This is a genomic window from Trinickia sp. (assembly GCF_051953405.1).
In the GTDB taxonomy this organism is placed as follows: domain Bacteria; phylum Pseudomonadota; class Gammaproteobacteria; order Burkholderiales; family Burkholderiaceae; genus Trinickia.
The window spans coordinates 173015-228665 of the sequence record NZ_JBQCIV010000086.1; the positions used below are offsets into that span (position 1 = coordinate 173015).

Below are 55651 nucleotides of genomic sequence, written 5' to 3' on the forward strand. Positions count from 1 at the left end.
GGTCGTTCATGAGCCCGTGCGGCGGGCATAGATGAAACGAGGGGCGCCAACGGTCTTCGACAAACTCGAGTGCAGCGCAATCAGGCACCGGCAATCTCCCCGCGCGGCGCCTTGCTTTTCAGGCCGCGCAGCAGCGTCAGCGCGAATGCCACGGCAAACGCGATCGTGCCGCCTACCAGGTAATGGAGCACGCCATCCGGGCGAACGATCGCGAGGCCCGGTAGAGCGGTCAAGCCGATACCCGTCATATAAACGTGCGTCGCGACCACCCAGCCGCCGCCCACTGCGCCGCCGACCGCCGCAAAGACGAACGGCCAAAACTCACGCAGATTCACGCCGAAGATCGCGGCTTCGGTAATGCCCATCAGGCAGGACAACGCGGCAGGGACGGCGACCTGCCGCATCTTTTCGTCGCGCGTGGTAAAAAACACGGCGAACGCGGCGCCGCCTTGCGCGATGTTCGCCATCGACCAGATCGGCAGTAGGAAATTCACGCCGATGGCCGGGTTCGCCAGCAGGTTCGCCTCGATTGCATGAAAACTGTGATGAATGCCGGTCAGGACGATGGTCGAATACAGTCCTCCGAACAGGAGCCCGGCCAGTGCGCCGCCGTGCACGTAGATGGATTGCAGACTGAATGAAAGACCATCGCCGAGCGCGCGGCCGATCGGGCCTACCACGGTCAGGGCAATCGTGCCCGAAATGAGGAGCGTCAGGAACGGCGTGAAGATCAGATCGACCGCGTTAGGAATGACGCGCTTCACGCCACGCTCGATCCACGACATCATCCAGACCGCGAGCAAAATCGGGAGCACGGTGCCCTGATACCCGACCTGCGCAATGGGGAATCCGAACAGATTCCAATATCGATGAATGCCGCTGCCGAGCGTCCATGCGTTCTGCAGATCGGGATGGATCATGATCCCCGCCAGCGCGGCCGCGAGCAGCGGCGAAACGCCGAAGTCGCGCGCACATGAAAACGCAATCAAGATCGGTAGGAACACGAAGGCGGTGCTCGCGAATACGTTCAGGATCTGGACCGCCGCGCTGTCGCCGGTTACCCATCCCATGCTCTTGAGCAGGCCGAGCAAGCCCATCAACAAACCCGATGCGACGATCACCGGAATGATCGGGACAAAGACGTTCGAGAGTGTCCGCGCGAGCCGTTGCGCCACGTTCTGCCGAACCGCGGCATCGCGTTTCACTTCCTCGACCGTTCCCGCGGCCGACGTGCCGAGTAACGCCTGCAGCGCGTCGTGCACCTTGTCGACGATGCCGGGACCGACGATGACCTGCACCTGCCCCGCACCGTTAAACGACCCTTTCACCAGATCTAGCTTGCCGATCGTCGGGTGATCGATCTTGCCGTTGTCGTGTACGACAAGCCGCAAGCGCGTCGCGCAATGCGACAGCCTCACGATGTTCGCCGAGCCGCCTAGGAGCGGCAGCAGGGCCTGTGCCGTTTCGCTTTCCGTCACCATCCTCTCCATACGTTGAATGTGGTATCGATACCATATGGCACTGATGCCACCTCGTTGACTTCGCAATCACCCGTCGCTTCGATCGAGCGATCCGTTTATTTCGTGCTCAAGTGCTGCGCCGAAGCGCGAGCCGATACGGCATCACTATCCGGGCGGCATCGCTGTGCTGGGCATCGAGCATGTCCATCATGAGTTGGGCGGCTTGCGCCCCCGTGCCGGCGTAATCGTAGTGAACGGTGGACAGCGCGGGACGGACCATCCGCGCCATGTCGCTGTCGCCCACGCCCGCAACGGCCATATCCTGCGGGACGCGAATGCCGTGATCGTGCAGGCAAGCCATGGCGCCGACCGCGAGACGGTCGGTGACGGCCAAAATCGCCGTGCAGCGACGGCTACCTGTCAGACGAAGCAAACGCTCGGCGGCCTCTTCTCCCGCCTCCGCTTTGAAGCTCGTCCGGACGATCAATTCGGGATCGACGGACAACCCATGCGCTTGCAGCGCTTCCAGATAGCCCGCGGTTCGCTCTCCGCCCACCTGAATGTCTTCCTCGCCGACGGTCACGAGACCGATACGCCGGTGTCCGTTTTCGATCAGGTGCTCGGTCATCATGCGCGCCGCCGATCGTTCGTTTTGGATCACGCTGGCGATGCCAAGATGACTCGCGTCCTGACCGATCAGCACCATCGGCAACCCCGCTTCGCGCATCGCATCGACCAGCGGGTCGTTGACGGTCGTGGCCAGATGCAGCACACCGGCCACACGTTGCCGGCGAAACAGATCGTAGGCCTCCTGCTCCTGCGCGACCGAATTGTCGGTGTTCGCGAGCAGCATCTGGCAACGCGAGGGCGCGAGCGTCGCGGAAATCCCGGCCACCACCTCGCCCGTCGTGTACGAATTGATCTTCGGAATGATCACGCCGATCAGTCCCGACCGCCGCGACTTCAACTGTTTCGCCGGCTCCGAGGGCGTATAGCGTGTCTGCGCAATCACCGCATCGATGCGCGCGCGCACCTCGGCCTTCACGTAGCCGGAGTTATTCAGCACGCGAGATACCGTCGATGTCCCGACCTTCGCCAGCGCGGCGATGTCGCGGATCGTCAGGCGTTTATCGGGTATCGTTACCATACGTTGCTTCGCAGCCGCCGTTAAAGTGGCGAGACCATAACGCACGATGGCCACCCGCGCAATCGCAAGAATATGACAGCGCCAGTCGATGCCGCTGCCGTCGATCCTTTCCGTCGATTGTCACAATAAGTTCATGAAAGCTCCGTAGATTCGCCGGCCGGCCCGAATCGTCGTTTGCATCCCCTACCTTTCCCTGATTGATAGTACTTTTATTCTCCCGTACGCTACGCCGGTATCGGATCTTCGGCCACCTCGGGTGCGGGAGGAGGCGGAAGGAGTTCGGATAAAGCACGCGCGGAGTCGTTGTATGCCAGACGCCATTGCCCGTCTCAACCTTGCGCCGGTCGAATCGATCTTTCGCAACGAATACCGGTGGTTGCCGAACCGCCCGAGGTTGATGCTCGGCTGTGCGTTTACCGCCAAAGACATCGCCTCGGAAACGTTCGTCCAACGGACGGTGCACGACTCTCTCACCCAGGCGCTCCGCGCTTGCTGTTCGGCGTCGCTGCAATGATCGACGATATGACCCGGGCAACCGCTCTCGGCACCGGCGGCAACGAAACCGAGCAAGCGATCAGCGCCGCGATTCGTTGGATGGTCCTGCTGCGCTCGGGCGATGCAACGGAACGCGATCACCAGCACTTCGAGGCCTGGCGCAAGGCGCACCCTTCTCATGCGAAGGCATTGGCTCACGTCGAGGCGTCGCTCGGCGCGCTCCTACCGCCTAGCTCCGCCGGCATCGCGCGCCGCGCCGTCGGCGATGCGCTGCTGGCTGCCCCCGCGCGCCGCCGGCTCGTGCGCGGCGTGCTCTCGTTCGGCGCGATCGCGCTCGGCACCGGCGCGATCGTCGATCGGCTCAGCCCGATCGGACAGTGGACAGCAGATCTGCACACCAACACCGGCGAGCGAAAGGAAACGATGCTCGCCGATGGGTCCACCGTCACGCTCGGGGCGCGCAGCGCGGCCGATCTCGCCTATCGCGCTGACGCGCGCGGCTTGGTTCTGCGCAGCGGAGCGGCGTTCGTCAGGGTCACCGATCGCGACGTCCGGCCGTTCGTGGTTCGCAACGGCAATCGGCGCGTACACACCCATGCGGGTTCGTTCTCGGTCCGCACGGAAGGCAAATGGCTGCACGTCGCCGCCCTCGATACACCGCTGCGAATCTCCGTGGCAGGCGGCGAGGCCATGACGCTTGCGCCGGGTCGCACCGCGAGGGCCGGCACGCAGCGCATCGAGCCGCTGCGCGAAAACGCCGCCTTCGAAGCGTCGTGGGCATCGGGCCAACTGCAAGTCGACGAGGTGCCGCTCGGCGTCGTCGTCGAACGCCTGCGTCCCTACTTCCCTGGCGTGATCCGGGTCGCGAACGATGCCGCGTCGCTGCCCGTCACCGGCGTGTTGCCGCTCGACCAGCCGCTGCGCGCGCTCGACGCGCTAGCCCATACGTTGCCGCTTCAAATCAGCCGCTACGCGGGGTATCTCGTTCTCGTCGCCCGTACCTGAGCGCCGTGTTCTGCCGGCCGGCCCCACTAGCCCCACAAAAAAATTTCGTTCGGAACCCGTCACTTTGGCTCGCTCGTGGCACATACCGTTTGAAAGCACACATGCGACGCCGCGAATGCGCCCTACCTACGAGATCGAAACAGATGACGAGTACGGTCCACCCCTTAGCGATGCAGTGTCCTCCGGCCGAGCCCCGCTCGAATGCCCGGACGGTCGGGGTCGTCCTCGTCGTGGTCTTGGCGCATCTCGCGCTGTTCGCGGTTTATAGCCGCGCCGCGCGATCGGGTTTGTCCGGGCTGCGCGAAGCGCATGCCGTCGCGCCGACCGGGCCCCTTGAAGTCGTTGTGCTCGCCGTACCCTCGGCGAACAATCGTCCGGCGCCTGCCGGCCCCTCCTCCCATGCATCGATTGAACCGCACGTATCGCCGCCCCAACGTCGTGCGCTTCCGCGCAAACCGGCGCCGACCGAGACCGTTGCGCCGGCGCCGCACCCATCTGCGCCGCGAAAAGGCGTGGTAACCGAGCCGGCAGCAGCGTCCGGTGCCGCCAGCACGCCGGGAGCGGGAGCGTCTGCCGCGAGCGCGACGAAAGCGCCTGCCGCCGCGGAAGCGGCACGGTTCAGCGCCAAACCGGAGACGAAGCGATCCGACGAGGTGGTCTGCCGCATTCCGACGCCCTCGTATCCGGCGCGCTCGCGCAGGCTCGAGGAGGAAGGCACGGCCACCGTACGGATGACGCTCGATACCACCGGCCACCCGACGGCCGTGAGCCTAGAGCGCGGCACCGGCTTCGCCGATCTCGATGCGGCTGCGCTCGATGCCGTGAACGGTGCTGTCTGCGAGCCCTATATCAAGCAAGGCGAGGCGGTGCCGGTGAGCGTAGTCCAGTCGATCGATTTCAAGCTCGCCGAGCAGTAACGGCGGGCAACCGATTGCTAGCTATTTGCAATCAAGGGGTCATCGTGAACGACGTCATCCTTACCCAAGACGGCAGCCTAGCTCGAATGCCGGGCTCGCCCGATGGGCGACGTGTCAGAAAATCCTGACCCGACAATCAGCCCGTCCTGACGCCCGTAATCCTTAAATAATCGCTATGTTGGCCGTTCACCTGGGGGGCGACGCGAGCACAACCGCGCGCGTTACCACCCGAATCGTAACGGCGCTCGGATTTGCATCGCTCGTATCGGAGGCGGTCGAGTCGACTGTGCTTGAGTCGAGAACTATGCAATGGCGAGAGTAAGGCGCGGTTCGCGCGCGAGTTGGACAGGGCTTGCGGTGGCCTTGGGGTGTTCGATCGCCGCACCGCCCACGTCGGCGGCGGATGCGCCGGCTATCGCGTTTCACGTGGCGGGCGGCCAGCTCGATACCGTGCTGCTGCAAATCGCGAAGCTCGGTCATGTCGTCCTTTCGTTCGACGCGTCGCTGACGCGCGGCCTCGCGGCTGCCCCCGTGGACGGCACGATGACGCCGAAAGAAGCGCTCGCCCATGCGCTTGCCGGCAGCCACCTCGAGTTGATCGAAGTGGCGAACGGGACGCTCACGCTGCGCCGGGCCGAATCGGCCAGCGAGCCGAGCGCCGCCGCCCCGTCGGACCATGTGCTGCCGAAGATCGACGTGATGGGCCGCGCCGATGGCGACCAGGCGGCGAAACACAGCTTCGTCGTCGAGCGTTCGTCCACGGCCACGCGCACCGACATGGCGCTCTCCGACGTGCCGCAATCCGTGGGTGAGGTCAGTCGAGAAGTGATGACCACGCAGCAAGCCGCCACGGTGGCCGATGCGCTCGCCAATGTGAGCGGCGCCACCCCGTTTTTCGGGTTCAACAGCGCGGACTACGACGTCAAGGTGCGCGGCTTCCAAACGACCTCGCTGTTGGTCGACGGCATGCTCTACGAAGCGATGGCCTATCCGCCGTTGGAGGGGGTCGAGCGTGTCGAAGTCATCAAAGGGCCCGTCACGTTGATCGCGGGAGGCGTGCCGGCAGGCGGCATCGTCAATCTCGTCACCAAGAAGCCCGATTTCAAGATCGAGCGCACGCTGACGACACAGATCGACTCGAATGGCCAGCGCCGCGCCAGCATCGACCTGGGCGGCACGTTCGGCGACGGTTCGAATCTGGCCTACCGCTTTGTGGCAGCCGGCGAGTTGGACAACCGCAACTACGGTGGCTATGACGGGAAGCGCGAATTCTATCTGGCACCGTCGCTTCGCTACCGCGATGGGGCAACCGATATTACGCTCGGCGTCGAGCATTACCGCAATCGTTTGCCGATCCTGCCGTACACGGTTGGCGGGCCCGACGGCCTGCCGCTGCCGGATACACCCTTGATACCGGTCAGTGCGTCGAGCGATTACATCTCCAACGAATCGACCGAAGTGCATCTCTTCGCCGAGCATTCGTTCGGCGACGGATGGAGCGTACGCGCGCGCGCGCGCATGCTGCGCTATGAGACCGACACGTTTTGGAATCTTCCGCTGTCGGTATTCGACGCCAACGGCGACGTGGGGCTCGATGCGGTCAATGCACGCATCGTCGAACACCAGGCCACCGTGGCGAGCGAGCTGGTCCGCACATTCAAGCTCGGCGGGGTGTCCGGTACGCTGCTCGCAGGCTTGGATTTCTGGCGGTTCGGATTCGCCAACGATCAGGCGCCCGACAATTTTTCGACGCAGAATCTCTATACGCCGCAGCCATTAGCCACAGTGCCCGGCGGGCCCCTCATGCCGTTCTCCTCTTACGACTCGCGGCAATGGAGCACTTACGTGCAGGCACAACTCGCATTCGGTTCGCGGCTACGCGTATTGGCGTCGCTGCGACACACGAATGTCCTGTACTCCGATCAGCTCGATCAATTCGATCAACACAACAGCGCTTGGACGCCGACGCTCGGTGTCAGCTACCGCTTGACCTCGTCCGCGACGCTCTACGCCAATTGGCTGCATGGGTTCGATCAATCGCTGGGTAACCCGACAGCGAGCGGCACAGGGTTACCGCCGATGCGCAGCGAGCAGATCGAGACAGGCGTGAAATTCGATCTGCTCGACGATAAGCTCTATGCCACAGCAGCGGTTTATCGAGTACACAACGATTTTTCGATCGGCGTCGACCCGACGAATCCCCTCTATGCCGCTCAGGCACCCGGGCAGCACAGCCGAGGATTCGAGTTCGATATTCAAGGGCAAGCGCTGCCGGGCTGGAACGTGATCGGCACCCTCGCCGTGGCGAGTTCGAATGCGGGCGGCGTCGATACGGCCTCCCCGGCGATCCCGTCGCGCAGCGCAAGCCTGTGGACCACCTACGCTTTCAGCCACGATCCGGCACGCGGGTTCAGCGTGGGCGGCGGCCTCTTTTGCCATTCGCGCGAGCCGACGGATATGCCCGGCTATTCGCTGCCCGGCGACGCGCGCGTCGATGCAACCGTCTTTTATCGGGCCAAGCATTGGTCCGCGCAACTGGGCGTGAAGAATGTATTCGACCGGCGCCTATACGGCGCGTCGATGCATGCGATCGCCATCCCCGTGCTGCCGGGCCGCGCCGTCATTTTGACGACGACGTTCGATCTGAGTTGAGTTCGGCATCCGTGCCGGTGCTAGCGCAACGACTAGCACCGGTGCCATGGCTAATGCAACGTCGCCATCTCGGGACGTTCGTCGCCGAACAGCACATGCTTGCTCTGGACAGCGCCGCCGATGGCATCGAGAAGTTGGATCGCCGCTTGCGCGCTGAAGCGGATTCGGCGCTCGGCAAAATACCCGCTTTCGTCCTGCTGCATCAAATCGACGACGACAATATCGATGTCCCCGGACGCATGCTGGACCATCGACACCGGCACGGACACGTTGAATGCTTCGTCCGGCGAATCCCATGCATCGGACGGTTCGTTGTTCTCGTAAATCACCCGGATGTTCTCCCATTTGCAGTTTGGTTCGCCCACGCGACGATTGTGGGCAAACCGTGCCGCCTTGCCCGGCCATGAAACGAAATGTCGGGCACGTCGGCGAAGCGTGCCATGGGAACGCGATGGGGAACACCTCCGGGGACCGCATCGGCAGGCCTTCGAGAAGACAGGCCCGTCGCTATGCGAAATCAGCCTCGCCGTCTCCCGCTCTGCGTTCGTGTCGTTCTAAACGATCGTGTCGTAACAGTCATTGGGCAATCGGCTCTAGGCACCGAGGCAGCAACGACATGTCTTGTTTGGGCAGCGGCTTGCTATACAAAAACCCTTGTGCGATCTCGCAACCATTTCGCTCGAGGAACTGGGCTTGCTCGAGCGTCTCCACGCCTTCCGCGACCACCTGCTGGCCAAAGCACCGCGCAATCGAGAGCACCGCCTTGACGAGTTCGGCGTGGCGCCGGTCCGTCGTGACCTTCTGCACGAAGGATCGATCGATCTTGAGGACATCGATCGGAAAGCGAGCCAAGTAGCTCAACGACGAATACCCCGTGCCGAAATCGTCGATTGCGATCGAGATCCCCATCTTCTTGAACCAGCCCAGCGTGTTCAGGACGGCCTCGTTCTCCTCGAGCAAAATGCTCTCGGTGATTTCGAACTCCAACCACTCGGGACGGCAGCCCGTTTCCGCCAGCATGCAGGCGACGGTCGAGCCGAAACCCGCGGCTTGAAACTGCCGCGCGGAAAGATTGACCGCGATCTTGTGCGGCAACGACGCCTTCTTGTTCCATTCGACGGCGGCACGGCACGCCTCGCGCAACACCCATTTACCGAGATCCACGATCAGGCCGGATTCTTCCGCCACCGAAATGAACGTTTCCGGCGTGACGAGCCCCACGCCGGGGCGATTCCATCGCAGCAGCGCCTCGGAGCCGATGACCGTTCGATCGCGCAGTAACACCTTCGGGTGATAGCGCAATTCGAACTCCTGGAATTCGATGGCGCGATGCAGTTGCGACTCGAGCCCAAGGCGGGCCGCTGCGTCGATCGTGAGTCCCTTCGCGTAAAAACGATAATTGCGGCGCCCCGTACGCTTCGCGAGGTACATCGCCGAATCCGCGTATTTGATCAAATCGTCCGCGCTCGTGCTGTCCGTCGGATAGAGCGCGATCCCAATGCTGCAAGAGACGAAGACATCGGTCCCATCGAGCACGAAACATTGGTTGAACCGTTCGATCATGCGCTGTGCAATCCGCTCGACGTCGGTCCGGCTCTCGGCGCCCGGGATCAGAATCGCGAATTCGTCGCCGCCGAAGCGCGCCACCACGTCTTGCTCGCGCACGCATGCACGCAAGCGTTTCGCCGCTTCACGCAGCATCTCGTCGCCGACGGCGTGTCCCATCGTATCGTTGACGTCTTTGAAGCGGTCCATGTCCACCATCATGACCGCGGCCATCGGGACGGGCTCGCTAGCCGTCGCGGTGACGATCTCGCGCAAGCGCTCGCTGAAGTGGGCCCGATTGCTCGTCGACGTGAGCGGGTCGTGGTACGCCATCCACTCGATGTGCTTGCGCGAGGCATTGAGTTCGGTAATGTCGCGCGCCACGGCCAGCACGCTTTCCACGCTGCCGTTCTCGCCGAATTCCGGCGCCATCTTCACGAGGTAGCAGGCGCCCGGCGTACCGTCGTCATGCCAGCGGGACGCGGCTTCGAACTCGAGATTCTTTCCGGTGACGAAGACTTCCTCGAGCGCGGCCTCGAATTCCTCCGCTGCTACACCGCCCGAGAGAATCGCGTTCGACGACAGCGGTAAATCGCGAGGACGCTTTCCGATCAATCCGGCAGCCCCGTCCTCCCCACCGGCGAGGGCGACGAAAACCGGGTTCACATAGATACGCCGCAAATCGCGACCGTATCGAATGATGATGTCGGGCGAGTGCTCGACGAGCGTTCTGAATTCTCTCTCCCGCTCCGCCAGGATGGTTTCGACGTGCTTGCGCTCCGTCACGTCGCAGCCTATCGCCAACACGCTGACGATTTCTCCCGAATCGTCGCGCTCCGGGATCAGGCTGACTTCATGCCATCGCGGTTCGCCGTCGGGGCCGACGACGACCTGATGAACCCCGGGTAACGGCTCGCCCGTCGCGACGACATGTGCGATCGCGGCCCCCACCTCGGCATGCACGGTTAGCGTGCCGATCACTTCGGCCGCCGGCTTCATCAACGTGCGTTCGTGCACCGCGTTGATATAGAGGTAACGGCCTGTCGGGTCCCAGCGGGCAACATTGGCAGGCAGATTGTCGGCCAGCGAATGGGCTTGGCGTTCGCTCATGAGGAGCGCTTCGCTCATATGCGCGTATAGCGCTCGGTCCGCTTGCGCCTCCGAAACGAACGCTTCCGTGGCAGCGCGAAGCCGCGCGGCAAGGTCGGCAAGATCGGGGCGAGCCGGCGCCGGCCCGCCGGATCCATCCTCAGCCGCTATCGGGTAAGCGAACGCGTCGATTTCCGCTGCAATCTTCAAGAATCGATCGGCGAGACGCACGATGTCGAACATTACCCACACTCCGCTTTGTATTTTCTGGCAACGCTACTGCTGGGTATCGCTGTTTCGATCGAATGTTTGTCGATCGATCTCCTCTAGGTACGGCACCGTGCGTGGGTGCGCGGCCTCTGCTCATAACGTGTATACGGCTGCCGGCCTCGCCCGCTTTACGGCGCGCACTGTAAGGTTTTCCTGAATCCGATGTGGGGTCTTCCTTGACGCAAGCGGCGCATCGACGCGAAAGGTTTGCACGTGCCTCGGCCGATCGGCTCCGGGCTCGTGAGCATACCGCGCGGCGTTGCATTATCAACTTTTACTGACAAACGATTCAGGCGTCCCTGATAGCCATCTCGCTGCAAAAAATAGTCCCCGATCCGTAAACAAGATAAACACGCACCAACGCATGCATCCAATCGATTCGGCGCATTGACCGATGCCCAAGCACTACGTGCTGCCCAACCGAAGGCACGCCATCAAGCACGCAAAACGTGCGCTCTGCAATTTCTTACTCGTTGGAGACGACATGCTTAAAGGAATGACCGTAGGTAGACGACTTGGCGCCGCATTCGCGTGCGTGGTAGTGACTTCGCTCGTCGCCACGCTCGTTGTGTTTATGTGCTTTCGGGACGTGGTGGACGCCGCCAATTGGAACATCCATAGCGGCGATGTCCTACGCACCAGCGATGCCGTGTTGACGAACATGCTCAACATGGAAACCGGCGTGCGCGGATTCGTGGCTTCCGGCGACGAACAGTTCCTCGATCCCTACAATCAAGGTCAGGCGAGCATCGACAAAGCGCTCGGCGCCCTCAAATCGCTGACCGCGGACAACGCCAGCCAACAGGAAAGAATTGCCGCGCTGTATTCGCTGTACGGCAATGTTCACGCCGTGCACGAGCAATTGATATCGATGCGCCGAAGCGTCACCTCGCAAGCGACGCCGCTCGATGCGTTGACGAAGTATTTCGGCGAGGCACACGACAAGCAATTTATGGACGCCTTTCGGGCCAAGCTGGCCGAGTTCGACAAAGCCGAAACCGACTTGCTCGAAGTGCGTAAAGCAAAAGTAATCAGCCTTCAACAGCTCACCGTGATCGTCGTCGTATCGGGCGGCTTGGCGATTGCATTGGTTTCGGTCTTGCTCGGCGTGTTCATCACCCGCAGTATCGTCGGCGCCCTCGGGGGCGAGCCGAGCGCGGCAAGCGAGGTGACGCGCCGAATCTCGATCGGCGATCTTTCGCGCGCGGTGGCCGTCCACGCACACGACAAGACAAGCGTCATGGCCGGCCTCGAAGCGATGCGATCGCAGTTGGGCACCATCGTCGGACAGATTCGCTCGGCGGCCGGCTCGATCGCCAGCGCGGCGCAGGAAATCGCGAGCGGCAACACCGATCTGTCCTCCCGCACGGAAGAACAAGCGGCGTCTTTGGAGCAAACCGCGTCGAGCATGGCGCAATTGACGGAAACCGTGAAGCAAAATGCCGACAATGCGCGTCAAGCCAATGCGCTCGCCGCCCGTGCCACGGACACGGCGGAAGCAGGCAATGTCGCCGTGCACGAGATGGTGCAAACCATCGTGGAAGTTAGCGATCGCTCCACCAAGATCTCGGAAATCACCGGAACGATCGAAGGGATTGCGTTCCAGACGAACATCCTTGCGCTGAATGCGGCCGTCGAAGCGGCCCGTGCCGGCGAGCAAGGCCGCGGGTTCGCAGTCGTCGCCAGCGAAGTGCGCAGTCTCGCTCAACGTTCGGCTGCCGCGGCAAAGGAAATCAAGGAATTGATCGCCTCATCGGTGACGATGATTCAAGGCAGCGCGCAGCAGGCGACGGAAGTGAGCACTACCATGGGCGAGGTCAAGCAGGCGATCAAACAAGTGTCCGACATCGTCGGCGAAATCGCCGCCGCATCGGAAGAACAAAGCCGCGGCATCGAGCAAGTTCATCGCGCCGTTTCGCAAATGGACGAAGTGACTCAGCAAAACGCCGCGTTAGTCGAACAGGCGGCCGCCGCCGCGCAATCGCTCGAAGCGCAAACGGAAAGCCTCAATAGCTCGGTATCGGTCTTCAGAGTGGCCGACGCGCCCGCCCATCCCCGCTGAAAGACGGCCGACATCGCCTGCTCCGGCGCGATTAGGCGAAACGCTGTCTAGCTCTTTCGCCCCGAGAGAAAGTATCATCCGATTAACTCGCGCCGCGTGCAGGCATCCGCATCGCCGCTTTCCGAGCCGGTCCCGTTTTCCGACGGGACTTTTCGAGAATTTCGATTGACCGAGTTTTGCGCCGCTTTAGTGCAATTGCGGTAACGCCGTATCGGTTTTTGATGTAATTCGTCGGCAGGCCCACGAAACACAGGGTTAGCCCCCGTCATGCCCAATTTGGCCGCATCCGATGAACGCGAAGACAGTCGTCGCCTGGCAGAAAATTCGAACCGGCATCGAGCGGTTGGATGGTAGCGCCTACTTTATTGCGATACGCAGGGGGCTCGCGCTCCCGCTTCCGCTGATCATGCTGGGCGCCTTTGCCTTACTGGTCCGCTTCCCGCCCACGGCGAGAGGGCAAGCCCTATTGACCGCCGTTTTCGGGCCGCATTTGGACGCGCTGTGCGACGCCGTGCTTGCCGGCACGTTCGGAATCGGCTCCCTGGTCGCGATGTACGGTTTTTCGGACACGTTGACCACACTGCATAATCAGCGGCTCGGCCATCGGATGGTCAACCCGACCGTTGCCGCGATCGTCGTCGTCTCGTGCTTCTTCACCGCGTTCGCCCCGACGGACGGTACGTCGTTCATGGCGTCGCTGTCGCTCGGGGAAGGGCTCTTCTGGGCGCTGGCGGTCGCCTCGGTCGGAGGCAGCCTATTCTTGAAGCTGTGCAGCATACGGCGGCTACGGCTTCCGATCGGCAGCTTCGGCAACGATCCACTCGTCGCCGACGCGTTCACCGTCATTCCGGCCGCGGCGCTGACGATCGTCTCGTTCGCGGTTGCCAAAGCGATACCGACTTGGATCGTGGTGCCAGGCACGATCGACGCGATCGGCTCCGCGCTGCCGTCGCCCGTCCCCGCACTCGCCAACAGCCTGACGTTTTGCATCGGATACGAAGCGCTATCGCAATTACTTTGGCTGTTTGGCATTCACGGACCGAACGCCCTCTTTTTTCTTCAGCAGCATGTCCTGGATCCGGCGTCGCATGCGAACGTCGCCGCCCTCGCGGCCGGCACGCACCCGCCGTTCATTTTTACGTTCGAATTTTTCTCGGCATTCGCGCGCATGGGCGGATCCGGCGGCACATTGAGCTTGATCCTCGCCTTGCTGCTCGTCAGCCGCACGCCGCGCCAGCGCAAATTCGCGCTCATGATGCTGCTGCCGGCCCTCTTCAATGTGAACGAGCCGATTCTATTCGGGCTGCCGCTCGTGCTCAATCCCGCTTACGCCATACCGTTCGTCCTCGCGCCGTTGCTGCAAGCATTGATCGCCTATGCGGCCATCGTCGCGCACCTGATGCCGCGCCTGGCGCACAGCGTCCCATGGACGACACCCGCGCTTTATAGCGGCTATGCGGTCACGGGCTCGCTATCGGGCATGCTCGTCCAGGCGACGTGCCTGGCGGCCGGTACGTTGGTCTATGCACCGTTCGTTCGGATCGCCGACATGCTGGCCGCACAAAAGACGCGTCACACGATTGCCTCGCTGCTGGAAATCACCGAATCGCCCGAATCGATTTTGAAAGCCAAGCGTCTCGTCGAACTCCCGGGCAACGCGGGAAGAATGGCCGTCGGCCTGGCCAACGATTTGGAAAACGCGATCAAGCGGGGAGACCAGCTATTCCTCGAGTTTCAGCCCCAGGTGGATACGAAAACCGGGCGAATCTTCGGCGCCGAGGCGCTATTGCGCTGGCAGCATCCCGCTTTGGGACGAATCGCGCCGCCGATCGTCGTCACGCTCGCCGACGATACGGGCCAAACGGACGTGCTCGGTCTGCACGTCCTTTCGCTAGCGTGCCGGCAGCGAAGCGCGTGGCGGGGCATCGTACCGGACGACTTCGTGATCGCGGTCAATCTGTCGCCACGACAATTGCTGAACGAAACGTTTCATCGAAGGGTGGTCGACATTCTGAACCAAGAGGGTCTTTCGCCTTCGTTGCTCGAACTGGAAATTACCGAATACACGGTATTCCTGCCCGAGGGCAATGCGCTCGACAATTTGAAGCATCTTCGCGATGCGGGCGTGAAAGTGGCCTTGGACGATTTTGGCATGGGCCATACGTCGCTGCACTACTTGCGCGAACTCCCGCTCGATACCGTCAAAATCGACAAGTCCCTTGCGGACGTCGTGGCCGATACCGTCAACGAGCACATCGTGAGGAGCATTGCCGATCTGAGCCGCACGCTCGATCTGTCGCTCGTGGTGGAGGGCGTCGAAACGGAAGCGCAACTGAAGTGCTTGTCGACGTTGGGCTGCCATCGCTTCCAGGGCTACTTCTTCAGCCGCCCGCTGGCACCGGATGTTTGCGCCGAATTCGTTTCGGGGAACGCGCAATACGAGTGGGCGGCGGCTCGCGCGTAAGTCGCGCCGTTGAGCACCGTTGAGCGCGGTTGCACGACGCCTCGACGTCACGCGCTACCTTCTTGCGGGCGGACCGGTACGCGCTCCGGCCGCCCGCGTTTTCCACCTCATGCCGCCACGCCGCCTTTACAACACGAATGCGCTGACGACGCGGCTCAGATGCGCGGCCTGGTTCTTCAACGCGTCCGCAGCCGCCGCGCTTTCTTCCACCAATTGAGCGTTCTCTTGCGTGGCGTGATCCATCTGGGCAATCGCGCGGCTCACCTGTTCGATCCCGTCGCTTTGCTGTTGGCTCGAGACGCTGATCTCCGCCACGAGTTCGGCCACATGTTGAATACTGCTGACGACGGATCGAATGATCTGCCCGGCTTCCTCGACGCGCTGCCCGCCTACGCCCACCTGGTCCACCGAATCGCCGATCAGCGCTTTGATCTCGTGCGCCGCCACGGCGCTGCGCTGCGCCAGCGCGCGCACTTCGCTGGCCACCACGGCGAAACCGCGGCCGTGCTCGCCGGCGCGCGCGGCCTCGACCGCCGCGTTCAACGCCAAGATGTTCGTCTGGAAAGCGATCCCGTCGATCACGCCGATGATGTCCACGATCTTCTGCGAGGAGACGTGGATCGCGTTCATCGTATCGACCACCTGCGTGACGGCATCGCCGCCCGACGCCGCGATCGCCGACGCCTTCGATGCGAGACCGTTCGCCTCGCGCGCGGTTTCGGCATTGTGCTTGATACTGCTCGTGAACTGCTCCATCGCCGCGGCGCTTTGTTCGAGCGAGGACGCCTGCTGTTCCGTGCGAGTCGCCAAATTCATATTGCCGGTGGCGACCTGCAGCGACGCACTGGCAATCGTGTTCGTCCCGCTGCGCACATTGGCCACGATGTCGTGCAAACGCCGGATCATCTCGCCCAGCGCGGCCAATAGGCGCCCCGCCTCGTCCTTCGAATCCACCTCCGGCTGTTCCGTCAACTCGCCTCGTGCGACGGCTTCGGCAAGGTGCACGGCCCGGCTGATCGGAACGGTGATCGTGCGCGTAATGTACACACCGGCGGCGACGGCCAAGGCCGCGGCAATCAAGCCGATGAGGACCATTTGAATCGTCGTGCGCCGCGCATCCTCGCCGGCCTGCCTAACGTCGCCATCCATCGCGCGGGCCAGGTAATCGACCATGCGATCGACCTGCGCGTAATAGAGGTCCTGCTTGTTCGACATGTCGCCCTGGTAAAGATCGCGGGCGTCCTGCTGTTTCCCATCCTTGAGCAGTGCGAAGAATTGCTTGACCGTAGCGCCGTAGGCACCTCGTGCCTCGATTTGCTGTTGGTAGATCGCCTTCGCGCCATCGTCGGAAAGCGCCTTCTCGAGCTGCGCATACGTTTGCGTGTTTCTCGTGCGAAGGTCTGCGTAAGCGTTCATCAAATGCTCCGTCTGCTCGGCGGATGCACCGAGTGCGAGATCCGACACGATGCCGTTGGCCTTGTAACCGACATCCTTGATTTGGCTGCTCAGCGCGATCACGGCATAGCGATTCTCGACGAGCGCATGCATTCTCTCGTTGCTGGCGTTAAGCCGCTGAATCCCGATAAAGATCGTGGACATCATCAAGACGACAACCAAGCCGAATGCCAGCGCCAATCGAACGCCGATACGCAGGTCAGAAATTCTCATTCCAAAACTCTCGATAGAAATCGTTTTCAAAAACCGACGGAAATCGCCAGTCGCGGCACACATACAATCGGCTTTCGCCGGGTCAAGTTAAATTGCGCCACGTCATGGCAAATAGCCATGCCGTGGCGTGCAATCACCTATCCGTCGAGACGAAACGTTGCAGCCGCGTATATGGGTAACGACAATCCTCAGACGACCCTATAGCGTCAAACGCGTAGTCATTTAATGAAATGGGGGTCAGGCATTCCTTACTCCCCCCCTGATCGCTGTGCTGTCCTAATACGACGCGACGTCTTCGATGAAAACGATAAGACCGACTAAACGTAATCGACGTCCAATGCGTTAGCGGTCAAGCACTGCTGCGTTTTCTTATGACGCCGAATCGACGCATGGGCACCGGACGGCGTCGCATCGCGGCAGATACAAACCAACCGGCAATGGGGCGGCAAGATCGACTCGAGCGCTTCGCGTACGAAGTGCCAAGCGCCGTGATTTTTCTCCTCTTCCTGCGCCCAAACGAGGGTTGTGCAATTCGGGTAGCGTGCCAGCACCTCGGCAAGCGCCTGCGTGGGGAACGGATACAGCTGCTCTATGCGAACCAGCGCCGTTGCACTCCCGCCTTGGTCTTCGCGCGCGGCGTGCAGTTCGTAAAAGAGCTTGCCTGCGCATAGCACGACACGCGTCGCTTGCTCGCACGCGCGCTGGTCGGCACGATCGGGGTCGTCGACGATCGGTGCGAACGCGCCCGAAACGAACGCATGCAACGGCGCGTGCGAGCCTGGATCGCTGTACAACTGCGTCTTCGGCGCCATGACGATCAATGGACGCGGCTCGCGTGCGAAGGCCTGCTCGCGCAGCAAATGAAACCATTGAGACGAAGTGGAGGGCATGACCACCCGCAGATTGTCTGCGGCACTCAGTTGCAAAAAGCGCGAAAGGTAGCCGCTCGAATGCTCGGGCCCGTGCCCCTCGTGCCCATGCGGGAGCAGCATTGTCAGCGCGGAGCGGTATCCCCATTTGTATTCGCCCGCAGCGATGTATTGGTCGATGATGACCTGCGCGCCGTTCGCGAAATCGCCGAACTGCGCCTCCCAAATCGTGAGCCGCGCGCGAGACTGCACGCTGTAGCCATACTCGAAGCCCAGCACCGCCTCTTCCGTGAGCGGGGAATCCACGATATCGAACGGGCCTTGTTCCGCGGAAAGATGACGCAACGGCACATAAGCTGTGGGGCCGCCGTCGCCCGGCACTTGCGTATGCCAAACCGCGTGGCGATGCATGAACGTGCCGCGGCCGACGTCCATCCCCGATAGGCGAACGCCCCGGCCCTCATCGAGCACGGCCGCATAAGCCAGATTCTCGGCCAGGCACCAGTCGATGGCATCCGTATCGGATCGAAGCGCTTTGCGCCAGCGCTCGAGCATCTCTACGAGGCTTTCGTGCAGCAGCATGTGCGGCGGCACGGTAGTCAGGACATCGCCCAACGCACGCAGCCGTTCCATGGGAACCGGCCGGCACTCGGCGCGCCCACGCTCGGCAGGCGCGGCGTTTGCCGGGCCCGCTTGCTCGCCGATCGTCGTGCCCAGCCCGGCGGGCCGTTCGGCCACCCGTGCGAGCGCAAGCAGCGTGTCGAGCGGAACCGGCTCGCCGATCTTCGCGTGATAACGGTGCGCAACGCTTGTATGGGCCGCGATGGCGACCTGCAGCGCCGGGTGCGTGAGGGCCGGCTTGTCGTGCTCCGAGTGCCCCAGCCGCCGATATCCGACGAGGTCGATCACGATATCGGCACCGTAGGTCATCCGATAGTCGAGCGCAATCGAGGCGGCGCGCCATGCCGCCTCGGGATCGTCGGCATTGACGCGCAAGACAGGCGCATCGACCATGCGCGCCACGTCGGTGCAATACGTGTGTTCGTGCGGCGCCATCCGATTGAGCGTCGTAAAGCCGATTTGATTATTGAGGACGACGTGCACGGTACCGCCCAGCGCATAGCCCGGCTTGCGCGTCAAATTGAGCGTCTCCGCCACGATCCCTTGGCCGATGAACGCCGCGTCGCCGTGCACGACGAGCGCCATGCCGTGCGATTCGGGGTGGTCGTCGCGATAGGCGCGCGCCATGCCGACGACGACGGGATAGACGCTTTGCAAATGCGACGGGTTATGGGCGAGCGTCACGCGCACCTCGCGCCCCGCGATCTTCTTACACGACGTCGTGCCGAGGTGATAAGCAAGATCGCGCTGAATGGCGGCCACGTGCGAGCGTTCGTCCAGATGCGCCAATATTAAGTTGGGGTCGACGCCCATGACATTGACGAGCACGTTGAGGCGCCCGCGATGCGGCATGCCGAGGAAAATCCGATCGATGCCGTGGCCTGCGCTCTCCTCCATCAACGCATCGAGCAACGGAACGAGGCTTTCGCATCCCTCCAGCGAAAACCGCTTCGCATGCGGAAGCGATTGCGCCACGCGCTGCTCCCACGCCTGCGCATCGATGAGGCGGGCGAGCAACGCGCGACGGCGGTCGTCGTCCGGCGCCGGGGCGTAGAGGTCGGCCTCGATGCGAGCGTGGAGCCAGCGACGCCGCCGTTCGTCGCGCACGCCGCTGCAATCGAGCGACAACGCGCCGCAATAGATCCGGCTCAATCGGCCTTTTAAATCGGCGGCGGTCGACGCCGAGGGCAAATCGTCGGGCAGCGATTGCAGCGCCTGCGTCGGGGCAAGGCCGTGAAATTCGAGCGTCAGCTCGGGCGCTTGCGCGGGCGATGGAGTCGCCAGCGGATCGGCACTCGCGTGGCGATAGCCCTGCGAGCGATAAGCATCGACGAGCGAGCGGATGCGCGCCTGCAGCGGCAGATCTTGCGCGGCCGCGCAATGTATCGAAGCGCTCTCGAGTGAAAAAGCAGATTCGGCCCCTACTGCCAAGAGATTGCGAGTCATATCGGAATGGATTTTCGCCAGAAATAATTATTGAATGTAATCGGCGGGCGCAAAACGTCGCGGTCCCAACCGTGGCGAAGTAAACGGCTATGACTGGCTATTTCTTAATGTAAAGATTTCCTTAAAAGATCGTCAGAATGCGATTGATGTATTCGCTAGGCGGAACACGGACACGGCCCGCCCAAGGTTCATCGCCTGCTCTTCGAGAGACTGCGCCCCCGCCGCCGCTTGTTCGACCAAAGCCGCATTTTGTTGCGTGACCTCGTCCATTTGCGAAACGGCTTGATGGACCTGCTCGATGCCGCGGCTTTGCTCTTCCGATGCGGCGGCGATTTCGCCGACGATATCGGAAACCTGCTTGATCGCCTGTTTCACCTCGCCCATCGTCGCGCCCACGCCCGTCGCTTGCTGGGCGCTGCCTTGAATCATCGTCACCGACGAAGCGATCAACTCTTTGATTTCCTTCGCGGCAGCCGCCGAGCGTTGCGCGAGGCTACGCACTTCGCTCGCCACCACGGCGAAGCCGCGGCCTTGCTCCCCGGCGCGAGCCGCTTCCACCGCCGCATTCAGTGCCAATATGTTCGTTTGAAACGCAATGCCCTCGATCGTACCGGTGATCTGCGAAATCTTTTCCGAGCTGCTGCTGACCTCGCCGATGGAACGCACCATGTCCTGCACTGCATCGTTACCTGCCTCCGCCATTTCGGTTGCACGCGTCGCCAGTGCGTTGGCTTGACGCGCGTTGTCGCTGTTCTGTTTCACGGTTTGGGTCAACTGCGTCATGCTGGCGGCCGTCTCTTCCAGCGAAGAGGCTTGCTGTTCGGTGCGGGCCGACAAATCCGTGTTGCCGCTCGCGATTTCCTGCGAGGCGGCTTTGACGGATTCGGCGCTGGTCTTGATCCCGCGCACCGTATCGCTCAATTTTTGGTCCATTTGCCTGAGCGCGTCGATCAACTGACCGAACTCATCGTTCGACGTGGCCTCGACATGGTTCTCGAGATTGCCGTCCGCGATTTCGTTCGCGATGCCCACCGCTTGCTGCAGCGGCCGGGTCACCGCGCGCAGCAAGTAGATCGATACGCCGATTCCCACGACGGTGCCAACGCCGAGCAGCGCGAACGCGATCGCTCGAATTTCCCTGAAGGTCGATTCGCTGTCGTCCGCCGCCTGTTTCGCCCCGTCGAGATTGATCTCGACGTCGTCGGTCAACCCCTTCATCAATTCGTTGGCCACGTCGGTCTCTCGATCGATCAGCGTGGCAGCGGTGTCATAGTTGCCGGCGGCGAGCGCGGCGGTGGCATCGTCGTTCGATGCCTTGAATCGCGGCAAGGCGCTCTTGATTTGCTCGGCCGCCACGCGCTCGCGGTCGCTCGAGATACCGTCGGGATAGTAGCGATTCCAGTTGTCGTCGATACGTTTCGACGCCGCGCGAATCGCCTCGATGCCGGCCTGCGTTTGAGCCGCATCGTGAAGCACCTGCAGACGGCGCAGTTCCCAGCGTATCTCCAACTGCGCGGCACGCACCTCGGCCAGTTGGGCAATCGGCAGCGTATTTCCCGTATACGCATCCCTCATGTTGGCATTCATCTTCGACAATCCAAAGATGCCGAAGGCGCCGATAACCGCCATCAATAGAACGCAAATACCGAACGCGGGAATGATCTTGAACTTGATGCTGCGCGAAAACCGATGCATAGGGTTGTCCTTCTCGTTTCATCCAAAAGCGACTGGGCGCCGCAGCCATTGCCATAACCGTCAGACAAAAACGGGTATGTCAACGTTTACGGTCGCAGCCAGCAGCAACTGAACCATGGAAAATGTAAGGAATTCCTGAAAGAAACGTAAGGATGCGCAACCGGCCGCCGCGCGCGATACCCCGCCGTTCAATGCGCCGCCAAACCATGCCGAATCGAATAGCGAATCAATTCGGCGTTGTTGGTGAGACCCAGCTTCTGCATGAGCCGCCGCTTGTGCGTGCTGATCGTTTTCGCGCTCAGTGCGAACGTGTCGGCAATGTCGTTGATGCTGCGTCCGCTCGCGAGCGCACGCAGCACCTCGAACTCGCGATCGGAGAGAATTTCGTGCGGCGGCACGTCGCTCGAGTGGCGCTCGAACACCACGGCATCGACAAGTTTCGGATCGATAAACCGCCCCTCGTCCACCAGCTTGCGAATCGCGGCAATCAATACTTCCGGATCGCTGTCCTTCGTGACGTAGCCCGCCGCGCCCGCGCGCAGCGCACGGGAAACGACCTGCGCTTCGTTATGGATACTGAGGATCAAGATCGGCATCTCGGGATATTCGGCGTGCACGCGCCGAATCAGGTCGACGCCGCTAATGCCCGGCATCGTCATGTCGAGCATCAGCAAGTCGAGTTCCTTGCCCCGCAGCTTGCTCAGCACGTCGGCCCCGCTCACGGCCTCGTCGACGACCGCGATATCGTTCGCGGTCGCCACGATTTGCTTGAGTCCGCTTCGAACCACCGCGTGGTCATCCGCGATGAGAATCTTGATCATGTTCGTGTCCATGTTCTGTCGGAATAGAAATTGAAATCACGGTCCCGCAGCCGGGCGCGCTGTCGATTTGCAGCGAAGCGCCGATCAGACGTGCGCGCTCGCTGATGCCGAGCAAGCCGTACGAATCGCGCTTGCCCACCGCCCCGGGTTCGAAACCGCGCCCGTTGTCGCTCACATTGAGTTGCAATGCGTGTTCCGTTTGCATGACGGTCACATGGACACGCGATGCACCGGCATGCCGCGCCGCATTCGTCAACGACTCCTGCACGACGCGGAATACGGCTGTCGCCGCGGGGTCGCCGATCGCCGGCTCGCAGCCGTTCGCGAATAGCTGGCAGGAAATGCCAGTGCGCTTCGTGAAGTCTTCGGCCAGCCACTCGAGCGCCGACACCAGCCCGAAGTTCAGGGCGGCCGGACGCAGATGGTTGGCTACGTTGCGCACCATGAGAATGGTGAGATCGACTAGCTCTCGCATATCGATGACTTTCTTCAACAGCTCGGGCGCATCGGTCAGCCGCATCTTGAGCAGGGAGACATCCATCTTCAAGGCAGTCAGCAATTGACCTAGCTCGTCGTGGATCTCGAGCGCGATCCGCTTGCGCTCTTGCTCTCGAATCGCTTCCATGTGCGCGCTCAACTGGCGCAGTTGCTCGCGGGACTCGAGCAACGCCTGCTCGATCCGCTTTCGTTCCGTCACATCGCGGATCCCGAGATAGAGCGCCGGCTGATCGTGGTACGTCGCCAGACGCGCGGACAGCGTGCCCCAGAAGGTGGTGCCGTCGCGTCGACGCAATTCGATTTCCTCGTCGCGGACGATGCCGTCGCGCCTCACGCGATCCGCCAATCGATACCTGTCCGCTTCGTCGACGTAAAGATCGAGGCTATTGAGTTTCGACTGTTCCTGTTCGCTGATGCCGAACAATTCCCGCCATGGCCCGTTGGCATAAAGCACATGGGGCGCATCGATCGAACCGATGCAAAGCGGCACGGGGCTCGCCTCGACAATCACGCGCAAGCGCGCCTCGCTGAGTTTCAGATCCGCTTCCACGCGCTCGCGAACGGCAATTTGCGCTCGCAAATCGTCGTTCGCTCGGGCGAGTTCGCTCGTGCGTTCGGCCACGCGCCGCTCGAGTTCGTCGCGGATCCGAGACAGCGCGCGTTCGGCTTCCTGCCGCACGCCGATCTCCTGCAGCAACAACTGGTTTTGCCGAACAAGCGTTTTTTGCATCTCGCGCATGGCCAGGTGAACGTCCATCCGCGCCACGACTTCGTCGATCCGGACCGGCTTCGTCACATAGTCGACGCCGCCCGCACGAAACCCTTCGACCATCTCGTTCACACCATCGGCCACGGTCATGAAGATGACGGGGATCTCTCGCGTGCGCGCATCGGCTTTCAGCATCCGGCAGGTTTCGAACCCGTTCATGCCGGGCATATTGACGTCCAGCAGGATCAGCGCAGGCAGGCAGTACCTGGCACGCTCGATCGCTTCCGCGCCGTCGAGCGCGATCAGCACACGGAACCCGCGCTCGCCAAGCGTATCGACCACCAAGCCGAGATTGGCCGGTGCGTCGTCCACGATCAACACCGTGGCTTGTTCGGGAAGATATTCGACCGCTTCGTCCATCGTCATGACCCGTCCGGCAAATGCCGTTCGACGAAGGCGAGCAACGCCTTCGATTGATACGCGCGCGCCAGTGCGTGCAGAACCGAAGCGAACGCCGTATAGCCCCGGTCCTCGGCAACCACGCGCTCGGCCCAGGTCCGCACGCCTCGCATATCGCCCATGCGGGCGAGTAAGTGAAGACGACGCATGTCGGCCGCCCGCGGCACGCGCAGGTTCAGTTCGGATAGCCGATCGAGATTCAATTCGCGTTCTTCGTGTTCCGGCGCATAGATCCACGTCAACCCGAGCAGCGACGACATTTCGGCTTGCAGCCGTGCGAACTCGATCGGCTTGGAGAGAAAGGCATTCGCGCCCGCGTGCAAGGTTTTGTCGACGTCGGCCTGGGACGCGCTCGCCGATAGCGCAACGATCGGAACGTCGGCGCCCGCCGGCAGCGCGCGCAGGCAGCGAATGAACTCCAGGCCGTTCATGCCCGGCATCACGATGTCGGTCAGCACGATGGAGACCGAGGTTTGGGCCAGCGCGGCCAGTGCCGCCTCGGCCGATTCCGCCGTGACGACGTCGAAACCGATGCGGCCCAGCAAGTCGGCGATAACGGCCCGATTCACCTGCGCGTCGTCCACCACGAGCACCTGCCGCCGCGGTCCGGCATACCCCGTGACGAGCCCTTCGGATTGGCGCAAGCGCGCGTCGCCCCCTTCGCATTGGGTAGCCGGCAATTCGAAGCTGAACACACTGCCCTTGCCCACTTCGCTGCGCGCGACGATCTCGCCCCCCATCGCGCGCACGAACTGACGGCTGATCGCGAGCCCCAGCCCGATCCCGCCTTCGTTGCTGCCCGGACATCGCGCCTGCTCGTAGGGCAAGAAAATCCGCTCGAGGGACTCCTCGGCAATGCCGATACCGGTATCGATTACCTCGAACCGCACCTGATCGGATGCGGCACGGCCGACGCGCAACATCACGCTGCCTTGCGCCGTAAACTTGATGGCGTTCGTCAACAAGTTGAGCAGCACCTGGCGCAGTCGCCGCTCGTCGGCGCGTACCGCCACCGGCGCATCGGGCGAAATCTGCGGCACGAAAACCAGCCCCTTCTCCGCCGCCTTCATCGCGACGACTTCGCCGATCGCACCGACCGTTTCGGAAATCGTCACATCGCTGATCTCGACGCGCATCCGGCCCGCTTCCACCATCGCGAAATCGAGCACATCGCCGATCAGCGCGAGCAATTGCTCGCCGCAGCGCTGAATCACCGCCACGGCATCGCGGTGCTTGGCACGCAGCGAACTATCGCGATGAAGGATTTGCGCATACCCGAGGATGCCGTTCAACGGCGTGCGAAGCTCGTGACTCATGCTGGCGAGAAACGCGCTCTTGGCGCGGTTGGCCGCTTCCGCCGCGAGCCGCGCCTCGCGCTCCGCCGCGGCGTCGCGCTCTTCCAGATAAGCGCGATGGGCGCGCGCGCTCATTTCGTTGAACGCGAACACGAGCCGGTCGAATTCGTCCGGCGCCGCGCGAGGATTGCGATCGAGCACAAGCGGCAGCGCCGGCAGGCGATAATCGTAACGATCGACCGCCCGGGCCACGGCGCCGAGATGCCGGGTGACCAAGCGATTCAACAAAACCGTGATAAACACCGCAATCAAAAACGTATTCGTGGCTTGACCCACGATGATCAACACGGCCGTTCTTGCCACGGCGCCGAACAAATCGTCGAGCGTGGCGACGACGTGCAACGTACCGATCGTCCGGTCGTTACCCTGCACGCGCCGCATGATCGGGAAATCGCGCGAGATGATCGAGCGCCCAGGTACCGACATACCCGCGGACACGACGAACGGCTCGCGTCCGGTCGCCTCCACGCGCACCGAACGGATGTCGCGGCGCCTGAGCATGTCGTCGAGTTCCAATTGCAATTGCGAGCGATCGAGCCGCCAGAGCGCTTCCCCAAGGCTATCGCGATAACTGCGCTCTACCTCGGACAGCTGCGTCTGCACGAGATCGACCCCTTGCCGATACTCTCGACAAAGTTGCACCGCGGCGAGCAGCACCGTCACGACGCAACTGAATGCGAAGATCGCGGCGAACAGCCGCAACACCACGCTGCCGCGCAGGCGATCGATCAGGCGCCACCAGGAAAGCGAGGTAATGACGTCCATCTCCCTGTAAATGGGCATCGTTGGCATGACATCCTTGGTGCCGCGCCGAGGGCCGCGGCTATATGAACAAACGCATCGAATGGCAGCTCGCCATCCAAATTAATGAATCGTTGAAACCGATCGCACGACATCCTTCGCCCGATCGCCGGACGCTTCGATGTTCATCCAATATTCGGAGGGTATCGCGCGATCTTGCATGGACAAATACGGATTGTCGATCCAAATTACCTTGCGGTGCGCGAGATCCGCATGTTCGAGCGCATTCTGGATATAAGGGTGTGACCGAAACAACTGCATATATGAACCATCCGCGTAGGCTTTACGCAGGCCTTGCTCGATCGCATTCGCCAGCCGGTTATCGCGCTTGCTGGTATAGAAAATGAAGTCGGACCGATAGGCTAGCAAGAGGTGATGCTCGACGACAAGATCGGGATTGGCCTGATGTCGGGCCTGCAGTTCGGTGTAAGCCTCGATCACGCCGCGCGGGTAATAGTCGATATGCCCCGCCTCGACCATCCGAAACAACGCATCGTAGGGCGCGGTTTCGATCTGCAGCCCCGAACGACGAAGAATGTCCGTGTCGACCCACCCGATGCCTTGCCCGCCGATCAACGCTTGCAACTGCTGGAGCGTATCGATGCGGTCGAACTCAGCTTGACGGTCGTTGCGTATGACGAGCACGCGAAAGCCGATCAACCCGCGGTGAAGGGGAATAGGAATCGCACGCAGCTTGGCCTCGTCCACCCGCGACATGCTCGACCAATGCAGATTGATCGTTCGTCCCTCGGCCAATTCCTGCAACGCTCGCTCTCGCTCCATCACATCCTTGGAGGCCCGGATCGTGTAATCGGCATGGACCTCGTGCATCGCCAAATCGAGCACGGCTTTGGCAAAGGCGGCGCGCGGGTCGTCGAATTCGGTGACGCGCGGGTAAACGATTTCAAACCGCTCTGCACGCACGGGTGCCGCGTGCCAACACACGAGTGCGGCCAACGCGATGCATAGGCTTCGCCGGCTCGAGCCGCAGTTGGGCCAAATCGCGATGCGACCGCGCGATCGCACCATTGCCCGGATGGTCGAACGGATCAAGATCATTCCTGAAATGTGGCCGATCGGCACACAAAAAAAAGGCCGTCTATCGACGGCCAAAGGAGCACCAACGCATACAACAGCGTGACGGAACGCTGGCGCTACAGGGGACTCGTCGAAACAATGCTCGACGCTTAACGCTGAGCGTTCGGCTCGAGCACCTTCAAATATCGGTTGACTTCCTTCACTAGTTCCGCGCTGTAGGCGCTCGGCAAACCATCGTCGTCGCCAAGCGCAAGCAGTCGCTCTATCCGGTTGCGAAACGTGCCGGCAATGTCGGCGCGAGTCTGGGGCGACAGGTGAGACACGATCGAATTGAGCATCTCGCCTGCCACCAGCATCCAAGTACCGTGCTGAACGATGGCGTTGCTATGTGCGCCGCACAGCTCAACGATCGCATCTCTGAGTTCGTCGGCATTATCGGGCGCTTCATGCGCTCCCACGTCGGCTTCCGAATGCTCTTGTGTCGTCATGATTGGCCCCACCATTTTTGTGACTTCGGCGCATCGATTCGCCGAGCGCGGCATCGCTATTGCTCAGCGCTGAATTCTAATGCGCGCGCTTCGCGGCATATCGACCGAAAAGGATGAATCGATCGTCAGGATTTCCTTAATCGAACCGATGAGCGTTCCATGCCGCTACGTGGACGTAGAACGCCAAACGTTTTACAGCCGAAAATTTCGCGCACAGACAATGGATTTCGGCGGCCGAGCGGGCTTGTCACGCTCAATGAGTAAGCTCCATGAATCAGACGGACTCATTCGTCTCCCTTTATCGGAATTCGCCTCATCGCTTCATCGTTACGCAGCCTCTTCGTGCGCGGGGCCGATGTTCCGGCGAAAACAAGTCAGTAATCCTCACTACCCAGTAAGGGACGCGCCGTGAAAAACATCGCCGAACTCTATACGCTGAGCAGCCACCATCTGCCCGCTGCATCGCCCGCCGCCGAAGGCGCATTGCCCGCTGCCGCTGCGCAACCCAGTGCAGGTGCCCATGCGCCGTCGAGAAGCGGCCCGCTCGATCGCCTGTCGGCACGCGGCAACGGCCGCGGCGCGCCTGCGAAGGCGCCGGAGATCGCGCCGCCGCTCGTCGAATATCCGAGTTCGGCCCGACGCCCGCGTGGCGCAAAAAGCAAGCTCATGGTATCGCTCGACAGCGAGGTGTCCGACCACTCCGAGGCATCGTTGACTGCGCATCGCATCGCGATACAAGCCCTCCAATCGACATTCGGCAAGACAGAGGCGGTACGCCAGCTTCCCGCCGATCATCCCCTCGCGCACTTCGCGGGGGATAAGCTGGACCACGTGCTGGTCGACAAGACAACCTTCTCGAAGCTCGCCCGTGCGGCAGGCGGCGCAATCGAAGGCGACCCGCATCGTTTCCCCGTGTTCGTCGATTCCGGCCGCAAGGCGCTCGTCGTCGATACTTCCCGAGCGTTTTCCGGCGACGACTTCACGCCGGCCGCCTTGCAAGGGATCGGCCGCGCGTTCCGTACCCACGACCTAGGCATTGCCGACCATGCCTGGCGGCCGTCCACCGGCCCGACCTCGCGCAAGCTCGATGCGGGCAGCCGGAAGCCATCTTCGGGCGGCACCACCGCCAAGGGCACGCTGGCCAACGGCACGCCGGGTCGCCCATGGCCGGTGCGGCACCGGAACGCGCTTCATCTGGAGTACCCCTACCCGGGGCGCGAAGTAGCGTCGACGTCGCGCGGCGCGGATTTCTACAAGGCCGATTTACACCACGGCATCGAAGATCTCGAAGGATGGGCACAAGCCGTCCGCCCGTCTTTCGCCCATCCGAACTATTTCGACGACCCGAACAACGCCGGCTACCAGGACATCGCTGTCCATCGCGGGCTGATCGACAATCACAACGGCATTCCCGAAAATTCGATTGCCGCGATCGACAATGCATTCAAGCATGGATATCAAAGCGTCGAAATCGACGTCGCGATCACCTCCGACGAAGTGCCTATCTTGCTGCACGATTTCACGGCGGGCCGGATGACCGCCGACCCCGATAACCGGTTGATCGCCAACATCCCTTCCACCGATCTGCTGAAACGCAATCTCGTGATTCGCAATCCGGTCAACGGCGATTACGTGGTAACCGATCAGAAAGTCCCTTCCGTCCAGCAAGCGCTCGAGCATATCCGGGCGAATCATCCGGGCAAGACGGTCATGCTGGACTGCAAGGAGACTTCGGCCGACATGACCGTCGCGCTGCTGATCGACAACCCAGCGCTGCGGCCGATGACGGCGGTCAAGCTCTACGGGCAAGCCTATTCGGGCGGCTTCGATCAGTTGCTCGGCAGTATGATGCGCCACTACGGCATCAATCCGACCAAACCGGAGCACCGCGAGAAGCGCGAGGCCTTGCGCGCCCAGCTCAAGGAAATCAAGTTCGTGCCGATCATGCCGCAAAAGGAACTGAAAAATCCAGCCCTACTTAAGTATTACCCGCAACCCGGCGTCAAAGCCGGTCAGCGCATGAAGCCGGAGCAGCTCGCCCAGCTTGCAATGGATTGGCTCGACAGTTGGCAAAATGCCAAGCCGGTCTTGCTGCAAGTCGTCCAGTCGAAGCAGGGCACGCCCGAAGGCAAGGCCATGGAGATACTGCGCGATCGTTTGCGCGATCCGGCGCACCCCTATGCGAAACTGCCGTTCGCATTCTGTTACCGCTACGAGGATTTTTCCGCACAGCCGAAGGGCGAAGACAAGAGCCACTACTACTGGAGCTTGCACGGCCGCATTTTGAACGCGAACCGGGAAGGCGAATTCGGCGCGCGTCGCGGCACGGCCGGCGCGTTCCGCAATGCGGCGCAAAACATACTGACCGACCAGCCGGACGAGGAAGTGTGGGCGATCGCGCACGATCGCCAATTGGATCGCGGCCACTCGGGGTTCGAAGTGTCGATGCCGCCGGGCGCGAAGATCGATACGAATTTCGCGGCCGAAAGCGCACGCGTGCGCGAATGGCAAACGCCTAAAACGGCGCCCGACGCCGATCTGATCGCAGCCGTGCGCGCGGGTGCCGCTCTAGACCGGAAACACGCCGGCTAACCGGGCGCGCAGGCGCTCGGACAGCGCGAGGACGTCCGCCTGCGTCGGATGCCCCCGCGCTGCCCCCACTAACGAATCGATTGAAATGCTTCCACCAGCGGGCAAACGCGCTCGCCTATTCAAGCCATTTCAATAGATCGTTGACCCTCGAGAGCAGCGCGGCGTGATACTCGGGCGGCATCGGAATGTCGTCCGTGCGCGCCATCGCTTTCTCGATCTCCGCTCGAAACGCACGCGCTACCTCGCGACGTTGCGCCGCGTTCAACGTGGGCAATACCGCGTCGATAAAGCTGTACTGCGCCACCAGCTCCGCCCCAAACCGCGACGCCGCTTTGGAACTCGACACGGCAAGTTTCTGCATTTTCTCCAACAAACCCTCATCCTCGCTCGCTTCCCGCCGATCCGTTGCCACGCCGTTCGTTTCCTGCACGCTCGCCCCTCCCGTCTAAAGATATCGTCTAACGAGTAAACGGCTGCGCCCCGTCCGGACTGAAGCGCCGACCGCGTAAAGAAATCCTGAATCGACACTAAGGATTCGCGAGAGAGCCTCCGCACGAAAGCGTTCGTAATCGTTTCGTCACACGACGACGCGACAATGCCGTCGAACTTAGAACGTTCTAAATCCCGGTCTTAGAACGTTCTAATACATAATCCACGACAACCCGGCACCGCTTGGAGCGGCACGCCACCGAGTCAACACAAGGTAGATATGTTCTCCTGGCCAACCAGCCGCACGTGTGCGCGCTTATCGATCATGACGCTGGCAGTGACGGCTGCCCTGCCCTCCCTCGCCCGCGCGGCCGGCAACGGCGCGGCATCGCCCGAGGCGGCTTCGGCCGCGGTCGGCGGCGAGCCGGCGCCCGCCGCGAAGCAACCCGCCGCCGCGCTGCCGGTGACCCGCCTCGCCGGGGTCAGCGTCACGCGCAAGCGCATGCAGACGGCTGCCGCGGTGGCCACCAAGCAAGTGCAAGACCGCGTCATGGACGTCGTGACCAAGGAGCAAATCCAGGCCGTGCCCGACGCAACGGCAACCGATGCCGTCAAGCGTGTCGCCGGCGTTTCGGTCAGCTTCAATTCCGATAACGTCAACGGCCGCGACGAAGCGCAATTCATCGCGATCCGCGGCCTCGATTCGAGCTACAACTCGTATACGTTCGACGGCGCCCCGATGGCCTCCACCGATCAAACGAGCCGCGGCGTGCGCACGAACATGTTGCCGTCCTCGCTGATCAAGCAAATCCGCGTCTTTAAAACCTGGCAGCCCGATCAGGATCCCAACGCGGTGGGCGGGTCGGTCGACTTCATCACGCGCAGCGCGTTCGACAACGGCAACAAGCCTTACTTCAGCATCACCGGCGCGCTCGGCCACATGGACGGCACCGGTAAGCTGCTGTCGAGCGCGCAAGGGCTCGGACGCAAAACGGATGCCGTGTTCAGCACGACGTTCGGCCCCACGCATGCGTTGGGCTTGGTTGTCGCCACGAACTACGAGAAAGAGAATTTCACGACGCTCGGCACCATGACGAGCGACACGATCTTCTACAACTACTACAACCCGGACGGCACCATCGCCAACAAGCCGACGACGGGCGGCCTCAATATCGGCAACGGCATTCCCGTTCCGCAGCAGTTCAAGTACTGGATGATGAACAAGAACATCGAGCGTCAAGGCGTCAACGCCAAGCTCGAAGCGAAGTTCAATCCTGACCTGTACGGTTTCGTCGAGTTCGGCTACAACGAAGAGAACGTCCATCAAACGCGTATCGAGAACATCGTCGACGACGCGCGGGACGTCTCGGTCAGCAACCCCGTCCTCAACCAAACCCCCACCTCCGGCCGGTTCGCGTTGGGCGCCGCGGAAGCCGGTTTCGAGCAAAACGCCGTCGATCGCACGTTGGCATCGGTGCAAGGCGGGCTCGATTGGAAGCTCGGCGGCGCGCGCACGCTCTCGTTCCGCTCTTCGTTCTCCGATGCCTCGCAATCGGCGCCGCAGCAATTGATCAAGTACGACCTCGCTAACGTCAAGTACAACGCGAAGGGCGGGTCGGCCTCGCTGACGGGTGTGCCGGGCCTCGGGATCAACTACGACACCTCCGGCTTCACGCCGTCGTTCGCGGTCAACCCCGCGGTCTACACGAACTTCAACAACTGGAATGCGATTTATTGGCAGCACGGCACGCAAACCATCGAAGACCGCGTCGGCAATCTCCAGCTCGATTTCCGCCAGAACATGGATGCGGATTCGCGCGGCCTCGGCTATGCGGTGGGGATCGATTACCGCCACCTCGGCCATAGCTTCAACGTCGGCCTGAACGAATTCGTACCGACCTCGGGCTCGATCACGCTCGCCGGCGTCGGCCAGTTGTCGGGCACCACGCTCCCGGGCAGCAACGGCTTGCCGTTCATGCTGATCAACCCCTCGGCCGCGTGGACGCAAATGGCCAATAGCAAGAACGTCGCGCCCTTCAGCGGCAATCTGGCGAGCAGCCTGCAGAGCAACTATTCGCACAACGAAGACAATTTCGCCGGTTACCTGATGGGCGCTTACCGCACCGACAGGCTCACGGCCATGTTCGGCGTGCGCCAGGACAATACGAACCTGTCCACGACCGGCAACGTGAGCACGGTTGCAGGCGGCCAGACGAGTTGGGGCTCGGTCACGAACGGTTCGCACTACGGCTTCACGCTGCCCGCCGCTTCGCTGATTTTCAACGCCACCGATGCGGTGCGCCTGAAGCTGGCCGCCAGCCAGACCATCGGCCGCCCGACCTACGACGACTACGCGCCGAATACGACGATCTCGCAGAACTCCGACGGATCGGTGACGGTGACCGAGGGCAATCCGAACATCAAGCCGCGGCAGTCGAACAACTTCGACTTCTCGGCCGAGTGGTACCTGCCGAACTCGGGCCTCGCCTCGTTTGCCGCGTTCCACAAGCAGATCAAGGACGAAATCTACACACTGTCCTCGCAAGGCCAGGTGTTCTTCCAAGGTCAGTTGCAAGACGCCGCCGTCACGCAGCCGCTGAACTCGTCGAGCTCGAGCCTGAACGGCATCGAATTGAACTTCACGCAAGGCACACTCGGTTGGATTCACCCGTATCTGAGCGGGCTGGGCTTCAGCGCCAACCTGACGTTGCTTCGCGGCCGCCTCAATGCGGTCACGGCAAGCGGTGCCGCGCGCACGATCAACGGGCTCGTCAATCAACCCGATCAGATCCGCAACCTGACGATCTTCTACAACCACGGCAAGTTCGGTGTCAGCGCCGCGTACAACTGGACGGGACAAAGCCTGCGCCTGGTGGACGCCAACTTGTCGTCCCAAGACGTCTACTGGCAAGCGCGCAAGGAAATCGACTTGCAGGCGCACTACGACCCGGCGCCGGGATGGCGCACCTTCTTCGAGGTCGCCAATTTGACGAACTCGCCGGTGGTCAGCGTTACCGGGCCGAACAAGAGCTTGCTCAAGGATTCGTTCACGCTCGGACGGACCTTCTGGCTCGGCCTGACTTACACCCCGAAGCTGTAACCCTCTTATTGTCCCGCTTTCAATCCTTCAAGGAACTTTCATGAACTCGATCTCCCGCTTCGCCGAGCTGAGCGAGCAGTCGCTCGGCATTATTCCGATCCTCGCGGTCATGTTGCTGGTCGTGCTGGCCGTCGCCATCGAACGCACCGTGTTTTTCATGCGCACGGCACCGAACGCCCGCCTGCTCGAGCGCACGCTGCCTACCGTCGATTTGCGACAAGAAGGCCTGCTGCGCCAGCTCGCCGCGCGCTTTCGCACGACGATCTTCGGCGAAACGCTTCGGGCCATCGCCGAGGCACCCGATCTCGATGCGGACGATATGGATCGCTACGTCGACGAAGCCATCGTGCGCACCCTGCCCACGCTGGACAAGTACCTGTGGCTGCTCGACGCGGCCGTGACGCTCGGACCGCTGATCGGCCTGCTCGGGACCATCATCGGCATCACCGAATCGTTCAATGTGCTCAGCGCCGCCGGCCCGAACGTGCAGGCCGTCACGGGCGGCGTAGGCCACGCGCTGATCGCGACCGGCTGCGGCCTCGCGGTCGCGATCGTCGGCGTCGCGGCGAACAGCTTCTTCACGAAGCGTGTGCGTCAATGCACGCTGCAGCTCGATCTGCTCAAACTCACGTGCGTCAAGCGCATTTGCCTGGCCGATCCCAAGACCGCCCACGACAACGGCCATGACGCGCTCGCTCAAGTACGCGCGACGATCAAGCGCGTGTCGAACGGCACGAGCACCGGAGCGTAAATCATGAGCCGTACCCGCTACTTCGAAGCGCGCGAACCGCGGATCGAAATCATTCCGATGATCGACATCATGATGTTCTTGTTGATCTTCTTCATGGTGACGATGCTCAAGATGGTCGAAACGAACGGCATTACGATCGCCGTGCCGCAATCCACCACGGCTACGCAATTGCCGACGCAATCGATGACGATCTCGGTGCGCAAGGACGGCGCGATGTTCTTCGACAATCATGTCGTCGATGCCGCGGCGCTGACGCAAGCGATGTCCGAGCGCCGCCGCAGCGCCAAGCTCGACGTGCTCGTGGCCGGCGATAAGGACGTGCCGCTTCAAGTGCTGCTCAATGTCATGGACATCGCACGCGCGGCAGGCGTCGACGACGTGAGCATCGCCGCTAAGCACTGAGGCCCGCGATGAACACGACCCTCTCCGCCGGATCCATGCCCGGCCACGCGCCGGATCGCACGTTCGCGCTGGCGCTGGTGCTCGCGCTCGTGCTCGAGGCGGGACTCGGTTGGCTCATGCTGCGCCCGCGCCCGCCCGCTCCGGTGCCGCCCGCTCCGGTGAGGCTCAAGGTGGCCCACATCGTGCAAATCGCCGATGCGCCGCCTCCCCCGCCGCCGGCGCCGACGCCGCCCAAGCCGCATGAGCCGCCGCACCACGCAACGCCGCCGAAGCCCGCGCCGGCACCGGCGCCGCACCCGACGCAGCACGAGACCCCGGCGCCTGCGCCCGCCCCCGCGGCGCAGACGCCGCAACCGGCGCAACCGGCGCAACCGGTTCAGCCCGCTCAGCCGCCCGCGCCGGCCACGCCGCCCAGCCGCATCAAACCCGGCGTGCGTCACGGCGTCGTGCCGCTGCAGCGCGTCGAACCCGATTACCCGCCGCGCGCGCTCGCGAACAACGTCGAAGGCTCGGTCGTCGCCGATTTGACGATCGAGCCGGACGGCACCGTCAGCAACGTACGCATCGTCAAGGCGGACCCGCCGGGCGTCTTCGATCGCGCGGCCGAGAAAGCCCTACGCCAGTGGAAGTTCTCCGCGAGCGACAGCGGGATCGTCGGCGAAGTCGAACTCAATTTCGTTTTGAATTAGGACCTACTCCCTCCATGAATCCGATGCGACGCTTACTCTTGCTGAACGCCTCGATCCTTGCCTGCGGCACCGCCGTTGCCGCCGCCAAATCGCTGCCGACGATGCGTCCCGGCGATTCCACCGCCCCCTATCCGTCGGAAGTCGATCGCAAGTTCACCGCCGCGGGCGACGCGCTGCCTTTTCGCGGCAATACGATGCTCTCGCACATTGCGCTCGGCACGACGGCATCGAACGCGTTGATCGCGGTGCGCAACACGATCAACCGCCGGTCGTTCAGCCATTGCCTGGCCTTCACCCCGCCCTCGAGCTATCACATGACGGTGATTCAGGGCGCCGACGACGACGTGCGCAAGCCCGGATTCTGGCCGGCCGACTTGCCGCTCGATACGCCGCTTGCCGCATGCACCGCGCATTTCGAGCGCAAGCTGGCGAATTTCCAGCTCGATTGCGCGCTACCGTTTCGGATGCGCATCGTCGATTTCAGCGCCCATCGCGACTCCGGCGCCACCGTGCGGCTGGAGCCGGCCGACGCCTCGGAAAATCGGAAGATCCGCGGCCTGCGCGATAGAATCGCCGATCTGCTGGAGATCCGAGCGCCAGGTCACGAACAATATGGTTTTCATGTAACGCTGGCATACTTGGTGAACTGGATGGACGAGGCGCAAACGCAAGACTATCTGTCGGTCCAGTCCGATTGCCTTAAGTTTCTACAAAAGACCGTCCCGGTGCTCGAACTCGGTGCACCGGAGTTTTGCACCTTCACCGATATGAATGCTTTCGACATGCAATTCTTGGTAGGACAGGCGCCGCAGCGCGTCCCGCTCTCGGCTGCACCGACTAACCACGCATGAGGTCGGCCTTCCCGCCCGCGCGCCCGTCGCATGGCGCATTCCATCCGCTTTCCGGGGCAGCGGCACGCCATGCATAAGCCAACGAGCCGCGTCACGATTCGCGACGTCGCCAAGCGGGCGGGCGTCAGCTTTCAAACGGTTTCGCTCGTCCTCAATCACCCCGAGCGTGTTGCCGACGAGACGCGCACGCGCGTGCAGCTCGCCATCGATGCGCTCGGATTCGTGCCGAGCATGGCGGCACGTTCGCTAAGAAAACAGCCCACGCGGACGCTCGCGTGTATTTTCTTCGGGCCGCGTGCCTCCTATGACAATCGCACGTTTCAGATTCAGGACACCTACCTGAACAATGTCGTGCAGATGCTCACGCGTGTCGCCGATCAAGCGGGTTACGCGCTTTTGCAACGGAATCTACCCGACGCGGACGCCGACGCGCTGAACGAGATCCACCATCTTTTTGCGGCCGGCCGCATCGACGGCATGGTGGCGGTGGTCGGAAAGGGCTCGCATCCGATCTTGCCCGAGCTGGAACGCCAAGGCTTCCCGTTCGTCTTGTTCGGCACGACGCATCCCAAGTACGCGTTTGTCGCGCAAGCCAACGAAGAAGCCACGGTGCGGATCGTCGATCATTTGCACGCGGGCGGTTGCCGTAACATCGCCTTTATCCCGGGCCAGCGCGACGGCCACGTTCACGACGACGTCGACGAACGGCAACGCGGTTACGCGCGCGCCATGAAGGGTCTGCGCTTGCGCGTCGAGAAGCGATGGCAGCGCGCCGGCGATTGGTCGCTCGCAAGCGGACACCGCATCGCGCACGAACTGTGCGCGGACCCGCGCGACCGGCCCGACGCCTTGATTTTCGCGAGCGACCGGATGGCGCTCGGCGCACTCAAGGGCTTGCACGAGTTGAAGGTTCGCGTGCCCGACGAGGTGGCGGTCGCGGGATTCGACAATATGCAATACGACGAATTCAGCATTCCGTCGTTGACTAGCGTGCATTCGCCGATCCTCGAAATGGCCGACGCCGCCGTGAAGTTCCTGCTCGCCCAAATCGAAGGGAAAGCGGAACTCGCCGAGTGTCAAAAAGTTTTCGAAGCACCGCTCGTCATGCGCGATAGCACGCCTGCCGAGCCGGCACATGCACCGGCACCGGCGCCGGTACCGAGCACGCGGGGCAAGGCAAGACGGAGCCCGGTTTTGTGAAGCGCCCGGCAGTGATCGGCATCGGGGCGGCAGTCGCGGCGATCACGGCCTTCGGGTTGATCGGGGCGTTTCTCTCTCGCGCGCCCGCGCGCGACCACCCGCTGGCGGCTCGCGAGCCCGGCGTGGATTTGCGGACCATCGATCGCAACGATTTTTATCGCATCGTCGTTCCGCTTGCCAAGCGCGAAGGCTCGGTCGATCTGTACAGTTTTGCGCCCGCGTTTCCGCCGTTTTGGAAGGAAGTGCTGATTCCGCGTTTCGAAGCGAAGTACGGCATCAAAGTCCATTTTTTCAACGTTAAGCCGGATCTGGCCGATCAGCAGCTCATTGCGCTGCGCTCGCTCGGCCGGGCGCCGCCCGCGGACGTGTATTTCGCACCGGGCAGTCACATGCGCCAGTATCGGCTGAACGCGCTGGCCGCCGATTACGATCTGGCCGCGATATTGCCCGAGGCGTCGGCCTACCCGTCCGATCTGCTTGCACGCACGGCACGAGACGGCCGCTTCATTCCGTTTCACTTCAATCAAACCGCGCTAGCCTACGACAGCGCGCGCCTGGCGCAAACGTCCGTCCCGCGCGATTTCGATGCACTGCTGCGCTGGGCGCAGGCCCATCCCAATCAATTCGCGCTGACCGCACCCCGAAGCGGCGGCTCCGGGCAGGGCCTGCTGCTGGCGGTCACGTATCGCTTCATGAGCGCCGAATGCCGTAACACGTTTGCCGATGCGTGGAAGCGCGATGCCGACGCGAACCGCTGGGTCGAGGCGAGCGGGTGTATGGACCCGGCGTGGCACTATCTCCGGGCGCTCGTGAAAGTATCGGTACTGACGAACGGCAATGCCGACACGCAAAACCTGCTGGCCAACAAGGCCGTGACGATCGGTACCGTCTGGGAAGACGGCGCCTATACGTTTCTCAAGCAAAAGCTGTTGGAGCCGACCGTTGCGTTGACGGTCCCGCGGCCCGGCATGCCGGGTTCCGCCGACGTGCTGTTCGCCGTGGCCGGCACGCGGCATCCCGCCGCGGCGCTGCTGCTGATAGACTTCGCGCTATCCCGCCCGATTCAACAATGGAAGCTCGACGAAATGGCATCGCGCACCGGACGCGTCGACATTAACGGCAGCACGCACGACACGGGCCCGGCGGCCCCCTTCATGGTGCCGCAATCGTCCCGCAATCCCAATTTGATTTGGCCGCCGGCCGCTATGATCGTTGCGCTCGATCGCGGGTTCGATCGCCACGTGATGATGCAGCGATGACGACGCCGGCCGGGGCTCTGTTGGAGGTGGACGGCCTCGCTAAGCGCTACGGTGAGGCGTGGGCGCTGCACCCCACTTCGTTGCGGGTCGCCGCCGGCGAATTCGTGTGCGTGCTCGGCGCCTCGGGATGCGGGAAATCGACGCTCCTGAGCCTGCTCATGGGCATCGCCGCACACGACGGCGGCACAATCCATCTTGCCGGACGGCGCGTGGACGATCGGCCGCCCGAGTCGCGCGATATGGCGATGGTGTTTCAGTCCCACGCGTTGTTCGGCCATATGAGCGTCCGCCGCAATCTCACGTTCGGGCTGAGAATGAAGAAGGTGCCCGCCGACGAGCAGCGGCGACGCGTCGACGAGATGATCGAACTGTGCCGCTTGGGCGAGTACGTCGATCGGATGCCCGCTCAGTTGTCGGGCGGCCAACAACAGCGCGTGGCGCTGGCGCGAGCGCTCGTCATGCGCGCCGCCATTACCCTTTACGACGAGCCGCTCTCGAACCTGGACCCCAAGCTGCGCCAAAGCTTGCGCGACGACATCGTCCGCTTGCATCGCAAGATGCACCAGGCGGCGCTTTTCGTCACGCACGACGCCACCGAAGCGATGGTCATGGCCGACCGAATCATCGTCATGCAAGGCGGGCGCATCGTCGAAACCGGCACCCCCGAATCGCTCTATCGCGAGCCGAGACGTAGCGTGACGGCCGAGCTTTTCGGGGCGGGCAATTTGATCGAGGTCGCGCTCGCCCGCGATACGGCAACCTTACCGGGCAATCTAAGCGCGGCGCTGTCCCGAACGGTCGACGACGGCAGGCGGCATGGCGTCGCGGTGATCCGCGAAGAATCCATCCGATTGAGTCCGAACACGGGCGGCATCGCCATCGTGCTCGAGCGGCAGTTCGTCGGCGCCCTCGCCCGGTACCAGGTCGATCTGCAAGGGTTGAGGCTCAGTGCGATAGCGGACGGCAACAGCGTGCCCCTCGTACCGGGCACACGCGTCGACGTCCGATTCGAGCAGCCGCTTCATCTTCTCGAAGACGACGCGGTTGCCGGTCTCGAAGCACGAGCGTCATCATGAATCGCACGCGGCGGTGGGTCATATTCGTGTCGGTCGTCCCGGCGGTCGCACTTTTGATGCTGCTGTTTTACGTGCCGCTCGCCGCGGCGTTGTACCAAAGCGTCGACGACCGGCGACGGGGTTTCACGCTCGCCGCGTACGGTTCGCTCTTGCACGATGCCTCGGTGCGGCGCGGCCTGCTCTTTTCGCTCGAATATGCGTTGGCCTCCACGATCGCCGCATTCGTCTACGGGATGATTTGGGCGGCGCTCATGCGCCGAGCCTTCCCGGGAAAGCGATGGTTCGGTGCGCTCAGCCGCGCACCGATCACGATTCCCGGCATCGCCGTTGCGTTGATGATGCTGACGCTGCTCGAGCAAGGCGGCTTTCTGGCGCGCTCGCTCGCGCCGTTAGGCATCGTGTTGCCGCGCATCGTACGAGATCCGGACGGTATCGGAACGGTCATCGGGCTCGCATGGAAGGAAGCGCCGCTCATGGGCGCGATCGTTGCGGCCGCGTTCGGCGGTTTGAAGCCGGAGGTCGTACAGGCGGCTCGCTCGCTAGGCGCGAGCCCTTGGCGCGCCTTTTGGTTGATCCAGGTGCCGGCCGCGATGCCCGGCCTTGCGGCCGCCGCCATACTCGGATTCGTCCGTGCGCTCGGCGCATTTGCCATCCCGAGCCTGCTCGGTCCCGCCTATCCCAAACCGATTCTCGTGCTGTTGTACGACGCATTCGAATATGGCGATTGGCCGCGCGTTTATACGATCGGCATTTTGTTCGCGTCGGTATCGCTGTTTGTTGCCTGGCTGTATCACAGGGTCATGCGCGCAATCGAAGGGGGAGACGGTGGGCGAGCGAGCGCGTAACGACGGCAACGGCGGCAACAGCACGGTGGAAAACATGCGAACGAGCCCACGCGGCGTGCGCTCTGCGCCTCGTGGCCTGCTGTTGTCCGTCGCACTCTATGTCCAGTTGGCTGCCGTGCTGGGTATCCCTTTGCTCGTGCTGGTGCTTTGGTCCTTCTCGGACGGTTGGTTTCCTCCCGACGTTTTTCCGCAAGCGTATACGGGTGCGCATTGGCGTGCGTCGCTAAGCGATCCGCTGCTCGGCCAGGCATTGTTGTCGAGCCTCGCGATTGCCGTGCTCGTCACCATTCCGTCCGCGCTGCTGGCGATTCCGCCGGCATGGGCGATGTCGAGAATGCCGCCTCGCACGCGACGCCTCTTCGAACTAGCCGTTCTCGCACCGCTGATCGTTCCCGGCATCGTGATTGCCACGACACTGGGCAAACTGCTTTTACTCGCTCACCTGAGCTACACGTGGGCCGGCGTGGTGCTGGCCCAACTCGTCGGTACCCTGCCGCTCATGATTCGCATCCTCTGCGCGAGCTTCTTGGGGGTTTCGGCGCAAAGCATGGCAGCGGCACGTTCGCTCGGCGCCAATCCGTACCAGGCCGTTTGGCACGTTGCGCTGCCCATGGCGCGGCGCGCGCTGTTTGCGGGCAGCCTAATCGTATTCGCGAGCAGCTTGGAAGAATTCGATAAGACGTTTGTAATCGGCGCGCCGAATATTCAAACGCTACCGGTGTTGCTTTACTTCCGGCTCGACGGCGCCGGCATCGTATTTCCCGTCGCGGCGGTGTCTAGCCTGATCTTGACGCTGCCGGGCCTGATCATCCTTCTGCTGGCGGCACGGGCTGCGAGCCGGGATCGGAAGGGGACGAGCGCGGAGCATATCGATGCGACCAGCTATCTCGATGCAGGGTACTAGGTTTCGTCATTCGATTTTATTAAGATTTTCAGAAATCGTTTATCAGAAAATCCTTACACCGATCGAGAAACTTATTCAACGATTTTCTTTTAACGAAATCTTATATACACTCACCCGTCTCAAGAAGGAAATCTCAAATCAATCAAGGGTATTGTCGATCGATATGGCACCTCACCGTTTAAAGCTCCCCCTACGCGCGGCCCTGGCCGCGTTCGTCGCGTTTGCAGCATTCGGCGCGCAGGCCGCGCACGCGGGCGACGCCAAGCATCTGCTGCGGCCGCTCGTCGAAAGCTCGGCGCGCCGGCTGGCGATCGGCGATCAGGTCGCGCTGTCGAAGTGGGACAGCGGCACGAGCGTCGAAGATCCGGCACGTGAAAGCGTCGTGATAGCGAATGCCGTCACGGAAGGGCAGCGTTCGAATTTGGCGGCAGACGACGTCACGCGGTTTTTCAAAGCGCAGATCGAGGCAAACAAGCTCGTCCAGTACGAACTGCTCGCCAGGTGGAGGCGTGCCGGCTACGCGCCGCCGCACACGCCGGTCGATCTGAAGGGCACCATTCGCCCCGAACTCGACCGCCTGCAAACGGAGATGATCGCCGAACTCGCTGCCGCGGATGCCGTGTTCGATAGCAAGGAATGCGCAAAGGACGTGGCACGCGCCGTCGGCCATTACGCATTCGAGCATCAGTTCGATCCGGCCGACCTGCCGGTACTGGCACTCGACCGTGCGATGGCGGGATTTTGTCGCGTCTACTGACGAGGTCGACGTGAAGCACGCTGTGTTTGCGAGCCTCCGCTAAGTGCATACCGACGGCAATGTTCGAGGTAATCGGCTTCGTGCGCAGCGACGAGATCCACGATGCTGCGCCAAAGCCAGGGCGGTGCGTCGCTGGATTTGGCGTTTCGGCGACGCATTTCCCTGAACCAGGCGCGACGCGTTTCGATGTCCATTTGCTGCGCATGCGCCTGCCCCACCACGAGCGCGAGAAAGCGCGCGGCCTTGACGGCGTCCGCTTCGGTCAACCGTTCCGTCTCCAGCTTCAAATCCTGCGGCATCAATTCGCGAATGACGACCGCGTGGCGATCCACGCGCGACGCGCACATTCGGTTTCCAAGCATGGGCGAAACGTGCCGTGCGCCTTCCACCACCCGTTGGGCGGCGTTTCGCGGGATACGGGCGCCGCGTTGTTGAGGCGCCGCGGCGCCCGCCGCCTCCTTGATATCGAGAAGAATTGGCGGCTTCCCGTTCGAGCACGCACCGTCGATATCGAGCAAGACCGCATAACGGCGGCGTCCGAGGGAACTGCATCCTTTCACCCAGTAGGCGGCGTCGAGCAGGGTCATGGCGCCTTCGCCGGGCGCTTCTTGGCACAGGGCCGTGTAAATATCGGATGCCGAATCGGATTCGAACAATGCGCGAATCGACGCTTTCTCCTTCGCCGATAGGGGCCAGAAGCGCTTCCCCAAGGGAATGCTCGGTGTGGCATCCCCAGTGGCCTGGCGGTTCAGCGCGCGCCATGAGCGGTGAAGCGCCGCTTTCATGGCGATGCGCACGACGTGCGGCCGTTGCGCATGAACCATCCCGCCGTCGTGGCTGCCGTCGAACGCTTGCCCGTATCCCTCGATCAGCGCTTGCATCATGCGGGCGGTGATGACGCCGGGGAGATTCGAGCTGCGAGCTGCCGTTGCGAGCGAGAGGCCGAGGCGTAGCAAGTCGTGCACGGGATTGCCGATCGTGGTTTGGTCCAGGTCTCGAATCTGGACCGCCACCTCCCCGTTGCCTCCGGCTATCGGGCCGAGGTTTCCATGGTGGCAGTCGCCGCAGATCCAGATCGGTGGCCCGTCGGGCAGCGAGCCGCCGGGCAGATCGGCGAGCCATGCGTAAAACCGGCCGGCGCTGCCGCGTACATAAGCGTGAGCCGAGCGCGCCATTTTGGCGTTGCGCTTGGCGGCTAGCACGCTCTGCCGTTGATCGGGTGTCGGGTAGTGCCTGGACTGTTTCGTCGCCTTGCCCACGTGCCTCCCTTCGGGCGGTATCGCGCCCTGTTTCGGAAAGCGGTAGCGCGAATCGTGCCTACGCCGATAGGCGTCTGGCGGCTGATCTCATTGCGCGCCACGCCGGCGATTCGAACCGGTGACTTCCGTTGGTCCTGATTTTTCGCGTCGAGGGGGGGCGATCGCGATATTAGGTCACGATACGGCGAACCATTTGATTTTTCTTCCGCACCCCTATCGTCGGCAGAGTCGCAGCGCATCCAACGATCCACGCAATCCTGACGGGCCGGTGCAGGCGTTTGCCAGATCGTAACCCATGAATTACAATCCAACCGTAACAAAGCTGGTCCTCACGCCCGAATTCGACGCTTGGCTATCCCGCTTGCGAGATCGCCAAGCCGCCACGGCAATTGCCGGTCGGCTTGGCCGGGCACGGTTAGGCAACCTTGGGCACTGGCGTGCCGTAGGCGACGGTATCTCAGAGATGAAAATCGACGTCGGCAAAGGCTACCGTGTCTATTTCACGCAGCGAGGCCACATGCTGATCATCGTTTTATGCGGAGGCGACAAGTCCACACAGGCTGCAGATATCAAACGCGCCAAGACCATCGCGAAAGCATTGGAGTTTTGAAATGAAAGTCAGTGAGTTGACGGAATTCGACGCGTCGAAATACCTAAAGGATGAAAATGATTACCGGCTCTATCTGGCGCAAGCATTCGAAGGCGGTGATCCTGTCGAGATCCAAGCTGCGCTCGGCGATGTAGCAAAAGCACGCGGCATGACGGCACTCGCTCGCGAGTCGGGCATAGCGCGTGAGGCGTTGTACCGCGCACTGTCGAAGAGGGGAAACGCCGAATTCGCGACGATCATGAAGGTGATCGCAGCAATGGGCTTGCACCTCACACTGGCGAAATCCGAAACAGTGCCGACGGCCGCTGGAAAAACCAAACCGGCGACAAGAGCCGTTGCGGCTAAGAAAGCGCGCCCAGCCACGAAGCGAGGGGGCAACACAACCTCGGAAAGCCGCCCCCCATCCGGCGATGTGGCACACGCCTGACACCCAATCCGACGCAGTCCGCGATCGCACCGATTTCCGAGCGTAGTCGATTGGCGTCCCCGTCCAGGCCGAAGCGCCAATCGCAGACGCGCAATCCCTCGCCCCCGGCTTCCCTCCCCACAACAAGGCACAATACGGGTTTTGACGGATGTTCCAGGGTGCGCGCCGGGTGCGCCCACCCCACCTCTCCGTCCCTCCTGCGGCCGAGCCTCTTGCCGCCGCAGCCGTACCCAGAACAAGGAGCCCTCTCTCATGACCGACCCGAATCTTTCGTGGACGCGCAGGCTGTCGCTCGCCGTCGGCGCGTTCTTCAGCGTGCTCGGGGATCGCGATTTCGCCGCGGGCGTCGAGCGCCTGCGCAGCGGCCCGGTCCCCGCCGCCCAGGCCCCCACGGCCGCGCCGACCGCAGCGCCGGCGCCAACCGCGGCCCCCGCCCCGACGCTGAAGGAAACGTCCCCCGAGGCGGCGTTCCAATTGCTCGGCCTGCTCCAACGCGATGCCCGCTTCATCGATTTCGTCGAAGAAGACATCGCGAGCTATTCCGATGCCGACATCGGCGCCGCCGCGCGGCTCGTGCACGACGGCTGCCGCGCGACGCTGCGCGAGCATTTCACGATCCAACCCGTGCGCGATGAAGCCGAAGGCAGCCGCGTGACGATCGCAGAAGGGTTCGATTCATCCGCGATCCGCCTCACCGGCAACGTCGTGGGCCAGCCCCCGTTCAGCGGCAGCGTGACCCATCGCGGATGGCGCGTCACCGACGTCCGCCTGCCGAAACTCACGCAGAGCCACAACGCCCGCGTGCTCGCTCCCGCGGAGGTCGAACTGTGAACGCGCCGCGCTATTCGATCGGTCTCGATCTAGGCACCACGCACTGCGCGCTGTCCTACGTCGAACTCGCCAGCAGCGAAGGAGAAGCCCTCACCCAAGGCGTCATGCGCGTCGCGCAACTCACGGCCCCCGGCGCCATCGAGGAACGCGACCTGCTGCCCTCGTTCCTCTACCTGCCGCACGCGGACGAATTGGCCCCCGCCGATCTGGCGTTGCCCTGGGCGAGCGAGCGCGACTTCGCTGTCGGCGAAATGGCGCGCAGCCGTGGGGCCGGCACGCCGATTCGCCTCGTCTCGAGCGCCAAGAGCTGGCTCTGCCATCCCGGTGTCGATCGCCGCGCGGCCATTCTTCCGGCCGATGCGCCGCCCGAAGTCGCACGCGTCTCGCCGCTCGAAGCGTCGGTGCGCTATCTGAGCCATCTGCGCGACGCGTGGAACCACGCGCACCCCGATGCCCCGTTCGACGAACAAGACATCACCGTTACGATTCCCGCATCGTTCGACCCGGCCGCACGCGAATTGACCGCCGAAGCCGCGAACGCCGCGGGCTATGGCCGCATGACGCTGCTCGAGGAGCCGCAAGCCGCCCTCTATAGCTGGATCCAGTCGAGCAGCGGCGCATGGCGCAAGCGGGTCAAGGTCGGCGACATCATCCTCGTCGTCGATATCGGCGGCGGCACGACCGATTTGTCGCTGATCGCCGTCATCGAGCGCGACGGCAATCTCGAGCTGCATCGCATCGCCGTCGGCGATCACATTCTGCTCGGCGGCGACAACATGGACCTCGCGCTTGCGCACGTCGTTGCGCGCAAGCTCGCCGGGCAAGGCACGCAAATCGACCCGTGGCAACTGCGCGCGCTCACCTATGCATGCCGTGCCGCCAAGGAAACGCTGCTATCCGATGCGGCGGCAGACGCCGTCCCGCTCGTCGTGCCGAGCCGCGGCTCGAAGCTGATCGGCGGCTCCATTCGCACCGAACTCACGCGCGCCGAACTCACGCAGACAATCCTCGATGGATTCTTCCCGCAAGTCGATTCGACCGCGCGGCCCGTGAGCCGCACACGCGCGGGCCTCACGCAACTCGGCCTGCCCTATGCGCAAGACGCCGGGATGACGCGCCATCTCGCCGCATTCCTCGCCCGCCAGGTGGGCGCGCTCGCGGAACTCGGCGGCGAACCGCAGTTGGCCGGGCAATTCGAACTCAATGCGAACGCGACCTTCTTGCATCCGACCGCCGTCCTCTTCAACGGCGGCGTGTTCAAATCGCCGCTGCTCGTCGAGCGCGTCATGTCCGCTGTCAACGGCTGGCTCGCGGCCGATGGCGGCGAGCCGGCACGTCTGCTGGAAGGCGCGGATCTCGACCTCGCAGTGGCGCGCGGCGCCGCCTACTACGGCTTCGTCAAACGCGGCCGCGGCGTGCGGATTCGCGGCGGCACGGCGCGTTCGTACTATGTGGCGATCGAATCGGCCATGCCCGCCGTGCCGGGCCTCGAACCGCCCATCTCCGCGCTTTGCGTGGCGCCGTTCGGCATGGAAGAAGGCACCGATGCGCCGCTGCCGGAGCAAGAGTTCGGGCTCGTCGTCGGCGAGCCCGTCCAGTTTCGATTCTTCGGTTCATCCGTGCGCCGGCAAGATCAGGTGGGCACCCTGCTCGATTACTGGCCGCCGGAAGAGCTGCAAGAACTCGAGGCGATTCAAGCGACACTGCCGACGGAAGGGCGCAGTGCGGGCGATGTCGTACCGGTCAAGCTGCATGCGTACGTGACCGAGACAGGCATGCTGCAACTCGAGGCGGTGCCGCGCGGCTTGGCCGAACGCTGGAAGGTCGAGTTCGACGTTCGCGGTGGTGCCGCGCAAACATGAACGCGCGGCGGGGCAACCGATGAAGCGCTACTTTGTCGGCATCGACCTCGGTACGAGCAATACGGTCGTCGCTTTCAACGAAAGGGGCTCTGACGGGATCCGGGTGTTCGAGATCGAGCAACTCGTCGGGCTCGGCGAGGTCAGCGCGCGGCCGTTATTGCCGTCCGTGCGTTATCACGCCGCCGCGGGCGAACTGAACCCCGGCGATGTGCAATTGCCGTGGCACCGCGCCGAGCCGGACGGGACACCGGCCCCGATCGTCGGACAGCTTGCGCGTTCGCTCGGCGCGCAAGTGCCGGGGCGGCTCGTGGCGAGCGCGAAAAGCTGGCTCTCTTATTCCGCGGTGGACCGCCTTGCGGCGATCTTGCCGTGGGGTGCGCCCGACGACGTCAAGAAAGTCTCCCCCGTCGAAGCAAGCGCAAGCTACCTCGCCCACGTGCGCGCCGCTTGGAACGCGCGTTTTCCCGATGCGCCGCTCGAAGCGCAGGAGGTCGTGCTCACCGTGCCCGCTTCGTTCGACGAGGGCGCACGGGCCTTGACGCTCGAAGCGGCGCGGCTCGCGCAGCTTCCCGATTTGCGTCTGCTCGAAGAACCGCAAGCTGCGTTCTACGATTGGCTGTATCGGCACCGCACCCGCCTCGCCGAAGCGCTCCCCGATACCCGGCTCGTCCTGATCTGCGATGTCGGCGGCGACACGACCGACCTGACGCTGATCCAGGTGGACAAAGACGCCGACGGTACACCGCAACTCACGCGCGTCGGCGTGGGCAACCATCTGATGCTCGGCGGCGACAACATGGACCTCGCGCTAGCGCGCCTGGTCGAGACGCGCCTCGTGCAGGGCCAACCCGCCAACGCGCGGCTGTCCGCATCGAGCTTGTCTCAACTGGTCGAACGCTGCCGGGTCGCGAAAGAACAGTTGCTGGCGCAAGACGCGCCCGCGTCGGTATCGATCACGCTGTTGGGCGCCGGCTCGCGCGTCGTCGGCGGCGCCCGCACGACTCAACTCACTCGCGAGGAGGTCGAGCAAGTTGTCGTGGAGGGATTCTTTCCGGCGGTGGCAGCCGGCGAAACGCCGCGCCGCTCGCGCTCGGCGATCGTCGAGTTCGGCCTGCCCTATGCGAGCGACCCGGGCGTCACGCGCCACATTGCGGGATTTCTGAGGCGTCATGCCGCACAGTCGCGGCAGGCGTTAAACGACGAAGCGGATCGCGATAGTCCGCCGCCGATACCCGATACGCTGCTATTGAACGGCGGCGTCTTTCGGGCGCCGGCTTTGACCGCGCGGCTGGCGCAGACACTCGCCGAATGGCGCGGCGCACCGCTGCACGTGCTGAACAACGATCATCCGGACGTTGCGGTGGCGCGCGGCGCAGTCGCCTACAGTCTCGCGCGCGCGGGTGCCGCACCGCGCATCGGCGGCGGCTCCGCACGCAGCTATTTCCTCGTGCTCGACGACGGCCAAGGCGTTTGCTTGCTGCCGCGCGGAACGCAAGAAGCGCACGAGGTTCGACTGGACGAGCGCGTGTTCGCGCTGCGGCTTGGCCAGCCCGTGCGCTTCCCCCTCGTCTCGACGGTCGCTCAGACATCGTTTGGCGCGGGCGAACTTACGGATCTGTCCCAAGGCGATTTCGTTCGTCTGCCGCCACTCGCCACCGTCGTGCGGCGACAGCATGCGTCCGATCCCGATGAACGCCGGGTACGGCTCACGGCCTCGATCACGGAAGTCGGCACGTTGGAGATGAATTGCATCTCGATCGACGATCCAGCCCAACGCTGGCGCTTGCAATTCGAATTGCGACGCGATGAAGCGGCGGCCGCGGCCGATGGCGCCGATGCAGGGCCGACGACCGAGCGGCATCCGTCGCTCGATCAAGCCGTCGGATCGATCGAGCGTGCGTTCGGCGCGCGTATCGCCGGTGTGGCACCGGGCGAAGTCAAGCGGCTGCGCGCCACGCTCGAGCAGATGCTGGGGCCGAGCGAACATTGGGATGTGGGGCTGTTGCGCGCGCTGTTCGACACCCTCTGGGAACGGGCGAAGCGACGGCGACGTTCGGCCGATCATGAGCGCGTGTGGCTCAACCTCGCCGGTTTTTGCCTGCGGCCCGGATTCGGCTATCCGCTCGACGATTGGCGTGTGGGTCAAATATGGGCGATCTTCGACGACGGTATCCAGTACATCCATGAAAGCCGCGTGTGGTCCGAATGGTGGACGTTGTGGCAGCGGGCGGCGGGCGGCCTGGACGAAGAAGCGCAGTCGCAACTGTTCGATGCGATGGACTTCCTCCAAGCAGCCAACATCGAGAAGCGAAAACTGCCGTTCGATCCGGCCAAGGTCGGCCAGGCCGGGATGATCCGCGTGCAGGCTTCGCTGGAACGCATCGAAGTCGAGCGCAAGATCCAACTCGGGGAGCACTGGCTGGCGCGTTTGCGCAAGCCTTCCGAGAATCCGCAGACATGGTGGGCGATCGGGCGGATCGGCGCGCGTCGGCCGCTGTATGGCAGCGCACATAGCGTTGTGCCGCCCGAGGTCGCGCAGCGCTGGCTCGAAGAAGTGCTGTCGATCGACTGGAAGAAAGTCGAGCCCGCGGCGTTCGCGGCTGTACAGTTGTCGCGGCTCACAGGCGACCGGTCGCGCGACTTGTCGGAAGCGGCACGTGCCGCCGTGATACGCCGGCTCGAGGCGATGAACGCGGCCCCTGCTTGGATGCGGGTGGTCGGCGAGGTCGTCGCGCTCGACGAGGCCGATACGGGGCGCGCGTTCGGCGAGTCGTTGCCGGCCGGGTTGAAGCTCTTGAGGGATTGAGGCGGCCCGGCCGACCATCGTGGAACGCGCAAGCCCTATCGCTGCTGCCGCAAATCGAAGATTCGCTCCATCGGCACCCACTTTTCTCCCTTGGGTGTCCATGGCGTAGGCGCCTGAAATTCCCACATCAACGTTTCCCACTGCTGAACCACCGGATTGGTCGATGCCGCCTGTGCCATTCGATCGGCGTCGTACACGGCATCGTCCGTTTCCATGATCATGAAAAGCCGGGTTCCCAGACGATAGATCTCCATGTTCGAGACGCCATGCTCGCGTATATGTCGAATAACATCCGGCCAAACTTCCCGATGAAATTCCTCATAGCGAGCGATCAGTGCGGGGTCGTCTTTCAAATCCAATGCGAGGCAATAGCGCATGGTGTGTCGTTCTTCTCAGCGTTCGTTCGTCAAATGAGCCCGCGCTTGGCGAGCAGACCGCGCAAGCGCGGCTGCGCGTTTTGCATCGACAACGCGTTCGCCAGTTCGATCAGCGGCATCACCCGCCTCTTGATCTTCGGGATATGGTTTTGCGCGATGTCCGCGATTCGATGATCGAGATACGGATTGCCGAATCGATCGCGCACGCTGGCCAGGTAGTTTTCGGCTCGCTCGCGCATATCCATCGCCTCGAACACCGGTAAGACTTCCTCTTGCCAGACGGCTTCGAGGCCGGCGCGCAGGTGCGTGTCGTGCATCGCCTCGCGCACCGTTTGCGACGGCGACCGCTGTTCCGTCAGCCACTGCTCCGCCAGCCAACTGTGACCCAAGTTGAGAAAGAACAGTTTCAACCGTTCGTAGCTTTGCAGGTCCTCGGTCAGCACGATGCTCTCGTGCGTGCATGGCAAGGTCATTCCGGCACGCCGTTCGATCGCCCAGAGCGCGTAGGGCTCCGCCACCGCGCCCACGGGATCGATCGGTTCGGATACGATCCGATCCACAAGCGAATTAGCCCAAACGCACCGCTCCCGAAGATAGTCGATGAACGGATCGGACGCCGACCATTGCTTCGCTATACCGAGCACGATTTCACGCAGCGTATCGCCGTTGTTCTCCACCAATTCGCAAGGAAAGATGGAGACGCCTTCGTCGGCGCGTTCGCGCCAGCGAGCATGCAGCAAGGCGAGCAGCTTCGCGGGATAACTGTGCGGCACCGCGCCGTCATCCGATAGCATCGCGGGCGAATCTCGCTCGTCGAGGCGATAACCCGTGTCGCCGGTGTTCGACACGATCACGCGAACATCTTCGACCGCCGCACGGCGTATCGTCGCCCAGTCCTTATCGGCGATCCACGCGTCGCGAATCGCATGACAGGTGACAAGGCTATCGACGGCCGCGCCCTGCTCCGCCCCGCGGATACGCACCGGATACCCCTCGCGCCGCGACAATGCGGCAACGCGCGCGAGACTCACCGGGTTGCCCGTGGTCTGCACCACGCCAATGCCGCCGATCGCATCGCCACGCTCCAGCGCTTGCGAGACGAACAGCGCAACGTGCGCCAACAGAAACCGGCTCGTACCGAATTGAAGGATGGGTTCGCTCATGCGGGCTGTCCTGAATACGCCATGCGTTCGTTCAGCATTCCACCAACGCTTTGACCACGGTCTGCCCCGTTTCCAGCAAGCGCGGAAACGCTTCAGGCACATCGGCTAGGCGCATTCGATGGGTATTGAGCGCGCGATCGGGAATGCGGCCCGCACGCATCGCTTCGAGCACGGTCTCGAAATCGGCTGTGGTTGCGTTCCGGCTCGCGAGCAAGGTGGTCTCGCGCTTATGAAACTCGGGATCGGAGAACGTCACCTGTCCCGGCACGATCGAGATCAAGGTGTACTTCCCGCCGTGCGCCACGAATCCGAACCCGCGATTCATCGCATCGATATTGCCCGTCGCATCGAACACCACATCGAAGAACTCGTTATCGGTCAGCGCGGCAAGTTGCTCTGTATCCCCGGGGCCCACCGATACCGCAGCGTCCACCTTCAATTCCGATTGGCAAAGCTCCAACCGGTCCAAGCGCGTATCGAGGCACGTCACGTTAGCGCCGCGCAACTTCGCAAAGATCATGGCAGCCATGCCGATCGGACCGGCCCCGACGACCAGCACACGTTGCTTCGCCGATACGTCGGCGCGTCGCACCGCGTGCGCCCCGATCGCCAAGAATTCGAGCATCGCGGCCTGGTCGAGCGTGACCCCTTCCGCCTTATGAACGAACTGCGCCGGTATGCTGAGGTACTCGGTCAGCGCACCGTCGCGATGCACCCCCAACACCTTGATGTCGACGCAACAATTGGTCTTGCCCTGCCGGCAGGCCACACACCGCCCGCAAGACAGGTACGGCATGACGTACACCGCATCGCCCGCTTCGAACCCCGAAGCGTGTTCCGCCTCCACCACCACGCCGGAGAATTCATGCCCCATCACGCGCGGATATTGCAGATACGGTTGATTGCCCGTGAAGATGTGCAGGTCGGTACCGCAAATTCCGACACGCGACACGCGCAGCAAGACCTCGCCGGCCGCTCGTACGGGTGCGTCGATTTGCTGCGCGCGCAACACTCCCGGTGATTCGCAGATCACGCTAAGCATAGGAATATCCTCTTGATCAAATCATGCGTGGCGAAGGGGCTCGCCTACGCGATAAAACGGTTTTTTCACTGCTGCAAAATCGTTCGAGCAAACAGGCATCGTCATGTTTGCCCCTTCGGTACGGGGGCATTGGCCGCGACAAGCCCGTCGCGGCACAACGCTTGCCAATACGCGTCGGGAATGGGCCGCTCGAGCCATGCGAGGTTTTGCTGCAATTGCGCCACGCTGCGCGCACCGACGACACACGAAACGACCGCCGGGTGCGCAAACGGAAATTGCAGCGCCGCCGCCGGTAGCGGAACGTCGAAGCGGTTGGAGAGGTCGGTTAGGCGCTGTACCTTCTCGATGACGTCGGCCGGTGCATCGCCATAGTTGAACTTCCCGTTGCCGGCGAGTACGCCGGAATTGAATACACCGCCCACGACGACGGCCGTTTCCGCGCGCACGCACGCGTCGAGCAGCGGCTCGAGCGCCGTTTGTTCGAGCAACGTGTACCGTCCCGCGAGCAGCACGACGTCGAGCGGCATTTCGTTCATCGCGTCGACGACGATCTCCCACTCGTTGACGCCGAGGCCGATCGCGCGCACCGCGCCGCTCTCGCGCAACTGCGCCAATGCGCGAAAACCGCCGCCTTCCGTGAGCTGAGCCCAATAGCGAACGTGGCGCTCGCCGTGCGTCATCGTACCGATGTCATGCACGTAAAGGATGTCGATGCGTGCCATCCCTAGCCGCTGCAGGCTGTCCTCGTACGAGCGCATGATGCCGGCGTAGCTGTAATCGTAGACCGGCCGAAACGGTAGAGGCGCAGCCCAACCGTCGTCGCCGGGTCGCACGCCGGCGTCGGGAGACATCAAGCGCCCCACTTTCGTGCTGAGCACGAACGTATCTCTTTCGCGCGCGGCAAGCGCCTGCCCGACACGTCGTTCGGAAAGCGTATAACCGTAGTACGGCGCCGTATCGAAATAGCGTAGGCCCGCCGACCACGCGGCATCCACGAGCGCTTCCGAGTCGCTCCACGAGATCGGGCGATAAAGACCGCCGAGTTGAGAACATCCCAGCCCTAAGGCCGTGAGTTCCAACCCACTGCGCGGCAAGAGACGAATTTCGCGAGCGTTGATCATCGGGTGACGCATGCGTGAATGAATCGATCGTTGAAGGAGTGCCGCCATTCGGCCCGCACCGGCTGCGCACATCGCATCGGCGCGGGCCTCGCGCCCCAAGTCGCATTCCTCGATAAACGAACGGGACCCGGGCACTCGAGCATCTTTAGTACAGGACGTTCTTCGCGGTAGGCGAATCGAGGTTTTGCTTGTCGACCATCACCACGCCCGTATCGATATCCTTCGGCACGCTCTTATGCTCCATGACGTTCACGACCGTCTGAATGCCCTTGTATCCCATCTGATAAGAGCCTTGAACGGCGATGCCCTGGATAGTCCCGTCACGCACGAAGTTTTGCAGATCCTGATTGCCGTCGAATCCGATCGCCACCACTTTGCCCGCCTTCCCGGACTGCTTCAGCGCACGCCCGACCCCGATCGCGGTCGGCTCGTTCGCGCCGAAAATCCCCTTCAAATCGGGGTTCGCGGAGAGCACGTCGGTCGTCTGATTGAGCGCCGTGGCCATTTGCGACTGCGAGTAGTAGGGACCGACGATCTGCAGTTTCGAATGCGCCTCGAGATATTTCTTGAAGCCGCCGACACGCCCGATTTCCGATCCCGCGCCCGGCACGTAGGACATGAGCGCGATCTTTCCGGTCTGGCCCACACGCTCGATCAGCGCTTGTGCGCAAAGCTCGCCGGCCTTCTCGTTGTCGGTCGACAAGAACGACTGGTAGTACTGCTTGCCGGCATCGGAGAGCGCGGAGTCGATCACCACGACGGGGATGTGTGCCTCCCATGCTTTCTTGACCGCCGGCACGAGCGCATCGGGATCCGACGGGGCGAGCAGAATGCCCGCGACATGCCGGTTGACCGCGTTCTCGACCATGTTCACTTCATCGGCAATATCGGATTCGGCGGCGGGACCTTGGAAGGTCATCGTGTAGCCTTTCGCGTCGCCCATGGCGGCCTTCGCGCCTTTCTGCACGTTTTGCCAGTAATTCGAATTGACCGTCTTGACGATGACGGCGATCTCGCCGCCCGCGGCGTACGCACCTGTGCTGAATGCCGCACACAACATCGCCGATACTGCAAAAATCGAAAGCCTGCGCATGTCTCGCTCCTCTTTTTTGATGGTTGAACTACGCTTCGATTACCGCTTCCTGCTTCGCAATTGGTCGATCCACACGGTGCCTAAAATCACGACGCCGATGATGATCTGCTGAATAAAACTCGATACCCCGTTCATGTTCAGGCCGTTGCGCAGCACGCCGATGACGAACGCGCCGATGGCCGTGCCCGAAATCGTGCCCACGCCGCCCATGAGCGACGTGCCGCCGATCACGGCACTGGCGATGGCATCGAGTTCGTACATGACGCCTTCGTTGGGCTGTCCGGTCACGAGGCGCGACATCAGCACGCAGCCCGTCACCCCGGCCAACGCGCCGGAGAGCACATAGGTGAACATCGTCACGCCGCGCACGTCGACACCCGAAAGGCGAGCCGCCTCGGGGTTGGAGCCGACCGCGTAGATGTGCCGGCCGAGCGCCGTCTTCGACAGCAAGATGGCACCCGCAACGAAGAACACGACCATGATCACGACCGGATACGGAATGCCGGGAAACGTCGTGTCTGGAAAGCCGTCCGCGCCGATATGGGAAATGCGGAACAATGCGCCGTTGCCGAGGGCGCCGAAGGCATTGCCGAGATCCGAGACTGGCCGCGCGCCGGTGATCTGCAAGGCG

Annotated in this window: 43 protein-coding genes and 1 pseudogene (1 of these 44 only partly in view); 23 read left to right on the top strand and 21 right to left on the bottom strand. The window is 62.8% G+C overall.

What is annotated here, in order from left to right; translation table 11 throughout:
- The 3 genes from ACTHN9_RS15495 to ACTHN9_RS15505 all read right to left on the bottom strand — a co-directional run.
- Positions 1-88: the start of a glycoside hydrolase family 32 protein gene (locus ACTHN9_RS15495; protein WP_440537656.1), read on the bottom strand. It extends 1355 nt beyond the left edge of the window; 88 of the gene's 1443 nt are visible here — the first part of the coding sequence; the start codon lies at positions 86-88; its stop codon lies off the left edge, out of view.
- Positions 81-1481 (bottom strand): sucrose-specific PTS transporter subunit IIBC, encoded by a 1401-nt coding sequence (locus tag ACTHN9_RS15500; protein WP_440537657.1) that lies wholly within the window; start codon positions 1479-1481, stop codon positions 81-83. The genes ACTHN9_RS15495 and ACTHN9_RS15500 overlap by 8 nt, the downstream gene beginning before the upstream one ends.
- 106 nt (positions 1482-1587) lie before the next feature.
- The gene (locus ACTHN9_RS15505; RefSeq protein ID WP_440537658.1) at positions 1588-2607 is read right to left on the bottom strand and encodes a LacI family DNA-binding transcriptional regulator; all 1020 of its coding nucleotides are present in this window, start codon (positions 2605-2607) and stop codon (positions 1588-1590) included.
- 307 nt (positions 2608-2914) lie between these two features.
- On the opposite strand from ACTHN9_RS15505, the gene ACTHN9_RS15510 reads away from it, so the two are divergent.
- The 4 genes from ACTHN9_RS15510 (at position 2915) to ACTHN9_RS15525 (ending at position 7676) form a co-directional block, all read left to right on the top strand.
- Complete coding sequence (locus ACTHN9_RS15510; RefSeq protein WP_440537659.1) at positions 2915-3121, top strand: hypothetical protein; 207 nt, start codon at positions 2915-2917, stop codon at positions 3119-3121.
- A gap of 8 nt (positions 3122-3129) precedes the next feature.
- On the top strand, positions 3130-4107 hold the full coding sequence (locus ACTHN9_RS15515) for a FecR family protein (RefSeq protein WP_440537660.1): 978 nt from the start codon (positions 3130-3132) through the stop codon (positions 4105-4107).
- 143 nt (positions 4108-4250) lie between these two features.
- Positions 4251-5024: a TonB family protein gene (locus tag ACTHN9_RS15520; protein WP_440537661.1), complete on the top strand. Its 774-nt coding sequence runs from the start codon at positions 4251-4253 to the stop codon at positions 5022-5024.
- 309 nt (positions 5025-5333) lie between these two features.
- A complete protein-coding gene (locus ACTHN9_RS15525) occupies positions 5334-7676 on the top strand; it encodes a TonB-dependent siderophore receptor (RefSeq protein WP_440537662.1) in 2343 nt (780 codons plus the stop codon).
- 50 nt (positions 7677-7726) lie between these two features.
- On the opposite strand, the gene ACTHN9_RS15530 is transcribed toward ACTHN9_RS15525, so the two are convergent.
- A complete protein-coding gene (locus ACTHN9_RS15530; protein ID WP_440537663.1) occupies positions 7727-8041 on the bottom strand; it encodes a hypothetical protein in 315 nt (104 codons plus the stop codon).
- 211 nt (positions 8042-8252) lie between these two features.
- Positions 8253-10553 (bottom strand): putative bifunctional diguanylate cyclase/phosphodiesterase, encoded by a 2301-nt coding sequence (locus ACTHN9_RS15535; RefSeq protein ID WP_440537664.1) that lies wholly within the window; start codon positions 10551-10553, stop codon positions 8253-8255.
- 568 nt (positions 10554-11121) lie between these two features.
- Here ACTHN9_RS15535 and ACTHN9_RS15540 point away from each other — a divergent pair.
- Both ACTHN9_RS15540 and ACTHN9_RS15545 read left to right on the top strand, forming a co-directional pair.
- Entirely contained in the window at positions 11122-12642 is a 1521-nt protein-coding gene (locus ACTHN9_RS15540) for a methyl-accepting chemotaxis protein (protein WP_440537665.1), read from the top strand.
- A 289-nt stretch (positions 12643-12931) separates the two neighbouring features.
- Positions 12932-15106 carry a PTS sugar transporter subunit IIC/EAL domain-containing protein gene (locus tag ACTHN9_RS15545; protein ID WP_440537666.1) on the top strand — a complete coding sequence of 725 codons (2175 nt, stop codon included), beginning with the start codon at positions 12932-12934 and terminating at the stop codon, positions 15104-15106.
- 126 nt (positions 15107-15232) lie between these two features.
- Here ACTHN9_RS15545 and ACTHN9_RS15550 read toward each other — a convergent pair whose 3' ends face one another.
- The 8 genes from ACTHN9_RS15550 to ACTHN9_RS15585 form a co-directional block, all read right to left on the bottom strand.
- Positions 15233-16774, bottom strand: coding sequence for a methyl-accepting chemotaxis protein (locus tag ACTHN9_RS15550; protein ID WP_440537667.1), 1542 nt, complete (start codon positions 16772-16774; stop codon positions 15233-15235).
- A gap of 317 nt (positions 16775-17091) precedes the next feature.
- The gene (locus ACTHN9_RS15555) at positions 17092-19710 is read right to left on the bottom strand and encodes a 2-oxoglutarate dehydrogenase E1 component (protein ID WP_440537668.1); all 2619 of its coding nucleotides are present in this window, start codon (positions 19708-19710) and stop codon (positions 17092-17094) included.
- A gap of 132 nt (positions 19711-19842) precedes the next feature.
- Positions 19843-21405 carry a methyl-accepting chemotaxis protein gene (locus tag ACTHN9_RS15560; protein WP_440537669.1) on the bottom strand — a complete coding sequence of 521 codons (1563 nt, stop codon included), beginning with the start codon at positions 21403-21405 and terminating at the stop codon, positions 19843-19845.
- A 188-nt stretch (positions 21406-21593) separates the two neighbouring features.
- Entirely contained in the window at positions 21594-22226 is a 633-nt protein-coding gene (locus tag ACTHN9_RS15565; RefSeq protein ID WP_440537670.1) for a response regulator, read from the bottom strand.
- Positions 22201-23853, bottom strand: a complete 1653-nt coding sequence (locus tag ACTHN9_RS15570; protein WP_440537700.1) for a hybrid sensor histidine kinase/response regulator — start codon at positions 23851-23853, stop codon at positions 22201-22203. Before ACTHN9_RS15570 ends, ACTHN9_RS15565 begins: the two co-directional genes overlap by 26 nt.
- 2 nt (positions 23854-23855) lie before the next feature.
- A complete protein-coding gene (locus tag ACTHN9_RS15575) occupies positions 23856-26030 on the bottom strand; it encodes an ATP-binding protein (protein WP_440537671.1) in 2175 nt (724 codons plus the stop codon).
- A gap of 81 nt (positions 26031-26111) precedes the next feature.
- A complete protein-coding gene (locus tag ACTHN9_RS15580) occupies positions 26112-27107 on the bottom strand; it encodes a hypothetical protein (RefSeq protein WP_440537672.1) in 996 nt (331 codons plus the stop codon).
- A 128-nt stretch (positions 27108-27235) separates the two neighbouring features.
- Positions 27236-27574 carry a hypothetical protein gene (locus ACTHN9_RS15585; protein ID WP_440537673.1) on the bottom strand — a complete coding sequence of 113 codons (339 nt, stop codon included), beginning with the start codon at positions 27572-27574 and terminating at the stop codon, positions 27236-27238.
- Positions 27575-27982: 408 nt separating this feature from the next.
- Here ACTHN9_RS15585 and ACTHN9_RS15590 point away from each other — a divergent pair, with 408 nt between their 5' ends.
- Positions 27983-30166: a glycerophosphodiester phosphodiesterase family protein gene (locus tag ACTHN9_RS15590; protein ID WP_440537674.1), complete on the top strand. Its 2184-nt coding sequence runs from the start codon at positions 27983-27985 to the stop codon at positions 30164-30166.
- A gap of 115 nt (positions 30167-30281) precedes the next feature.
- Here the strand turns inward: ACTHN9_RS15590 and ACTHN9_RS15595 are convergent, their stop codons facing one another.
- Entirely contained in the window at positions 30282-30596 is a 315-nt protein-coding gene (locus ACTHN9_RS15595) for a hypothetical protein (RefSeq protein WP_440537675.1), read from the bottom strand.
- A 279-nt stretch (positions 30597-30875) separates the two neighbouring features.
- Between ACTHN9_RS15595 and ACTHN9_RS15600 the strand changes: the two genes are divergently transcribed.
- Genes ACTHN9_RS15600 through ACTHN9_RS15650 form a run of 11 tightly spaced genes read left to right on the top strand, consistent with a single transcriptional unit; the run spans position 30876 to position 42429 of the window.
- Positions 30876-33695 (top strand): TonB-dependent receptor, encoded by a 2820-nt coding sequence (locus ACTHN9_RS15600; protein WP_440537676.1) that lies wholly within the window; start codon positions 30876-30878, stop codon positions 33693-33695.
- 40 nt (positions 33696-33735) lie between these two features.
- Entirely contained in the window at positions 33736-34446 is a 711-nt protein-coding gene (locus ACTHN9_RS15605; RefSeq protein WP_440537677.1) for a MotA/TolQ/ExbB proton channel family protein, read from the top strand.
- Positions 34447-34449: 3 nt separating this feature from the next.
- On the top strand, positions 34450-34848 hold the full coding sequence (locus ACTHN9_RS15610; protein WP_440537678.1) for an ExbD/TolR family protein: 399 nt from the start codon (positions 34450-34452) through the stop codon (positions 34846-34848).
- A gap of 8 nt (positions 34849-34856) precedes the next feature.
- A complete protein-coding gene (locus ACTHN9_RS15615) occupies positions 34857-35537 on the top strand; it encodes an energy transducer TonB (protein WP_440537679.1) in 681 nt (226 codons plus the stop codon).
- 14 nt (positions 35538-35551) lie between these two features.
- The gene (locus ACTHN9_RS15620) at positions 35552-36388 is read left to right on the top strand and encodes a DUF1868 domain-containing protein (RefSeq protein ID WP_440537680.1); all 837 of its coding nucleotides are present in this window, start codon (positions 35552-35554) and stop codon (positions 36386-36388) included.
- A gap of 30 nt (positions 36389-36418) precedes the next feature.
- Entirely contained in the window at positions 36419-37588 is a 1170-nt protein-coding gene (locus ACTHN9_RS15625; protein WP_440537681.1) for a LacI family DNA-binding transcriptional regulator, read from the top strand.
- Entirely contained in the window at positions 37585-38847 is a 1263-nt protein-coding gene (locus tag ACTHN9_RS15630; RefSeq protein WP_440537682.1) for an ABC transporter substrate-binding protein, read from the top strand. Before ACTHN9_RS15625 ends, ACTHN9_RS15630 begins: the two co-directional genes overlap by 4 nt.
- Positions 38844-39923, top strand: coding sequence for an ABC transporter ATP-binding protein (locus tag ACTHN9_RS15635; protein WP_440537683.1), 1080 nt, complete (start codon positions 38844-38846; stop codon positions 39921-39923). Before ACTHN9_RS15630 ends, ACTHN9_RS15635 begins: the two co-directional genes overlap by 4 nt.
- Positions 39920-40768 (top strand): ABC transporter permease, encoded by an 849-nt coding sequence (locus tag ACTHN9_RS15640; protein ID WP_440537684.1) that lies wholly within the window; start codon positions 39920-39922, stop codon positions 40766-40768. Before ACTHN9_RS15635 ends, ACTHN9_RS15640 begins: the two co-directional genes overlap by 4 nt.
- A gap of 34 nt (positions 40769-40802) precedes the next feature.
- Positions 40803-41672, top strand: coding sequence for an ABC transporter permease (locus tag ACTHN9_RS15645; RefSeq protein ID WP_440537685.1), 870 nt, complete (start codon positions 40803-40805; stop codon positions 41670-41672).
- Positions 41641-42429 (top strand): chorismate mutase, encoded by a 789-nt coding sequence (locus tag ACTHN9_RS15650; RefSeq protein WP_440537686.1) that lies wholly within the window; start codon positions 41641-41643, stop codon positions 42427-42429. The genes ACTHN9_RS15645 and ACTHN9_RS15650 overlap by 32 nt, the downstream gene beginning before the upstream one ends.
- Here ACTHN9_RS15650 and ACTHN9_RS15655 read toward each other — a convergent pair.
- Positions 42423-43688: a DUF2252 family protein gene (locus tag ACTHN9_RS15655; RefSeq protein ID WP_440537687.1), complete on the bottom strand. Its 1266-nt coding sequence runs from the start codon at positions 43686-43688 to the stop codon at positions 42423-42425. The genes ACTHN9_RS15650 and ACTHN9_RS15655 overlap by 7 nt on opposite strands.
- Before the next feature lie 295 nt (positions 43689-43983).
- On the opposite strand from ACTHN9_RS15655, the gene ACTHN9_RS15660 reads away from it, so the two are divergent.
- The 5 genes and pseudogenes from ACTHN9_RS15660 to ACTHN9_RS15680 all read left to right on the top strand — a co-directional run bounded on the left by ACTHN9_RS15660 (position 43984) and on the right by ACTHN9_RS15680 (position 50224).
- On the top strand, positions 43984-44298 hold the full coding sequence (locus ACTHN9_RS15660; protein ID WP_440537688.1) for a type II toxin-antitoxin system RelE/ParE family toxin: 315 nt from the start codon (positions 43984-43986) through the stop codon (positions 44296-44298).
- 1 nt (position 44299) lies between these two features.
- Positions 44300-44635, top strand: a pseudogene (locus ACTHN9_RS15665) (addiction module antidote protein); the annotation flags it as partial.
- Between the two features lie 342 nt (positions 44636-44977).
- The gene (locus ACTHN9_RS15670) at positions 44978-45556 is read left to right on the top strand and encodes a DUF2760 domain-containing protein (RefSeq protein ID WP_440537689.1); all 579 of its coding nucleotides are present in this window, start codon (positions 44978-44980) and stop codon (positions 45554-45556) included.
- The gene (locus tag ACTHN9_RS15675; protein WP_440537690.1) at positions 45553-47418 is read left to right on the top strand and encodes an Hsp70 family protein; all 1866 of its coding nucleotides are present in this window, start codon (positions 45553-45555) and stop codon (positions 47416-47418) included. Before ACTHN9_RS15670 ends, ACTHN9_RS15675 begins: the two co-directional genes overlap by 4 nt.
- Positions 47419-47437: 19 nt before the next feature.
- Positions 47438-50224 carry an Hsp70 family protein gene (locus ACTHN9_RS15680; RefSeq protein WP_440537691.1) on the top strand — a complete coding sequence of 929 codons (2787 nt, stop codon included), beginning with the start codon at positions 47438-47440 and terminating at the stop codon, positions 50222-50224.
- Between the two features lie 35 nt (positions 50225-50259).
- On the opposite strand, the gene ACTHN9_RS15685 is transcribed toward ACTHN9_RS15680, so the two are convergent.
- From ACTHN9_RS15685 to ACTHN9_RS15710, 6 genes are all read right to left on the bottom strand, one after another.
- Positions 50260-50601 (bottom strand): L-rhamnose mutarotase, encoded by a 342-nt coding sequence (locus ACTHN9_RS15685; protein ID WP_440537692.1) that lies wholly within the window; start codon positions 50599-50601, stop codon positions 50260-50262.
- Positions 50602-50630: 29 nt separating this feature from the next.
- Entirely contained in the window at positions 50631-51764 is a 1134-nt protein-coding gene (locus tag ACTHN9_RS15690) for a mannitol dehydrogenase family protein (RefSeq protein ID WP_440537693.1), read from the bottom strand.
- Positions 51765-51795: 31 nt separating this feature from the next.
- A complete protein-coding gene (locus ACTHN9_RS15695; protein ID WP_440537694.1) occupies positions 51796-52806 on the bottom strand; it encodes a zinc-binding alcohol dehydrogenase family protein in 1011 nt (336 codons plus the stop codon).
- A 101-nt stretch (positions 52807-52907) separates the two neighbouring features.
- On the bottom strand, positions 52908-53924 hold the full coding sequence (locus ACTHN9_RS15700) for an aldo/keto reductase (RefSeq protein ID WP_440537701.1): 1017 nt from the start codon (positions 53922-53924) through the stop codon (positions 52908-52910).
- Between the two features lie 148 nt (positions 53925-54072).
- Complete coding sequence (locus ACTHN9_RS15705; protein ID WP_440537695.1) at positions 54073-55020, bottom strand: ABC transporter substrate-binding protein; 948 nt, start codon at positions 55018-55020, stop codon at positions 54073-54075.
- 39 nt (positions 55021-55059) lie between these two features.
- On the bottom strand, positions 55060-55651 hold a 592-nt coding region (locus ACTHN9_RS15710; protein WP_440537696.1), incomplete at its 5' end, for an ABC transporter permease.

Excerpts from the sequence above, each read along its gene's own strand:
- ACTHN9_RS15680 (WP_440537691.1), top strand. The coding sequence starts at position 47,438 with ATGAAGCGCTACTTTGTCGGCATCGACCTCGGTACGAGCAATACGGTC.
- ACTHN9_RS15575 (WP_440537671.1), bottom strand. The coding sequence starts at position 26,030 with ATGCCCATTTACAGGGAGATGGACGTCATTACCTCGCTTTCCTGGTGG.
- ACTHN9_RS15685 (WP_440537692.1), bottom strand. The coding sequence starts at position 50,601 with ATGCGCTATTGCCTCGCATTGGATTTGAAAGACGACCCCGCACTGATC.
- ACTHN9_RS15565 (WP_440537670.1), bottom strand. The coding sequence starts at position 22,226 with ATGATCAAGATTCTCATCGCGGATGACCACGCGGTGGTTCGAAGCGGA.
- ACTHN9_RS15695 (WP_440537694.1), bottom strand. The coding sequence starts at position 52,806 with ATGCTTAGCGTGATCTGCGAATCACCGGGAGTGTTGCGCGCGCAGCAA.
- ACTHN9_RS15525 (WP_440537662.1), top strand. The coding sequence starts at position 5,334 with ATGGCGAGAGTAAGGCGCGGTTCGCGCGCGAGTTGGACAGGGCTTGCG.
- ACTHN9_RS15580 (WP_440537672.1), bottom strand. The coding sequence starts at position 27,107 with ATGATCTTGATCCGTTCGACCATCCGGGCAATGGTGCGATCGCGCGGT.
- ACTHN9_RS15515 (WP_440537660.1), top strand. The coding sequence starts at position 3,130 with ATGACCCGGGCAACCGCTCTCGGCACCGGCGGCAACGAAACCGAGCAA.
- ACTHN9_RS15620 (WP_440537680.1), top strand. The coding sequence starts at position 35,552 with ATGAATCCGATGCGACGCTTACTCTTGCTGAACGCCTCGATCCTTGCC.
- ACTHN9_RS15555 (WP_440537668.1), bottom strand. The coding sequence starts at position 19,710 with ATGACTCGCAATCTCTTGGCAGTAGGGGCCGAATCTGCTTTTTCACTC.
- ACTHN9_RS15560 (WP_440537669.1), bottom strand. The coding sequence starts at position 21,405 with ATGCATCGGTTTTCGCGCAGCATCAAGTTCAAGATCATTCCCGCGTTC.
- ACTHN9_RS15650 (WP_440537686.1), top strand. The coding sequence starts at position 41,641 with ATGCGACCAGCTATCTCGATGCAGGGTACTAGGTTTCGTCATTCGATT.
- ACTHN9_RS15520 (WP_440537661.1), top strand. The coding sequence starts at position 4,251 with ATGACGAGTACGGTCCACCCCTTAGCGATGCAGTGTCCTCCGGCCGAG.
- ACTHN9_RS15625 (WP_440537681.1), top strand. The coding sequence starts at position 36,419 with ATGGCGCATTCCATCCGCTTTCCGGGGCAGCGGCACGCCATGCATAAG.
- ACTHN9_RS15550 (WP_440537667.1), bottom strand. The coding sequence starts at position 16,774 with ATGAGAATTTCTGACCTGCGTATCGGCGTTCGATTGGCGCTGGCATTC.
- ACTHN9_RS15510 (WP_440537659.1), top strand. The coding sequence starts at position 2,915 with ATGCCAGACGCCATTGCCCGTCTCAACCTTGCGCCGGTCGAATCGATC.
- ACTHN9_RS15645 (WP_440537685.1), top strand. The coding sequence starts at position 40,803 with ATGCGAACGAGCCCACGCGGCGTGCGCTCTGCGCCTCGTGGCCTGCTG.
- ACTHN9_RS15605 (WP_440537677.1), top strand. The coding sequence starts at position 33,736 with ATGAACTCGATCTCCCGCTTCGCCGAGCTGAGCGAGCAGTCGCTCGGC.
- ACTHN9_RS15615 (WP_440537679.1), top strand. The coding sequence starts at position 34,857 with ATGAACACGACCCTCTCCGCCGGATCCATGCCCGGCCACGCGCCGGAT.
- ACTHN9_RS15610 (WP_440537678.1), top strand. The coding sequence starts at position 34,450 with ATGAGCCGTACCCGCTACTTCGAAGCGCGCGAACCGCGGATCGAAATC.
- ACTHN9_RS15600 (WP_440537676.1), top strand. The coding sequence starts at position 30,876 with ATGTTCTCCTGGCCAACCAGCCGCACGTGTGCGCGCTTATCGATCATG.
- ACTHN9_RS15545 (WP_440537666.1), top strand. The coding sequence starts at position 12,932 with ATGAACGCGAAGACAGTCGTCGCCTGGCAGAAAATTCGAACCGGCATC.
- ACTHN9_RS15570 (WP_440537700.1), bottom strand. The coding sequence starts at position 23,853 with ATGGACGAAGCGGTCGAATATCTTCCCGAACAAGCCACGGTGTTGATC.
- ACTHN9_RS15635 (WP_440537683.1), top strand. The coding sequence starts at position 38,844 with ATGACGACGCCGGCCGGGGCTCTGTTGGAGGTGGACGGCCTCGCTAAG.
- ACTHN9_RS15585 (WP_440537673.1), bottom strand. The coding sequence starts at position 27,574 with ATGACGACACAAGAGCATTCGGAAGCCGACGTGGGAGCGCATGAAGCG.
- ACTHN9_RS15705 (WP_440537695.1), bottom strand. The coding sequence starts at position 55,020 with ATGCGCAGGCTTTCGATTTTTGCAGTATCGGCGATGTTGTGTGCGGCA.
- ACTHN9_RS15660 (WP_440537688.1), top strand. The coding sequence starts at position 43,984 with ATGAATTACAATCCAACCGTAACAAAGCTGGTCCTCACGCCCGAATTC.
- ACTHN9_RS15690 (WP_440537693.1), bottom strand. The coding sequence starts at position 51,764 with ATGAGCGAACCCATCCTTCAATTCGGTACGAGCCGGTTTCTGTTGGCG.
- ACTHN9_RS15500 (WP_440537657.1), bottom strand. The coding sequence starts at position 1,481 with ATGGTGACGGAAAGCGAAACGGCACAGGCCCTGCTGCCGCTCCTAGGC.
- ACTHN9_RS15505 (WP_440537658.1), bottom strand. The coding sequence starts at position 2,607 with ATGGTAACGATACCCGATAAACGCCTGACGATCCGCGACATCGCCGCG.
- ACTHN9_RS15670 (WP_440537689.1), top strand. The coding sequence starts at position 44,978 with ATGACCGACCCGAATCTTTCGTGGACGCGCAGGCTGTCGCTCGCCGTC.
- ACTHN9_RS15640 (WP_440537684.1), top strand. The coding sequence starts at position 39,920 with ATGAATCGCACGCGGCGGTGGGTCATATTCGTGTCGGTCGTCCCGGCG.
- ACTHN9_RS15535 (WP_440537664.1), bottom strand. The coding sequence starts at position 10,553 with ATGTTCGACATCGTGCGTCTCGCCGATCGATTCTTGAAGATTGCAGCG.